The following is a 57671-nucleotide window of genomic DNA, read 5'->3' as shown; positions in this document are numbered from 1 at the left end:
AGCCGTTGGCGACGGTCGGCGCGCCGCGCAGCGGACCGCCGGGCTTGGCGCGCCAGATTTCCTTGCCGTCCGCGGCGTTGAACGCGACGACGTCGCCGACGCCGTCGGTGGCGAACACGCGATCGCCCTCGAAGCTGACGCCGCCGCCGAAGCGCGCGCTGCGGTTCTCGTCACCGGTGCTGACCGTCGCGCTCCACAGGCGCGCGCCGGTGTCGGCGGCGAAGGCGTGGAGCTGGGCCGAGACGTCGGTCACGAACAGCTTGTTGCCCGCCACGACCGGCGCCGCGCCGAGCCGCTCGCGCGCGGATCCGCCGGCGATCGTCGCCTGCCACGCGCGCGCCGGGCTCTCGCCGAGCGCGAGCTGGCCCATCGACTTGGCGGCATTGCCGCCCGGCTGCGTCCAGCTGTCGTTGACCGCGGCGGCGGGCAGCGTCACCTGGATGTCGGCGAGCGTCTTGTCCGCCTCGATCGCATTTTCCGATGCCAGGATCGACACGCGCTCGCCGACGGTCGGCGTCTTCTTGGGGCCGCCCTTGAACACGCCGCACGCCGACAGCGCGATCAGCGCGGCGATGCCGACGGTCGCCCGGAACGTGGTCTTCGCCCGATGATGGGTCATTGCGCGGGGGCTTCCTTGGATTGTGCTGCGGGGGCGCGCGCGGGCGTGACCACGCGCACGCTGGCGCTGTCGTCGACACCCATCGCGCCGGCCATCTGAACGCTGCGTTGACGGAGCGATTCGGGCACGGTCGCGTCGCGCGCGATCTGCGCGAACATCTGGCCGGCCAAATCCTTGCGGCCGCTGTCGATATAGGCGATCGCCACCAGCTCGCCGGCGCTGCCGAAATAGGGATTGCCCGCGACCGCGAGCGGACGCAGCCGCTCGATCACGACCTGCGGCTTCAGCGTATCGTATTCGGCGACGGTCTGGCGGATCAGCGCGAGGTCGCGGAACGGCTGCGCGATGCCGGTGTCGGCGGCGATGGCGGCGAACTTCGCCGCGGCCGCCTTGTCCTGCTTGCGGCCGAGCATCACGTCCGCCTCGGTCATCGACGCCAGCGCGCGATAGCCCTTGCGATCCGATGTCGCGATCGGCGCAAGCAGCTTCGACGCCTGGTCCGGCTGGTTGTTGCCGAGCGCGTCGAACGCGGCCTGCAGCTGTTCGCCCTGCACACCGGCCGCCTCGGTCCGGCGATGCTGCCAGTAGAGGAAGGCGGCGAAGGCGGCGAGCGCGACGACGATGGCGACGATCGTCAGGCGGCCGTAGCGTTCCCAGAAGCCGAGCAGCTGGTCGCGGCGCAACTCGTCATCGACTTCGCGCAGGAACGCTTCGTTGTTTTGCGGCGTAAGGGCCAAGGAGGGCTCCGGAGAAGAGGCAGGGGAACGGCGCGCATCCTTAGCGGCGACCGCCCCGAAACGAAAGATGGCGAAACGAACGGTAAGGGCCGGGTCAATCCTTCGCCGGATAGATCTGTTCGGGACCCGGAAAGCGCCGCGCCCTGACCTCGTCGGCATAGGCGCCGGCTGCGGCGGAAATGCGGCCGGCCATGTCGTCGTAACGCTTCACGAAGCGCGCCGTGCGTTCGAACAGGCCCAGCATGTCCTCGGTCACCAGCACCTGGCCGTCGCAGCGCGCCGAGGCGCCGATGCCGATCGTCGGACAGGCCACCGCCTCGGTGATCGCGATCGCGATCGGCTCCATCACGCCCTCGATCACGATCGCGAAGGCGCCGGCATCGGCGATCGCGGTCGCATCGGCGAGGATCTTCGCCGCCTCCGCCTCGCTCCGCCCGCGCGCGCCGTAACCGCCAAGCACGTTGACCGCCTGCGGCGTCAGGCCGACGTGCCCCATCACCGGGATGCCGCGTTCGGACAGGAACCGCACGGTCGCCGCCATCGCGGCGCCCCCCTCCAGCTTCACCGCGGCGGCGCCGGTCTGCTTCAGCAGGACGGCGGCGCTCTCGAACGCCTGCTGCGGCGAGGCTTCGTAGCTGCCGAACGGCATGTCGATCACGACCACGGCATGATAGCTGCCGCGCACCACCGCGGCGCCGTGCGCTGCCATCATTTCCAGCGTGACCGGCACCGTCGAGGGCAGGCCGTAGATCACCTGGCCCAGGCTGTCGCCGACGAGCAGCATGTCGCAATGCGGATCGAGCAGCTGCGCGGTGCGGACGGTATAGGCGGTCAGCATCACCAGCGGCTCGCCGCCCTTGCGCCGCCGGATCGCGGGCACCGTCAGCCGCTTGAGCGGCGCGGGCGTCGGGGTCGCGCGGCTGGTCGCGGTGTCGATCGTGTAGGTCGTGGACATGGCGATGCCCTTAATCGTCCGCGGTCATGCGATCCAGCCCCGCCGCCGCGCCCGCTGCGCCAGCCAGACGCCGAAGGCGGCGACCGCGGCGATGAACACTGGGAAGGGCACGACCTGCGCCGCGCCGCGCACTGCGATCAGGTCGGTCGCGGCGAACAGCCAGCCGAACTGGACGATCACCGCGATCAGCGACAGCACGTACAGCGGTCCGGCGAGCGCCGAGCGCGCCAGCAGCGCGAGCGCGGCGAAGAGCCCGGCGCCGGTCGCGACCGCGTAGACCGGATTGTACCAGCCCGGAAACGACGCATAGAGGCGCCGGTAGTAAGCGTCGGCCGGCCCCATCGCCTCCGCGCCGAGCCGCAGCTGCTGGACGCATGCGAAGACCCCCACCGCGCCCCAGATCAGCAGCACGACGGCGACGATCCGGAACCAGGTCGGCACGGGCTGGCGTAGGTCGGTCATTGCGGTATCCCCTGTTGCGCCCCGTGAGCCCCCGCGCGCTCGCCGGCGAGCGGCCGCGCGGATGCTGCGCCGATCGATGCGGATGCGCAATGGCCCCGCCGGCCGGGGGAGGGGGAGTCAGGAAAGCGCTGCACTCCATTCCGCCGGCCTGAACCCGACCAGCAGGGTATCGCCATGCTCCACCACCGGGCGACGGATCATCGACGGCTGCGCGATCATCAGCGCCACCGCCCTGGCGGCGTCGATCCCGGCCTTGTCCGCCTCGGGCAGCTTGCGAAAGGTCGTGCCGGCGCGGTTGAGCAGCGCCTCCCACCCCAGCCGCGCGACCCATCCCTCCAGCCGCGCGCGGTCGACGCCGGCGATCTTGTAGTCGTGGAACGCATGCGCGATCCCCGCCGCATCCAGCCACGCGCGCGCCTTCTTCACCGCGTCGCAGTTGCGGATGCCATAGAGCGTGATGGTCATGGTGTTCCCCGATCGAAGGTAGGCTTGGCGGACGGCGGGGTTCATTCGTCCGGAATTGACCACACCGCAAGTCGCGCCCGGTTGCAGGCGGGGGCGGGTGGCACCGCGCCCGCAACCGGGCTAGCACCGTCGGCATGACCGACGCCTTCCCCTCGATCCACCGCCACCAGATGGTGCGCGTCGCCGCGGCGACGCCGCTCGCCAGTGTCGGCGATATCGCCGCCAACGTCGCCGCGACGGTGGATCTGGCGCGGCGGGCGGATGCGCGCGGGGTGGATCTGGTCGTCTTTCCCGAACTGAACCTGACCTCCTATGCGATCGACGACCTGCACCTGCAATCGGCGCAGCAGCGGGGCAGCGTGGCGGCGGTGCTGGCGGTGGCGGCACAGACCGCGGACCTCGCGCCGCTGTTGCTGGTCGGGGCGGCGCTGGTCCGCAACGGGCGGCTGTACAATTGCGCGGTCGCGATCGCGCGGGGGCGGATCCTGGGAGTCGTGCCCAAGAGCTTCCTGCCCAATTATCGCGAATATTACGAGAAGCGCTGGTTCGCATCGGGCGTCGGCCTGCGCGACCTGACGATCCGGCTGGGCGATGCGGAGGTGCCGTTCGGTCCCGACCTGATCTTCGCCGCGGACGACATGCCCGGCTTCGTCGTCCACGCCGAGATCTGCGAGGATTATTGGGCGCCGACGCCGCCATCGACCGCGGGGGCGCTCGCCGGGGCGACGGTGTGCTGCAACCTCAGCGCGTCGAACATCGTCATCGGCAAGGGACGCGAGCGGATGCTGCTGGCGGCGGCGCAATCCGCGCGTGCCGCCTGCGCCTATGTCTATGCGGCGGCGGGGCCGGGGGAAAGCACCACCGATCTCGCCTGGGACGGGCAGGGGCTGGTCCACGAACTGGGCGAACTGCTGGCCGAATCGGAGCGGTTCGGGACCGCGGCAGAGCTGGTCGCGGCGGACGTCGATCTCGAACGGATCGTGCAGGAGCGGCTGCGCAACGGCACGTTCAACGATGCGGCGGTGGCGGCGGGGCATCCCGAGACGCGCTTCCGGCGGATCGGCTTCACCCATGCGGCGACCCCGCGCGACATCGGGCTGGAGCGCGCCGTCCGCCGCTTCCCCTTCGTGCCCGACGATCCCACCCGCCGGGACGAGGATTGCTACGAGGCGTTCAACATCCAGGTGGTGGCGCTCGCCAGGCGCCTCGCCGCCACCGGGTCGCGGACGCTGGTCATCGGCGTGTCGGGGGGACTCGATTCGACACATGCGCTGATCGTCGCGGCGAAGGCGATGGACCGGCTGGGCCGGCCGCGCGCCGACATCCTCGGCTTCACCATGCCCGGTTTCGCCACCGGCGACGCCACGAAGGGCAATGCCTGGGCGCTGATGCGCGCGCTCGGCTGTACCGCCGCAGAGATCGATATCCGCCCCGCCGCGCGCCAGATGCTCGCCGACATCGGCCATCCGTTCGCGCACGGCGAGCCGGTCTACGATGTGACGTTCGAGAACGTGCAGGCGGGGTTGCGCACCGACTATCTGTTCCGGCTCGCCAACCAGCGCGGCGGCATCGTGCTGGGAACGGGCGACCTGTCCGAGCTGGCCCTTGGCTGGTGCACCTATGGCGTCGGCGACCAGATGAGCCATTACGCCGTCAACGCCGGCGTGCCCAAGACGCTGATCCAGTTCCTGATCCGCTGGTGCATCCGCACCGGCCAGTATGACGAGGCGACCGACCGGGTGCTCGGCACGATCCTGGCGCAGGAAATTTCGCCCGAGCTCGTCCCGGCCGATGCCGCGACGGGGGCGATGCAGAGCACCGAATCGATGATCGGTCCCTATGCGTTGAACGATTTCTTCGCGCATTACGTGGTGCGACACGGGCTGGCGCCGTCGAAGATCGCGTTCCTGGCGTGGCATGCGTGGCGCGACGCGGCCGCGGGGCGCTGGCCGGAGGATTATCCGGTGGAGGGCCGTGTCGCCTATGATCTGGCGACGATCCGCCACTGGCTGGAACGCTTCCTCGTCCGGTTCTTCCGGACGAGCCAGTTCAAGCGGTCCGCGATCCCCAACGGACCCAAGGTTTCGGGGGGCGGCGCGCTCAGCCCGCGTGGCGACTGGCGGGCGCCGTCGGATGGCGATGCGACCGTCTGGCTGGACGAGTTGCGGCGAAACGTTCCGGGGACGGCACCATAGAATATTGCGTTTGCGTCATTAGGGGCGCATTATGAACGCCTGATGACACCGCCGCCCCGGGATGGCTCACGCGATCGCCGGATCGAGGACCCATCCAATCTCTACCTGATTCACCCCGCGTCGCACGCCTTGCTGCCTTATGCGCTCAAGGCGGGCGTATCGGCGAATGCGGTGTCGGTGATCGGGCTCGGCTGCGGCACCGTCGCCGCGCTTGCCTATGCCGACTGGCATCACCCCGCGATGGCGCTGGTCGGCCTGGTCTTTTCCGTCGCATGGCTGGTCGCGGACGGCCTCGACGGCATGATCGCGCGCGCGACCCGGACGGCGAGCGCGCTCGGACGGACGCTCGACGGATTGTGCGACCACGGTGTCTTCGCCTTGATCTACGTCGCGCTGGCCTGGACGGTCGGCACGACCGAGGGCTGGGTGCTGGCGATCGCCGCGGCCGCCTGTCACGCGGTGCAATCGAGCCTGTACGAGGGCGAGCGCGCGCGCTTCCATCGCCGTGCCCGCGGGGTGGCGCTGACGGCGGTGCCCACGCCGACGGGCATGATCCTGGTACGCCTGTACGACAGCGTCGCGGGCAGCGTCGATCGCATCTCGATGCCGTTCGAGCGCCGCTTCGGCGCGGCGGAGGACCGGGACGGCTTCGCCGCCGCCTATGCCGCCGCCGCGGTGCCGGTGATGCGGTTGCAATCGCTGCTGACCGCCAACGTGCGCGTCTGGGCGATCTGCATCGCCTGCCTCGCGGGCAACCCACGCATCTTCTGGTGGTTCGAGATCGTGCCGCTCACCGCGATCGTCGCGGTCGGTCTCTATGCCCATCGGCGCGTCGAGCGCCGCTTCGTTCACGGCCTCGCGCCGCATTCCATTCTTTATCCAAGCGAACAGGGTCATTCATGAAGAGCATCAACATCGCCATCGTCGGCATCGGCAACTGCGCGAGCTCGCTCGTCCAGGGGCTGGAGCATTACCGCGAGGGCGCCAACGATCTCGTCGGCCTGATGCACTGGGAACTGGGCGGCTATAAGCCGTCGGACATCAAGGTCGTCGCCGCCTGGGACGTGGACGCGCGCAAGGTCGGCAAGGACGTCGCCGAGGCGGTGTTCGCCAAGCCCAATTGCACCGCGGTGTTCGCCGCCAACCTGCCCGCGACCGGCACGATCGTGAAGATGGGCGCGGTGCTGGACGGCGTCGCCGAGCACATGTCGGACTATAAGGACGACCGCACCTTCATCGTCGCCAACGACACGCAGGCGTCGAAGGCGGAGATCGTCGCCGAGCTGAAGGCGAGCGGCACCGACGTGCTGATGAACTACCTGCCGGTCGGCAGCCAGGAAGCGACCGAATTCTACGCCGAATGCGCGCTGGAAGCCGGTGTCGCCTTCGTCAACAACATCCCCGTCTTCATCGCGTCGAACCCCGAATGGGCGAAGCGGTTCGAGGATGCCGGCGTGGCGATCATCGGCGACGACATCAAGGCGCAGCTCGGCGCGACGATCGTTCACCGCGTGCTGACCGACCTGTTCGCCAAGCGCGGCGTCAAGCTGGACCGCACCTACCAGCTCAACACCGGCGGCAACACCGACTTCCTCAACATGTCGAACCACCGCCGCCTCGAATCGAAGAAGATCTCGAAGACCGAGGCGGTCCAGTCGGTCGCGGCCGAGCGTATGGACGACGACAACGTCCACATCGGTCCGTCGGACTATGTGCCCTGGCAGAACGACAACAAGGTCTGCTTCCTGCGCATGGAAGGCCAGCTGTTCGGCGGCGTGCCGATGAACCTCGAGCTGCGCCTGTCGGTCGAGGATTCGCCCAACAGCGCCGGCGTCGCGATCGACATGATCCGCTGCGCCGCGATCGCCAAGGACCGCGGCATCGCCGGCGTGATCGATCCCGCCTCGGCCTATTTCTGCAAGCATCCGCGTACGCAGATGACCGACGACCTCGCGCAGATCGCGGTCGAGGACTTCATCAAGGCCGCCTGATGATCGACACGGGCCTGCTGCTCGCCGCCGGACAGGGCAGCCGGCTCCGTTCGGTGACGCCGTACAAGCCGCTCTGCCGGGTGGCGGGACGTGCGCTCATCGACCATGCGCTCGACGGCATGGCCGCGGCGGGGCTGACCCGTGCGATCGTGTCGCTCGGCTATGGCGCGGACGCGATCACGGCGCATCTGGCGAGCCGCGCGTGGCCGCTCGACGTGCTGACGGTGATGACCGACCATCTTCAGCCCAACGGCGTGTCCGCGCTGGCGGCGGCGGCGCTGGTGGGCGAGGGCGGCGCGGTGCTCGCGATGTGCGATCACCTCGTCCACCCCGAACATTACCGGCGGATGGCGACCGCCGGGGCGGGCGCCGGGCTGCGGCTCGGCATCGACCGGCGGCTCGGCCATGCCTGGGTCGATCCGCTCGACGTCACCTGCGTCGCGACGCGCGGCGATGCGATCGTCGCGATCGGCAAGGGGCTGGAACCGCACGATTGCTACGACACCGGCGTGTTCGCGGTATCGCCGCGCTTCTTCACCGCGCTGGCGACGCTCGACAGCCCGTCGCTGACCGAGGGCGTCCGCATCCTCGCGGCGGAGGGCAGCGCGCGGATCGTCGATTGCAGCGATCTCGACTGGCTCGACGTCGACGATGCGCCCGCGTTCGCGCATGCCGAGCGCTGGCGGACGCGCCTCGCGGCCTGACCCGCCGGTGCGAAGGGTGGACGCCGCGCACGTCGCCCAACCACCGGTTCCCTTATCGGCCCGCCTCTTCTAAGGCGTTCGCATGTCCCGTCTCCCCATCGTCGCGATCGTCGGCCGTCCCAACGTCGGCAAGTCGACGCTCTTCAACCGCCTCGTCGGCAAGAAGCTCGCGCTGGTCGACGACCGGCCGGGCGTCACGCGCGACCGGCGCGAGGGCGACGCGCATCTGATCGGCCTCGACTTCCGCGTCATCGACACCGCGGGCTACGAGGATCACGACGCGCAGACGCTGCCCGGCCGGATGCGGATGCAGACCGAGGCGGCGATCGGCCAGGCCGACGTCGCGCTGTTCCTGTTCGACGCGCGCGCCGGCATCGTCCCCCTCGACGAGGAGATCGCGCGCTGGCTGCGTTCGTCGTCGACGCCGGTGATCCTCGCCGCGAACAAGGCGGAGGGGAGGGCCGGCGAACAGGGCATCCTCGAATCGCTCGCGCTCGGTTTCGGCGATCCGGTCCAGCTGTCCGCCGAACACGGCGAGGGCATGGGCGACCTGTTCGAGGCGCTGCTGCCCCACCTCGAACGCGCGATGGCCGCCATGCCGGAGGAGGAGGACGACGATCGTCCCGACGCGCCGCTGAAGCTCGCGATCGTCGGCCGGCCGAACGCGGGCAAGTCGACGCTCATCAACCGCATGCTCGGCGAGGACCGGATGATTACCGGTCCCGAGGCCGGGATCACGCGCGATTCGATCGCGGTGGACTGGATGTGGCAGGATCCGAAGGGCGAGCCGCGTGCCGTCCGGCTGATCGACACCGCGGGCATGCGCAAGCGCGCCAAGGTCCAGGACAAACTGGAAAAGATGTCGGTCGCTGATGCGCTGCACGCGGTCGATTTCGCTGAGGTCGTGGTGCTGCTGCTCGATGCGACGCTGGGGCTGGAGGCGCAGGACCTGCGCATCGCCGACAAGGTGCTGGAGGAAGGCCGCGCGCTCGTCATCGCGCTGAACAAATGGGATGTCGCCGAAAACGCCTCGTCGCTGTTCAACGGCGTCAAGCGCGCGCTGGAGGACGGACTCAGCCAGGTGAAGGGCGTCACCGTGATGACGGTGTCCGCGGCGACCGGCAAGGGCATCGACCAGCTGATCCAGGCGGCGTTCGACACGCGCGAGGCGTGGTCGAAGCGCGTCGGCACCGGCGAGATGAACCGCTGGTTCGAACGCGCGATCGAGGCGAACCCGCCGCCCGCCCCCGGCGGCAAGCGCATCAAGATGCGCTACGTCACCCAGGTCAAGACGCGCCCGCCCAGCTTCGTGATCTTCGGCACCCGCGTCGACCAGCTGCCCGCAAGCTACGAGCGGTATCTGGTGAATTCGATGCGCAAGGAACTTGGTTTCGGGGCCGTTCCGGTCCGGATGACCTTTCGTGCGCCAAAAAATCCTTTCGACACCAAGGACTGACGCTGCGCTTCGGCAACGTCGTGTTTACCGCTTTGCTCTAGGACCGGTGGCGGAACTTGAGCGGGCCGACGCCCGCAGCCGAGGGAGAAGGCCGTGTCGTTCGAAGGCAGCACGTTGGTGGATTGGGCAGCGTTCGCGCAGGCGCGCAGCGAGCTCGGCGCCGGGTTCGTGCGCATCCTCGGCTATTTCCGCGAGGATGGCATTAAGTCGGTCGCGGCGATCGAACAGGCGATGCGCGGCAGCAGCGCGGCGGCGATGGTGATTCCCGCCCATACGCTGAAGGGCGAGGCGCGGCAGTTCGGCGCCGACCCGCTCGGCGCGCTGGCCGAGACGATCGAGGAGATCGCGCGCGATTGCGTCGAGCGGCAGGATACCTGCGAAGAGGCGCTGGAGCATGTCGTGCGGCTGCGCCCGCTGTTCTTCGAGACGCTGGCATTGCTGGAGCGCGAGGCGAACCCGCTCGTCGCGCGGCGCCCGGCGGGGGGCGGCTTCGGGCGCAAGTCCTCGGCGCTCTGACGGGCGGGCGCGGGCGATTGCATCGACGCCGGACGCGCCTAGACTGATCGCCCGGCGCAAGGCCCACGATGATGGGTGGCGAGCGTTTCCGGGGGAGATACGACGACATGAACGGCACGAACACGACGCGGCTCGGCGCATGGGCGCTGACGGCCGCGATGACGCTGGCTTTTGCCGGCACCGCGCAGGCACAGACGATCAACGACGAGGTGCGCTGCGTGTTGCTCAGCAACGCCATGGCGTCGGGTGCGGACAATCCGCGCGGACGCCAGATCGGGGCATCGGTCGGCGCCTATTTCATGGGGCGGCTCGACGCGCGTCCGCCGGCGGACGTGAAGGCGGCGATCGCCGGCCAGAAGCGCAAGATGAAGGCTGCCGCCGCGGCGACCGCGATGAACGCCTGTGTTGCACGCGCGGGCCGGTCGGAAGCGCGGCTGCGCGACCTGGCGAGGTAGGGCGCGCGCCGTTACGGCGACGAAACCGCCGGCGACCGGTAGCATTGGGGGGATCAATGCCCGCTGATGGGTAAAGCCTTCTGGCCCACCCCGTCATTGCGGGCGTAGCGAAGCTTTACCCGCCTCTTCTGGTCGATCTTCTGCTTGAGCCCCGCTTCGTCATTGCGAGCGTAGCGAAGCAATCCAGGGCCGGATCAGGACGCCCTGGATTGCTTCGCTGCGCTCGCAATGACGGGTGGTCGGCAAAAAAGGCTTTGCGGACACGCGCGGCCGGTTCGGCAACTTGGGGTCTGGCTCGTACGGACCGAAGCGCCTCTCCGGCGAAGACCAGGGTCCGATCATGAGGAGCGCCGCGACGTTCCAACCGAGCCTCAGCCTCCGCCGGGCACGCTATCGGAGTGGCCCAGACCGCGTGGATCGATCCTCAGCGCATCGCCCCCGGCGTCCGCTCGAACCACGCCGCCGATCCCGAAGGACCGGCGGCGTGGCGCGCGCATGCGTCAGGCGGTCTTGGCGTAGGTGACCTTGCCGATCCGGCGACGCATCAGGCCGCCGGCGAGCGCGAAGCCGCCGATCATCATGAACCAGGCTGCCGGCTCCGGCACCGCGGTGGCGGCGGCGAACTGGCGGTAGATCGCTCCGGTCGACACGGTGCCGTAGGTCAGCGCATTGGTGCTGAGGTTGTAGCCCATCGCGTCATAGGCGGCGAGGTCGAGGCCCGTCACATAGCCGGTCTGGCCGAAGCAGAAGGTCGGATCCATGATCCCGTTGCCGATGGCGCAGCCCGCGGTGTCCTTCCAGTGCGATGCCTGCTGGCCGTCGCCGTTGTAGCGACCGGTCGAGAAGGTGTTCCCGAACAGCGCGGTCTTGCCGCCGTCGATCGAGAAATACTTGTCGCCGCTGACCTTGCCGGCCGACAGGTCGAGCACGCCGCCCGCACCGAGGACGACGTTCGTCGGGTCCGAGCTGTAGCGGAACATGTCCAGCGCGCTGTAGATCGACGTGTCGTTCAGGCTGTAGTTCAGCGTACCCGCGTTCGGATTGGCGGTGTTGCCGAGGCCATAGACGTCGAGGAAGTCCACGCCCGAGACGAAGCCGAGCGCATGGCCGATCTCGTGGATGGCGACGCCGATGAAGTCGAATGTGTTGGCCGAGATGCCGTCGGTCGGGTCGAAGTCGAACCCGAAGGTGCTGCTGAACTGGACGGTGCCGTCGACCGAGTTGCTGTTGACGCCCGCTGCGGTGCCGCCGATCGCCTTGATGACCGACGAATTGAGGTACAGCGTCTTGCTGCTGGTGGTCGACGCATTGTCGAACGCGAGCTTGGTCGTGTCGTCGTCGATGAAGCCGTCGGAGCCCATGGTGACGCCGTTGGTGATGAAGCTCGCGCCGCCGTTGCTCAGGGTCGGCAGGACGATGTTGGCATCGATCGCGGACGAGCTCTTGGTCGCGTTGACGCGCGTTTCCCAACCCGCGACGCTATAGTCGGCGCGCGTGCTGCCCGTCGAACCGATGACGCCCGTCGGCAGCGCCGAGAATCCGACCCGCAGGTTGATCGTCGCGGTGTTGGTGAGGATCGAGCTCCAATAGGCAGCGGCGATGTTGAAGCCCTGTTGCGCCTTCGAGCCGGTGACGCCGCCCATATCGATGAGGTTGATCGTCACGGCGCCGGCGGGCGCGGCAAGCGTCGTGAGCAATGCTGCGCCGCAGCAGAGAATGGTCCTGAACCGCATCTGTAAACCCCTTTTCCCGTAAACGAGGGCGTCCGGCCGTGCTTAACCGTTAACAACTCGTTAACCATTTGTTGTTGCCGTGCAGCGGGTTTGTCAACATTAATGACGTTAACGCGGCGCAATCGGCAGCGATCGTGCCATTGTGGGACTTGCAGGGATCGCTGGCGTGACAACGACCGTCGGTATGCGACAGAGGCGGACGAGGGAGCGACGATGGTCGATACGAGGAATGCCGCGCTGGCCGCGATGCTGGCGCAATTGAAGGCTGCGCTCGGCCGTCGCGACCGGGCGGAGGCGAATCGGCTGGTCGCGGGGCTGCTCGACGGCAACGCGCCGCTCGGGCCGCAATGGCACGGCATCGCGCAGTTGCTGCAGGTGAGCGGCGAATGGACGCTCGCGCTGCGCGCGATCGACGCCTTCATCGCCGCCGCGGCGGATAAGCCGGCAGCGCGCTATTCGAAGGTCGTGCTGCTCACGCAGGCGCACCGGTTGCAGGAGGCGCACGACCTGCTCTCCCGGCTGCCCGCCGACGTGCCAGACCGGTGCGGTCATGCCTATGTGCTCGGCAATACCGCGATGACGCTGGGGCGGGTAGACGAGGCGCGCACGCATCTGCTCGAGGCGCTGCGACATCGGCCGGGCTGGGGGCCGGCATGGCTGTCGCTGGCGACCGCCGGGACGCTCGCCGGCGCGGGCATCGGCGACCAGATGCTGGCCGAGGCGGAGGTGGCGGAGCGCCAGGGGCCGGCCGATCTCGCCCGGTATTGCTATGCATTGGGCAAGCTGCACGCCGACCGGGGCGATACCGCCGCGGCGTACGCCGCCTTCGCGCGCGGCGCGGCGCTGCTCAAGGCGCAGATGCCCTATAGCCACGCCGCCGATGCGGCCAATGCGGCGGAGGCGATGACCGGCTATGGCGACGGCCTGCTCGACCGCGTGCGACAGGTTCCCCGTCCGGACACCGGCCGGCCGATCTTCGTCACCGGCCTGCCGCGATCGGGCACGACGCTGGTCGAGCAGATCCTGACCAGCCACAGCGCGGTGCTCGACGGGGGCGAGCTGAACCTGATCCAGCACGCCGCAGTCGCCGCGGGCGGCATATCGGGCACGGCGCTGGCCCGCCACGTCGCGCAGGGTGGCACGACCGAGGCGCTCGGCGCGCTGTACCTGCACCTGCTCGACGAACGGTTCGGGACGGAGGGGCGGATCGTCGACAAGACGATCGACGCCAGCCGGTTCATGGGCATCATCGCCGCGGCGCTGCCCGATGCGCCGCTGGTGTGGATGCGCCGCGACCCGCTCGATTCGGCCTGGTCGTGCTTCCGGACGTTCTTCATCCACGGCGTCGCGTGGAGTTTCGACTTTGCCGACATCGCGCGGCATTTCCTGCTCGAGGACCGGCTGATGGCCTATTGGCAGGGGGTACTGGGCGAGCGGTTGCTGGTCGTGCCGTTCGACGCGCTGGTCAGCGACCCCGCCGCGTGGACCGCCCGGCTGCTGGCGCATTGCGGCCTGCCCCATGAGGATGCGCCGTTCGTCCCGCACCTGACGCAGCGCCGCGTCGCGACGGCGAGTGCCTTGCAGGTCCGCCGCCCGATCAATCGCGACGGCATCGGCGTCGCCGCACCGTATCGCACGCACATGCAGCGCTTCGTCGAGATCTATGAGGGAAGGTCCGGCTAAGCGCCCAGACAGCGGGAACCGCGGGGGAGAATCCGGATACGCCGAACGACTCGATCCCCCGCGCCCGAACGCGCCGGTGCCGGTTTCACCGGCGGGCTCCGCTCCGTATATCTCGTTGACGGCGCGTTGTAGGCAGGTCGCCCCTACGCCGGATCGCGGCCAAAAAAAAGGCCGGTCAAAGACCGGCCGGAAAGTTTTTAGGAGAGGATGCCTGAAAGGCACGGTCTTTGTGCATCGCAGCACGACATCGTGCAATTGCAAAAAGCGCAATCCAACATTCGATTAACACAATCGTAGCGCTACCATCGATATGGATGGCGGTTGCGCCTGACGCCTGTCCGCCATAGCGACGGTCGACATGCGCTTGTCCCACATCGCCTCTTTCGCTGCCTTGGCCCTCGCATCCGGGCCGGCGGCCGTCGCCGCGCCGGCCGATCCGCCGATCGTGCGGGTCCGGCTAGACACCCCGTACGGACCGATCGTGCTCGCGCTGGAGGCGCGGCGTGCGCCGAAAACGGTCGCCAATTTCATGGGCTATGTCGACGACCGCCGCTTCGACGGCATGAGTTTCTACCGGTCTGCTCGCAACCGCAGCGCGCCGACCTACGGCTTTATCCAGGGCGGCATCCGCACCGACGCGCGTCGCATCCTGCCGCCGTTCCCGCTCGAAACCACGGCGATGACCGGCATCCGTCACGTCGACGGCACCATCTCGATGGCGCGGCGGGCGGAAGCCGGGTCGGCGGGCGGCAATTTCTTCATCACCGTCGGTCCGATGCCGAGCATGGACGCCAGGGGCGGCTATCCCGGTTATGCCGCGTTCGGGCACGTCGTGTCGGGCATGCCGGTCATCAAGCGGATCCTGGCGCTGCCCACCGGCGGCGGGATGGGCGGGCAGTTGCTGCTGCGCCCGATCCGGCTGATCGCGGCGCGGCGGCTGAACGGGACGCCCCGGCCGACCGGGCTGGTCAAGCCGTGGCTGGTCAAGACCAAGCCTGCCGCCCCGCCGGCGCGCAAATAGGTGGCGCGCGTGCAACCAACAGTCGCGGCATGCGGTTATCCTGCTTCGCCTTGAGGAGGTTCACGATGAAGACCGGATTGCTCGCCGTCGCCGCCGCGATGACCATGATGTCGCCCGTCACGATCACCGCCGCCGCGGCGCAGCGGAACGATTATCGCTGGCAGGACGACAACCGGGGCAATTGGGAGCCTTCGGAGCATTATCGCAACGGCCGGTATCGCGAACGCAGCCTCGGCCGCGACGATCGCATCTACAAGGGCCGCGACGGTCGCGCCTATTGCCGCCGCAACGACGGGACGACCGGTCTGGTCGTCGGCGCGCTGGGTGGCGGTGTGCTCGGCAACCTCGTCGGTGGCGGGACGCTCGGCACGTTGCTCGGTGCCGGTGGCGGCGCGGTGCTCGGGCGGTCGATCGATCGCGGCAAGGTCCGCTGCCGCTGATGCGGCGTGTCGGCCGGTTCCCGTCCGGGGCCGGCCGTCGCCCTATTGCGACGCGGCGACCAGCAGCAGCGCCGCATCGATCGCGTCGGTGACCGAAACGTCCGCCGGCATGTCGTTGGCATAGCTCGCGAAGGTCAGCGTCCGGCCGCTCCGTGCGGTCATGAATCCCGACAATGCGCTGGCGCCGTTCAGCGTACCGGTCTTCGCATTGAGGCGCCCGGCGAGGGGCGTGGCCGCGAACCGGCGCCGCAGGGTGCCGTCGATCCCGCCGACCGGCAACGTCGCCCGCCACGCCGCCCCCCACGGCTGTGCCTGCGTCCAGCGCAGGAAGCGCACGGTCGCCCGCGGCGATACCCGGTTGTAGCTCGACATGCCCGAACCGTCGACAAGGTCGTAGCGCCAGCGTTCGACGCCGGCGCGCGCCAGCAGCGCCGCGACCCGCACCTGACCGTCCGCGATCGACCCGCTGCCGGTCACGCGCCCGATCCGGCGCAGCAGCAGCTCGGCGTGAAGATTCTGGCTGACGGTGCTGGTCAGCTTCAGGTCCTCGACCAGCGGCCGCGGCACCGCGCGGGCGAGCGGCGGCGGCGGGGCAGGGGCGTGAGCGACGGGGGCATTGCCGCGGATCGCGGGATCGTCGTTGGCGCCGGCGGCGCGATGGCGCACCCGGATCGCGCCCGTGACCCGGACGCCGCGCGCGACCAGCATCTGCCGCAACCGCCACGCGGCATAGTCCGCCGGATCGTCGATCCCGACCCGCAATACCTCCGCGGGAGCACCCGGCGCGATCGTTCCCGTTATCCGCAACCGGCGGCTTCCCGGCAGGCGGTCGATCCGGATCGCGGTGCGACCGCCGGTGACGACGTGCCCGTCGATCGCATAATAGTCCGGTGCGGCGATCGAGGCCGCGCCATGCCGGTCCGGGGCGGGCGTCACGACGAGTCGCAGTTCGTTGTCGTCGAGCGTCAGGGCCGATACGCCCGTGCCCGACCGGGTCGCGATGTTGTTCCAGCTCATGCCGGGGCTCCAGCGCTCGTCGGGAAACACGGTGTCGTCGCCGACGACGTCATGCACGCGCGTGGCATGGGTGGCGATCGCATCGGCGAGTGTCGACAGGCAGTCCGCGGCACATCCGGGATCGCTGGACAACCGCGCGTCGCCGTTGCCGGTCAGGATGACGTCGCGGCCGTCCATCCGCACGCTGGCGCCTGCCGCGACGTCGGGCCGCGTCACGTCGCCCAGCGCGTCGAACGCGGCGGCGGTCGTAAAGATCTTGGTGTTCGACGCGGGCACGAAACGGTCGTCCGGCGCGATCGCGACGATCTCGCGCCCGGCGTCGTCGAGCAGGACGAGCCCGAACCGCGTGCCCGGCCCCGCCGCGCGCAGGATCGTCGCGACGCGATCCTGCAAGGCAGGAGGCGCGTCGGCCACGGCCGGCGCGGCGCAGGCGAGCAGGCCGGCGAAAGACAGGGGGCGACAGCGCATCGGGTGGCAGCCTAGCCGCCGCGGCCCCCTGCGCAAGCGGATCAGCTTTTCAGATAGGGGGCAGCGCCCGACTTGGGCGAATCATGCTCGCTGATCGAATTCAGCTGGATGTAATTGTGGATGCCCATCCGCTCGATCATCTCGAACTGGCGTTCGAGCGTATCGACATGCTCTTCCTCGCTGGCGAGGATGCGGGCGAACAGGTCGCGGCTGATATAGTCGCGCACTTCCTCGCAATAGGCGATCGCGCCCTTCAGCTGGGTGACGGCTTCCAGTTCCATCGCGAGGTCGGAGCGGAGCACCTCCTCCACCGTCTCGCCGATACGCAGGCGGCCGAGCAACTGAAAGTTCGGCAGGCCGTCGAGGAACAGGATGCGCTCCGACAGCCAGTCGGCGTGCTTCATCTCGTCGATCGATTCCATCCGCTCGTATTGGGCGAGCTTGTAGACGCCCCAATGGTCGAGCATCCGGTAGTGGAGCCAATATTGGTTGATCGCGGTGAGTTCGTTGCGAAGCGCCTCGTTGAGGAACTCGATGACCCGCGGGTCGCCCTTCATTGCCATAGCTCCATGCCTTTCGGATCGTCGTGACGGGATCGGTCTAGGCGGCGAACGCGGGCGACGGCAAGCCGCGCGCGACGGGCCATCCGCGAGGGGCGACCTCCCGATGGATCAGGCGGCGGCGCGTTCGGTGTCGATGATGGCGCGTGCGAAACCGGTGCACTGGCCGCATTTCGGCTGGCATCCGAGCGATTTGTACGCCTGGCAGGCGGTCATGCAACCGCTGCGCGCGGCGGCGCGGACCTGCGATTCCCGGATGGCATTGCACACGCAGACGACCATGGATGCTCCTTCGCTTCGCCAGGTCGAATAAGGCTAATGCGAGGCGCTCGCAAGTTCTTTGAGAGTGATTCGCAGTCGCTCCCGCTCGTTTCGTCGCAAACGGTGCCGTTGCGCGACGACCCAGGCGTCCGGCGCGTGCATCCGCCGGGAACGCGGTCAGGCCAGTGCCGCGTCCGCCCCCATCAGCGTCGGGAAGAAGCCCTCATGCGCGGTGCGCAGGGCATCGACCGCGACCACGTCGTCGCGATCGGGACGCTCGAAGATCAGCCGCTTGCCGCCGGTCCGCCCCAGTGGCTCCGCCTCGACCCCGGCGGCATGCGCCGCACCCAGGAAATCGAGCAGGGCGTGATCGTGGACGGTGACGACGTACAGTCCCTGATCCTCGGCGAAGAACGACCGCGCGCAGCCGAAGGGCTGCTTGCGGTCGATCATCGCGCCGATGCCGCCCGCCAGCGCCATCTCTGCGACGGTCACCGCGATGCCGCCATCGGACACGTCGTGGACCGCGGACAGCTGGCCCTCGAGGATCGCGGTGCGGATCAGGTCGCCGGCCTTGCGCTCCGCGGCGAGGTCGACGAGCGGCGGCGGGCCCTCCTCGCGGCCGTGGCATTCGCGCAGCCAGAGCGACTGGCCGAGGTGGCCGGTGCGCGCCCCGACGACGAGGATGATGTCGCCGGTGCCCTTGAATGCGATCGTCGCGTTCTTCGTCCAGTCCTTCAGCAGGCCGACGCCGCCGATCGCGGGGGTGGGCAGGATCGCGCTGCCGCCGCCGGTCGCTTTCGATTCGTTGTAGAGCGAGACGTTGCCGCTGACGATCGGGAAGTCCAGGGCGCGGCACGCCTGCGCCATGCCGTCGAGGCAGCCGACGATCTGGCCCATGATCTCGGGCCGCTGCGGATTGGCGAAGTTGAGGCAATTGGTGATCGCCAGCGGGGTCGCGCCCACCGCGGTCAGGTTGCGCCACGCCTCGGCCACCGCCTGCTTGCCGCCTTCCACCGGGTCGGCGAAGCAATAGCGCGGGGTGCAGTCGGTGGTGATCGCCAGCGCCTTGTCCGTGCCGTGGACGCGGACGACCGCGCTGTCGCCGCCCGGCGCCTGCACCGTGTCGGCACCGACCATATGGTCATATTGCTCCCAGATCCAGCGACGGCTGGCGATGTCCGGCGACCCCATCAGCGTCAGCAGGTCGGCGGCGATGTCGGTGCTTTCCGGCGCGTTCTCGAGCGGCGGGCGCGGCGGGGTCGGCACATGCGGCCTGTCGTACAGCGGCGCCTCGTCGGCGAGCGGGCCGAGCGGGATGTCGCACACCGTTTCGCCCCGCCACTTGAGGACCATCCGCCCGGTGTCGGTGACATGGCCGATGACCGCGAAATCGAGCTCCCATTTGCGGAAGATCGCCTCCGCCTCGGCCTCGCGGCCGGGCTTGAGCACCATCAGCATCCGCTCCTGCGATTCGGACAGCATCATCTCGTACGGCGTCATGCCGGTTTCGCGCTGGGGCACGTCGTCCATCACCAGTTCGATGCCGACGCCGCCCTTCGACGCCATCTCGACCGACGAGGAGGTGAGGCCGGCGGCGCCCATGTCCTGGATCGCGACGATCACGTCGGTCGCCATCAGTTCCAGGCACGCCTCGATCAGCAGCTTTTCGGTGAAGGGGTCGCCGACCTGCACGGTGGGACGCTTGGCGTCGGCATCCTCCCCGAAATCGGCGGATGCCATCGTCGCGCCATGGATGCCGTCGCGCCCGGTCTTCGATCCGACGTAGACGATCGGATTGCCGAGGCCGCTGGCCGCCGAATAGAAGATCCTGTCCTGGTCCGCGATGCCGACGGTCATCGCGTTGACGAGGATGTTGCCGTCATAGGCGGGGTGGAAATTCACCTCGCCCCCGACCGTCGGCACGCCGACGCAATTGCCATAGCCGCCGATGCCGTGGACGACGCCGCTGATGAGGTGGCGCATCCGGGGATGCGTCGGCGATCCGAAGCGCAAGGCGTTCATGTTGGCGATCGGCCGCGCGCCCATCGTGAACACGTCGCGCAGGATGCCGCCGACGCCCGTCGCCGCACCCTGATAGGGTTCGATGTACGACGGGTGATTGTGCGATTCCATCTTGAAGATCGCCGCCTGGCCGTCGCCGATGTCGATCACGCCGGCATTCTCGCCCGGTCCGCAGATCACCTGCGGCCCTTCGGTCGGCAGCTTCTTGAGGTGGATGCGGCTCGACTTGTAGCTGCAATGCTCGGACCACATCACCGAAAAGATGCCGAGTTCGACGAGGTTGGGCTCGCGCCCCAGCGCGTGGAGCACGCGGTCGTATTCGTCGGTGGACAGGCCGTGGTCGGCGACGATCTGGGGCGTGATCTCGGTCATTCGCGCGCCTTAGCGGGGTGCGGCCGCTTCGTCACCTGTCCGTGACCGCCACCCCGATCCGGCGCATGCGCGGGCCGCATGCGCCAGCCCTGCATACGTATGCCTGCGTCCGTTCGATTGACGCCGCCGGAACGACTGCGCACAGCCTTGTCGACAAGACCGGGAGAGACACGACCATGCGCGCCACCACGCTGCTGGCAATGACCGCCGTTGCCACGATCGCCATGCCCGCCGCCGTCCGCGCGCAGGTGACGCCGCGGCCCGACGGGGCGGAGGCGCGACAGGGACAGGCGATCGTCCGCGTCGTCGCGCTGACCGACAGCATCCTGCGCGTCCGCATCGGCCGCGACGGCGCGATGCCCGAGGACGCGAGCTGGGCGGTCGATCGCGCGACGCGGGCGCGCTCGGTCGCCGTCACCCCCGCCGCCGACGGCTTCGCGACCAAGGCCGTCCGCGTCCGCTTCGGCGCCGACGGCGGGCTGCGTGTCGAGGATCTCGCCGGGCACGTCATCTCCGCCGACACCGGCCCGGTCCGCTTCGACGGCAAGGCCTTCACGCTCGCCAAGGCGATGCCGCAGGGCGAGCATTATTTCGGCATGGGCGACAAGACCGGCGGGCTCGACCGGCGCGGCAAGACCTTCGTCGACTGGAACACCGACGCATTCGGCTTCACCGGCGGCGAGGACCCGATCTACAAGTCGATTCCCTTCTTCATCGGGGTCGGCGGCGAGGGCGGCAGCTATGGCCTGTTCCTCGACAATACGTGGCGGACGTGGTTCGATTTCGGCCATCGCGACGACCGGACGCTCGCCTTCGGCGGCCCCGACGGCCCGATCGATTATTATCTGATCGCCGGCCCGACCACCGCGGACGTCGTGCGCCGCTATACCGACCTGACCGGCAAGGCGCCGCTGACCCCGCGATGGGCGCTCGGCTACCAGCAGTCGCGCTACAGCTACATGAGCGCGGACGAACTGCGCGCCGTCGCCGCGCGGCTGCGGCAGGAGCGGGTGCCGACCGACGTGCTGTGGCTGGACATCGATTTCCAGGATCGCAACCGCCCCTTCACCGTCGACAAGAACGCCTTCCCCAACCTCAAGGGCCTGATCGGCGACATGAAGGGGCAGGGGTTCAGGGTCGTGACGATCACCGACCTGCACGTCGCCAAGGCGGAGGGGCAGGGCTATGCCCCGTATGACAGCGGGACGCGGACCGACGAATTCGTCCACCGCGCCGACGGATCGACCTATGTCGCGCCGGTGTGGCCGGGGCCGTCGGTGTTCCCCGACTTCACGCAGGCGAAGACGCGGGTTTGGTGGGGCGACCTGTTCGCCGACCAGGTGCGGATGGGCGTCGCCGGCGCGTGGAACGACATGAACGAGCCGGCGATCTTCGAAACCCCGACCAAGACGATGCCCGACGACGTCGTCCACCGGATCGTCAGCGACGATTTCGGGCGCCGCACCGCGACACACGCCGAGATCCACAACGTCTATGGCATGGAGAACACGCGCGCGACCTACGACGGGCTGCGCCGCCTCGCCCCCGACGAGCGCGCCTTCGTGATGACTCGCGCCAGCTATGCCGGCGGCCAGCGCTATTCGGTGACGTGGACCGGCGATAACCTCGCGACCTGGGATCACCTCAAGCTGTCGGTGCAGCAGATCATCAACCTCGGCCTTTCCGGCTTTTCCTACGGTGCCGCCGACGTCGGCGGCTTCGCCGGCGGTCCTAGCGCGGACCTGCTGACCCGCTGGTTCCAGATCGGCGCCTTCTATCCCGTCTTCCGCGATCACAGCGCCAAGGGCACGCCGCGCGCCGAGCCGTGGGTGGACGGACCCGAACATCTCGCCATCCGTCGCCGCTTCGTCGAGGAACGCTACCGGCTGATGCCGTATCTGTACGCGCTGGCCGAGCAGAATGCGCGGACCGGCGATCCGATCCTGCGCCCGGTCTTCTACGATTATCCCGCGGCGATGCGGATGAGCTGCGACCAGTCGTGGACGTTCACGCTCGGCCGTTCGCTGCTGGTCGCGCCGTCGCCCAGTCCCGAACAGCCGCGCGACTATGACGTCTGCCTGCCGGCGGGGGGCTGGTACGATTACTGGACCGGCCAGCGCGCCGGCGTGCCGCAGCAACAGGCGGGGCCGGGGCAGATCCAGTCGGCGACGCAGGCGACCGGCGTCGCGACGGTGCTCGGCGACCGGGTGACGGTCACGCCCCGGATCGACACGCTGCCGGTGTTCGTGCGCGCCGGCACCATCCTGCCGCGCCAGCCGCTGGTCCAGTCGACCGCCGAAGTACCCAACGGCCCGTTGCAGCTCGACGTCTATCCGGGCGAGGATTGCCGCGGCGACCTCTACGCCGACGACGGCCATTCGATGGCGTTCACCCGCGGCGGCTTCCTGCGCCAGGCGGTGACGTGCCGGATGACCGACAACGGCATGACGATCGCCTTCGGCGCGCGCACCGGCCGGTTCGCGCCGTGGTGGAAGCAGATCCGCATGGTCGTGCACGGCTGGCAGGGCGCGGGCGTGGTGTCCGCCGGCCGCCGCGCCGTCGCGGCGCAGGGCGATGCGGCGGCGGGTACGCTGAGCTTCACATTGCCCGACCAGCGCAAGGCCGGCGACGTGACGCTCGCGCGGCAGTAAGGCCGCCCCCTCCCACGGACCGAGGCCGAAAGACGACCATGGCGACCATTCCCTTCGACATTCCCCACGATCTCGGCCGCGACGAGGCACGCCGCCGGATCGAGGCCGGGTTGCCGAAGCTCGCCCAGCATATCCCCGGCGGCGGCACCGTCGATGCCGACTGGACCGGCCCCGACACGCTGGCGCTCGCCATCGTCGCGATGGGACAGCGGGTCGCGGTCGACATGACGGTGGCCGCGGCGTCCGTCGCCGGGACCGTCCGAGTGCCGATGATGCTCGCGATGATGTCGGGCCCGATCGCCGATTTCGTGCGGACGAGTGCGGAAAAGATGCTGGCCAGGCCCGCGTAGCGCTCGCCGGCGGCCCGACACATGCTGTAGGCGGCATCGCACGGGGACCGCGCCGCGCGATGCCGCCCCGCCGGAGACGCACGATTTTCCACCTGTTCTTTGCCCTGCCATGCCTGCTCGTGATCGCGCGCTGGCTGTGGCCGCTCGCGATGTCGACCGAATGGAAGTTGGCGGCGGCGGTGCTGCTGGTCGTCGCGTCGCAATTCCACCTGTGGAGCCGGCTGTCGTCGGGATCGGTGTTCGCACCCGAGTTTCCGCGCGTCCTCGTCGTCGCGTTCAACTGGGCGTTCGGCGCGATCCTGTTCCTTGCGCTGATGCAGCTGGTGCTCGACCTCGCGACGCTGGTCGCCTGGCTGGTCCGGCAGCAGCCGATCGTGGTGCCCGACCGGCTGCGCTACGGGCTGGCGACGGTCGCGGCATCGCTGTCCGCGCTCGGCGTGGCGCAGGCGATGCGCGTGCCGCCGGTCGTCGATCTCGAGATCGCGGTCCGCGACCTGCCGCCGGCGTTCGATGGCTACCGGCTGCTCCAGCTGACCGACCTGCACATCAGCCGCCTGTACCCCCAGCAGTGGACGCGGCGCGTCGTCGATCGCGCCAATGCCGCGGGGGCCGACCTGATCGTCGTCACCGGCGACTTCATCGACGGGTCGGTCGCGATGCGCCGCGACGACGTCGCGCCGCTGCGCGACCTGCGGGCGCCCGACGGCGTCTTTGCGATCCCGGGCAATCACGAATATTTCTTCAGCTACCCCGACTGGATGGCGCACCTCACCGGCCTTGGCATGCGGATGCTGCCCAATGCGCATGCCGTCCTGACCCGCGGGGCGGCGCAGCTCGTCGTCGCCGGCGTCACCGATTTGTCGGCGCGTGCGGCGGGACAGCCGGGGCCGGATCTCGCCGCCGCGCTGTCGGGCGCTCCCGGCGGAGCGCCGGTCATCCTGCTCGACCATCAGCCGCGCGATGCGCGCCGCGCCGCCGCGCGCGGGGTCGCGATCCAGCTGTCGGGCCATACCCATGGCGGCATGATCCTGGGGCTCGACCGGATCGTGGCACGGACGAACGGCGGCTTCGTCTCGGGCTTCTACCCGGTCGACGGCATGGCGCTCTACGTCAGCAACGGCACCGCGCTGTGGCCGGGCTTCGCGCTGCGGCTGGGCCGGCCGTCGGAGATGACGCGGATCACGCTGCGCACCCGCCGATAGGCGCGCGAGTCAGGCCAGACGGGCGGCGTGCCACGCGAGGTGATCCGCCATGAAGGTCGCGACGGTGTAATAGCTGTGGTCGTATCCCGGCTGCATCCGCAGCGTCAGGTCGATCCCCGCCGCGCGGCACGCGTCGGCGAGCCGCTCCGGCTGCAATTGCGGTGCGAGGAAGGCGTCGTCGGTGCCCTGATCGACCAGCAGCGCGGGCAGGCGCGCGCCGTCCTCGATCAGCGCGACCGCGTCATGCGCGCGCCACGCCGCGCGGTCGTCGCCCAGATAGCCGGCGAGCGCCTTCTGCCCCCAGGGTACCTGCGTCGGCGCGACGATCGGCGCGAACGCCGACACCGCGCGGAACCGGTCGGGACAGGTCAGCCCGATCGTCAGCGCGCCATGTCCCCCCATCGAATGGCCCATGATCGACTGCCGCGTCATGTCGCCGGGAAAATGCGCGGCGACCAGCGCCGGCAGTTCGTCGGTGACGTAGGTCCACATGCGGAAATGCCGGTCCCAAGGGGCCTGCGTCGCGTCGACGTAGAAGCCCGCACCCTGGCCGAAATCCCAGGCGGGATCGTCCGCGACGCCTTCACCCCGCGGCGAGGTGTCCGGCGCGACGAAGATCAGGCCGAGCTCCGCGCAGGCGCGGCGGTATTCGCCCTTGTCGGTGACGTTGACGTGGGTGCACGTCAGGCCCGACAGATACCAGACGACGGGCAGCGTCGCGCCAGCCGCGTGCGGCGGCACATAGACCGAAAAGGTCATCGGCGTGCCCGTCGCGCGCGATGCGTGCGTGTAGACCCCCTGCGTCCCGCCGAAGGCGCGCGCCATGGACACCGTGTCGATCGTCATCGGAATACCACCGTCCTGTTGCCGTTGAGGAAGACCCGCCGTTCGCCGACCCAGGCGACGGCGCGCGCGAGCACCTGCGATTCGATGTCCCGCCCGATCCGGATCAGGTCGTCGACGCCGGCGCGATGGTCGACGCGCTCCACCGCCTGTTCGATGATCGGCCCTTCGTCGAGGTCCGAGGTGACGAAATGCGCGGTCGCGCCAATCAGCTTGACGCCGCGGGCATGCGCACGGTGATACGGGCGGGCGCCCTTGAAGCCGGGCAGGAAGCTGTGGTGGATGTTGATGCAGCGCCCCGCGAGCGCCGCGACCAGATCACGGCCGAGCACCTGCATGTACCGCGCGAGGATCAGGTAATCGGCGCGCGTCGCGGCGACCAATGCCGCTATCGCGGCCTCCTGCGCATCGCGCAGGTCGTCGGTCACCGGCAAATGGTGCCACGGCAGCCCGTGCCATTCGACCAGCGGACGCAGCGCGTCGTGGTTGGACACCACGCCGACGATCTCGACCGGCAGCGTGCCGGTCTGCCGGCGGTGAAGCAGGTCGTTGAGGCAGTGCGACCCCTTCGACACCGCGATCAGTACGCGCGGCCGGTCGTCCGCGGCGTGAAGGCGCCAGTCGAACCCCAAGGCATCCGCGACCGGGGCCAGGACCGCGCGCACCGCCGCGGGGTCGCCGGGAAAGCGCGCGCCGCCGCCGCCGAAGACGACGCGCATGAAGAAGCGCCCCGTCTCCAGATCGGCATATTGCTGGCTGTCGAGGATGAACCCGTCGATTCCCGCCAGCGCCCCCGATACCGCGGCCACGATGCCGACGCGATCCTCGCACGTCAGCGTGAGCACCAGTGCCGCAGGCGAGGCGGGATCGCGCATCAGGCCGCGATGCGGTGCATCGCGCACACCTTGTTGCCCGCCGGATCGCGCAGATAGGCGAGGTAGAGCGGGCCGAACGGCGACTGGCGCACGCCGGGCGCGTCCTCGATCGCGGTGCCGCCGGCGGCGATGCCCGCGGCGTGCCAGGCGTCGGCGGCCTCCGCCGACGGCGCGGCGAATCCGACGGTGCCGCCGTTGGCGTGGCAGGCGGGCTCGCCGTTGATCGGCCGGCTTAGCATCAGGATGCCGTCGGCGTGCATATAGGCGGTGCGCCCCGCCGGATCCGAGCGGCCCGGGGGCACGCCCAATGCCCCGAGCGCGGCGTCGTAAAAGGCCCTGGACGCATCCATATCGTCGGTGCCGAGCATGATGTGACTGAACATGGTCTTCTCTCCTGTTATAATTTTTCCGGGGCGCGGGGGATCAGTAGATCACCACCGACCGGATGCTGGTCCCGGCATGCATCAGGTCGAAACCGCGGTTGATTTCGTCCAGCGTCAGCCGGTGGGTAATCATCGGGTCGATCTGGATCATGCCGTCCATGTACCAGTCGACGATCTTCGGCGTATCGGTCCGTCCGCGCGCGCCGCCGAACGCGGTGCCGCGCCAGTTGCGCCCGGTGACCAGCTGGAACGGGCGGGTGCTGATCTCCGCGCCCGCCTCGGCCACGCCGATCACCACGCTCGTCCCCCAGCCGCGGTGGCAGCATTCGAGCGCCTGGCGCATCACGTCGGTGTTGCCGGTCGCGTCGAAGCTGTAGTCGGCGCCGCCGTCGGTCAGCGCGACGATATGCGCGACGATATCGCCCCCCGGCACCGAGGATGCGTCGCGGGGATTGGCGAAATGGGTCATGCCGAACCGGCGGCCCCAGTCCTCGCGATCGGGGTTGATGTCGACCCCCACGATCATCTTCGCGCCCGCCAGCTTCGCGCCCTGGATCACGTTGAGGCCGATGCCGCCGAGCCCGAACACGACGACGGTGTCGCCGGGTTGCACCTTCGCGGTATGGACCACCGCGCCGACGCCGGTGGTGACGCCGCACCCGACGTAGCAGCTGGTGTCGAACGGCGCGTCCTTGCGGATGGACGCCACCGCGATCTCGGGCAACACGGTGAAGTTCGAAAAGGTCGAACAGCCCATGTAGTGGAAGATCGGCTGCCCCCTGTAGCTGAAGCGCGTCGTGCCGTCGGGCATCAGCCCCTTGCCCTGCGTCGCGCGGATCGCCGTGCACAGGTTGGTCTTGCCGCTCAGGCACGACTTACATTGGCGGCATTCGGGGGTGTAGAGCGGGATGACGTGGTCACCGACCGCCACGCTGGTGACGCCGGCGCCGATCTCGCGCACGATGCCGGCGCCCTCGTGGCCCAGCACGCTGGGGAACAGCCCCTCGCTGTCGAGGCCGTCGAGCGTATAGGCATCGGTGTGGCAGATGCCCGTCGCCATGATCTCGACCAGCACCTCGCCGGCGCGGGGGCCTTCGAGGTCGAGTTCGACGATCTCGAGCGGCTGTTTCGCGGCGAACGCGACGGCGGCGCGGGTCTTCATGGATCGGGCTCCGGTTGACGTGGCCGATCGCGGTACCGCCGGACCGCCACCCGACGCAAGCGCCGCCGATGGGTTGATCGCAGTGAGATAACATATCATAGGGCGCGGCCATGACCCGCGTGCAGCCCGCCATCACCATGCCGTCCGGCGCAACCTCCGCGGCGGCGATGCCGCCGGGGGCACGGATCGCCTCGATCGACGGGCTGCGCGGGCTGGTCATGCTGCTGATGCTGGTCGACCATACGCGCGAAACCTTCTTCATCGGACATCAGGTCGCCGACCCGATGGACCTGACCACGACGCCGCCCGGCCTGGTCTTCACGCGGCTGGCGGCGCACCTGTGCGCACCGATATTCGTCGCGCTGACCGGGATCGCGGCGTGGCTGTACGGGCAGGGCAGGCCCGCCGCCGCGACCGCCGGCTTCCTGCTCCGGCGCGGGCTGTTCCTGATCGTGCTCGAAGTGACCGTCGTCGGCTTCGGCTGGAGCTTCGTGCTTCCCCCGCCGATGGTGTTCCTCCAGGTGATCTGGGCGATCGGCTGGTCGATGATCTCGCTGGCGGCGCTCGTGCACCTGCCGCGCGGATGGATCGCGGCGATCGGCGCGGCGATCGTCATCGGCCACAATGCGCTCGATCCGATCGCCTTCGCGGCCGGTTCGCCGGGCCATGTGCCGTGGGCGATCCTGCACGACCGCGGCATCATCGACCTGTGGCCGGGGACGCGGGCGCGGACGTCCTACCCGCTGCTCCCCTGGATCGGCGTCATCGCGCTGGGCCATGCGATCGGCCCGTGGTTCGCCGCCCGCCGGGCGCGGCGGCTGGCGCTGCTCGGCATCGCGCTGCTCGCCGCCTGCTGCGTCCTGCGCGGGATCAACGGCTATGGCGATCCGACGCCATGGCGCATCGGCCCGACCGCGCTCGCCACGGTCATGGGGTTCCTGAACCTCACCAAATATCCGCCATCGCTCGATTTCCTGTTGCTGACGCTGGGGGTGGGGGCGCTGCTGCTGGCGGCATGGCCGGCGCGGGGCGGTCGCTGGCTGTCGGTGCTCGGGGGTGCGCCGCTGTTCTTCTACGTCCTGCACATCTACGCGCTGCATCTGCTGCGCCTCGCCACCGCGCGGTTCGGCGAGGTGCCGTCGGTCGGCTGGCTATGGCTGATCGCTGCCGCGATGACGCCGCCGCTCTGGCTGGCGACGCGCTGGTTCGCCGCCCGCAAGCGCACCAGCCGGCGCTGGTGGATGCGCTATCTGTAGCGACCGGAGCCCGCCGGGGTCCGGTGACCGAGCGCGGCCCGGTACGATCGCGCCGGAGGGGCCGGCCGCGGGCCCGGGCGGCGGAACCCGCTCGCGGCGTTTTGCCGTCCGGGCGTGGACCGGACCCACGGGACGCGGCATAACGGCACTCCAGCCAGCGGAGCCGTGACATGACATTCTCCCTCTATGACGCCGTCGTGCCCTCCAACCTCCAGATCCTGGCCGCGCTCGACCGCCTGCTCGACAAGGCGGCGGCATTCTGTGCGGAGCGGGGCGAGGCGGATGCCGACCTGATCGACGCGCGCCTCGCACCCGACATGCTGCCGTTCGGCTATCAGGTGAAGTCGTGCGCGGTGCATTCGATCGGCGGGATCGAGGGGGTGCGGGCCGGCGCCTTTTCCCCCGACCGGTCCGCGTGGCCGACCGATTTCGAGGGCCTGCACGCCCTCCTGCAATCGGCGATGACGCGCCTCGCGGCGTTCGATCGCGACACGGTCGATGCGCTGGCGGACAGCGACACCCACTTCGCGATCGGCGAGACGCGGATGCCCTTCACCGGGGCGAATTTCCTGCTCTCCTTTTCGCAGCCCAACTTCTATTTCCACGCGACGACCGCCTATGCGATCCTGCGGGCGCGGGGGGTGAAGCTCGGCAAGCGGGACTTCCTGGGCATTCCACGCACCAAGGGCTAGACCGCGTCGTCGCACGCCGTCGGGCCGACTACGTTGCTCAAAACACTGTACCGCCCGACATGGCACCGTCGCTGCATCGGCACGCGGCCACGCCGCGTCCCACCGCCGGCAGTCATGATAGAGGGTGGAGATGGATTGCCGGGTGACGCGAACGGCGCGCGTCCGGCATGGCGTTGCGCAAGCGGACCGGCGGACACGGTGAGTGCGTCAGGCGATCTCCCCCCGGCCGCGGTCATGCGTGGCTGCGACCGCTTCACCGTATCCGGACGCCGCAATGCGGCGGGCAAACGACCGCGGTCGTGGCAAACGACGGGACGCCACGGACGGCGCGACATAAAATCTGAAACGCTGGTGACCCCTACGAGAATCGAACTCGTGCTTACGCCGTGAGAGGGCGTCGTCCTAACCGCTAGACGAAGGGGCCATGCTGTGCGGAAGCGGGCGATTAGCCGCCCGCTTCCGCTGCGTCAAGCGTCAGGCCGCAACCTTTTTGCGCTCCGCCATCTCGGCGTTGAGCATCTCTGCGAGCAGGAAGGCGAGCTCCAGGCTCTGCCCGGCGTTGAGGCGCGGGTCGCAATGCGTGTGATAGCGGTCGGCGAGCGATTGCTCGGTCACGTCGATCGCGCCGCCGGTGCATTCGGTGACGTTCTGGCCGGTCATCTCGGCATGGATGCCGCCCGCGTGCGTGCCCTCGGCGCGATGCACCGCGAAGAAGCCGCGCACCTCGGCGAGGATGCGGTCGAACGGGCGCGTCTTGTAGCCGGTCACCGCCTTCACCGTGTTGCCGTGCATCGGGTCGCAGCTCCACACCACCGGATGCCCCTCGCGCGTGACGGCGCGGACCAGCCGGGGCAGCGCGCTTTCGATCTTGTCGAAGCCATAGCGGGTGATGAGCGTCATCCGCCCCGGGATGCGGCCGGGATTGAGCGTGTCGAGCATCCGCAGCAGCGCGTCGGGATCGAGGCTCGGCCCGCACTTCACGCCGATCGGATTGCCGATCCCGCGCAGGAACTCGACATGCGCCGATCCCTCGAAGCGGGTCCGGTCGCCGATCCACAGGAAATGCGCGGAGGTGTCGTACCAGTCGCCGGTCAGCGAATCCTGCCGGGTCAGCGCCTGTTCGAACGGCAGCAGCAGCGCTTCGTGGCTGGTGTAGAAATGCGTCTGCGCCAATTGCGGCACGGTTTCGGGGTCGATCCCGCACGCCGCCATGAATTCCAGCGCCTCGCCGATCCGGTCGGCGGTCTCGGCATATTTCTTCGACCACGGGCTGCGGCCCATGAAGTCGTGCGTCCAGCGATGGACCTGATGCAGGTTGGCATAGCCGCCCTGCGCGAAGGCGCGCAGCAGGTTGAGCGTCGCCGCCGACTGCGAATAGGCGCGGATCATCCGCTGCGGATCGGGGATCCGGCTTTCCGCGGTGAAGGCGATGTCGTTGACGTTGTCGCCGCGGTAGCTCGGCAGCTCGACACCGTCGATCGTCTCGTTGGGGGCGGAGCGCGGCTTGGCGAACTGGCCCGCCATCCGGCCCAGCTTCACCACCGGCAGCTTCGACGCATAGGTCAGCACCACCGCCATCTGGAGGATGACGCGGAACGTGTCGCGGATGTTGTTGGCGCTGTGTTCGGCGAAGGATTCGGCGCAGTCGCCGCCCTGGAGCAGGAACGCCTCGCCCTCGGCGACCTTCGCCAGTTCGGCGGTCAGGTTGCGCGCCTCGCCGGCGAAGACCAGCGGCGGAAACGTCCCGAGCGTGTCGGTCGCGCGGGTCAGCGCGGCGGCGTCGGGATAGTCGGGAAGCTGGCGGGCCTCGGCCGTGGTCCAGCTGTCGGGGGCCCAGTTCGCGGCCATGATGATGTCGTCCTTCGGGGTATAAACGCGCCGCGACATGCGCCCAAATCGGCCTTTGCGCAATGAAGGAACGCTTGGGGACGGTATCCCCCCGGGATCCGGACGGAAAATGCGGCGGGCGGGTTGTTCCGCGTTCAGCGGCGCTGGCCTACAGGCGGTGGCCATGACGATCGCCCCCCGATTCCCCGCCGCCGTCCTGCTGGCACTGACCCCCGTCGCCGGCCTGGCGCAGGACACCGCCGCGACGTTCGACGCGCTGCGCACGGTCGATGCGCGCATGGCGGCGATCGCCTATCGCCTGACCACCGCCAACGCCGCATTGTGCCGGGACCGGGCGCCGACGCCGGGCTGGGCGATCCACGCGCTCGGCCAGTACGATCCCGCCCTGCGCGATCAGGCGCGGCGCAGCTTCGGGTTCGAGGCGCCGATCGCGGTCGAGGCGGTGGTGCCCGGGTCGCCCGCCGCCGCCGCAGGCGTACGCGCCAACGATTCGATCGTCTCGGCCGACGGCCGGTCGCTGGGCGCGCCGCCGCCGGCGAGGGGCTCGAACAGCGCCGCGCGCGATGCCGCCTTCGACGCGATCGCCGCGCTGCCCGCCGACCGTCCGCTCGACATCGTGCTGCGTCGCGACGGCCGCACCCGAACGGTACAGATCGCCGCGTCGCCCGGCTGCCGCAGCGCGTTCGAGGTGCTGCTGGGCCCGGGGATGGAGGCGTCCGCCGACGGCCGGAACGTCCAGATCGGGGTGCGCTTCTTCGAACGCTATTCGGACGACGAGATCGCGGTGGTCGTCGCGCACGAACTCTCGCACAACATCCTGCACCATGCGACGCGGCTCGACGCCGCCGGGGTCAAGCGCGGCCTGCTCGCCGAGGTCGGGCGCAACGGCCGGCTGTTCCGGCTGACCGAGGATCAGGCGGACCTGCTCGGGGTGCACCTGCTCCGCAACGCGGGTTACGATCCGCAGATCGCGGTGCGTTTCTGGCGCGACCATGGCGGCGACGTCGACGGCGGCCTGTTCCGCAGCCGCACGCACCCGTCCTCGTCCGCCCGCGCGAAGGCGATCGAGGCAGAGATCGCGCGCCTCCCCGCGGGCGCGCCCAAACCCTATGCGCCGCCGCTGGTCGCAGAAGCGGACCGGCCGCTCGATTAGGTCAATAGCCCGCGTCGAGGTCCGCGACGTTGCGCATCGACGCGCCGGCGACGAAGGCGCGGGCATTGTCGAGGAACAGCGCCGCACCGCGCTGGAACATCTTGGTCTGGCTGCGGCCCGACAGGTGCATCGAGATCATGCAATTGGGCGCGGTCCACAACGGGTGGCCCGGCGGCAGCGGCTCGGGATCGGTCGGGTCGAGGAACGCGCCCGCGATGCCGCCGTCGGCGAGCGCCGCCAGCAGTGCCGCCTCGTCGATCATGTCGCCGCGCGCGATGTTGATGAGCCATGCGGTGCGGCGCATCGCGGCGATCTCCTGCGGACCGATCAGCGCCCTGGTGGCGTCGGTCGACGGCGCCGCCAGGATCACCCAGTCGAAGTCCCCGATGTGCGCGGCCCAGGCACCGGGCGTCAGCGTGCCGTCCCGACCCGAGCGGGTGACGCCGGTCACCGCGACGCCGAACGCCGCCAGCCGCTCGCCGATCAGCCGGCCGATCGTGCCGTAGCCGACGACGAGCGCACGCGTGTCAGCCAGTTCCACCTTGCCCGGCGCATCCGTCAGCCAGTCCTGTCGGTCCGCCGCGCGCAGCACGATGTCGAAGCGTTTCGCCGCCGCCAGCACGCCCAGCACCGCATATTCGGCGACCGCGACCGCGTTGATCCCGGCGCCGTTGGTCACCGTCACCCCGCGCGCGCGCAGCAGGTCGAGCGGAAAGGCGTCGAGCCCCGCATAGATCGTCGAAACCCAGCGCAAATGCGGTCCCGCCGCCCGGATCGCGTCCGCCACCAGCGCCGTCGGCTGCATGTCGACCCAGGCGATCTCGGCATCGGCGATCATCGCCTTCGCCTCGTCGGGCGAGGCGAACCACGCCGGCTCGATGCCGACGGGCAAATGCGGTTCGAGCAGGCCGCGCGCGATCGCGGGGAGTACCGCCTTCATATCGTGACCTTCCAGTCCCAGCCCAGCGGATCGCCGTCCATCACCTCGACGCCCAGCGCCGCCAGTTCGTCGCGGATCGCGTCCGATCGCGGAAAATCCTTCGCCGCGCGCGCCGCGCGCCGTTCCTCCAGCCGTGCGGCGATCCCGGCGTCGTCGATGCCGGCCCGTGCCGGCCGCACCCGCAGGTCCTCGCGCGCCAGCGTCAGCAGGCCGAGGCCCAGCACCGCGTCGAAATCGGCGAGCGCGGCCAGCCGGTCGGCGGGCGCGATACGCTTGTCGGCGAGCATCTCGTCGAGCACCGGCAGCGCCTTGGGGGTGTTGAGATCGTCGGACAGCGCCGCGTCGAGCCGCTCGGCGTAGGGCGCCGCCGTGGCCGCGCCTTTGCTGTCTCCGCGCGCGCGCAATGCCGCGACGGTCTGCACCAGCCGCTTCAGCCGGGTCTGCGCCGCCGCGAGGTTTTCCCACGAGAATTCCAGCTCGCTGCGGTAATGCGCCTGAAGGCACATCAGCCGATAGGCGAGCGGATGGAAACCGCGCTCGACCAACGTCGCCAGCGTCAGGAACGCGCCCGACGATTTCGACATCTTGCCGGTGCGGTCGACCAGGAAGTTGTTGTGCATCCACAGCGTCGCGCCGGTGTCGGCGGTGCCGCCATAGGCCTGGTTCTGCGCGATCTCGTTGGGATGGTGGATCTCGCGATGATCGATGCCGCCGGTGTGGATGTCGAAATGGTCGCCCAGATACCGGCGGCTCATCACCGAACATTCGAGATGCCAGCCCGGCGCGCCGCGACCCCATGGGCTGTCCCATTCCATCTGGCGATGTTCGTCCGGGCCGCTGGTCCGCCAGATCGCGAAATCGGCGGCGTGGCGCTTGCCGGCGACCGCGTCGATCCGCGCCTCGGCCGGGCCGTCGGCGTGGGTGCCCGCCAGCCGGCCGTAATCGGGGACGGTCGACGTGTCGAAGTACAGGCCGTCGGGCAGGCGATAGCAATGCCGCTCCGCGATCGCCTCGCCGAACGCGATCATGCCGGGGACATGGTCGGTCGCCAGCGGAAAATGCGCCGGGTCGCGGACGTTGAGGTCCTTGAGGTTCGCCTTGAACGCCTGCGTATAGTGCGCCGCCACCGCCCAGATGTCGCGCCCGCTCGCCTTCGCGGCGGCCTCCATCTTGTCGTCGCCGGAATCGGCGTCGCTGGTCAGGTGGCCGACATCGGTGATGTTGATGACATGGGTCAGGCCATAGCCCTTCCATGTCAGCGTCCGCCCCAGCGTATCGGTGAACAGATAGGCCCGCAGGTTGCCGAGGTGCGCATAGTGATAGACCGTCGGTCCGCACGAATAGATGCGCACGTTGGCGGGATCTGCGGGGACGAACGGCTCGGCGGAGCGGGTCAGGCTGTTGTAGAGCGTCAGCGGCGTCATGGCCGCCGCCTTAGCCCGCCGCCGCCGTCGCCGCCAAGGGTTACCGCGCGAGGCCGATCGTCGCGCTCCCGACATAGCCGTCGGTGACGTTCCCGGTCAGCACCGGCGTCTGCTGCGCGATCTGCGCGGCGCTGTTGTCGCCGAACACCATGTCGCTCGCCAGCGTGACGCGGGCGAGGTTGGCGGCGCTCGCCGGATAGGTGGTCGTGTCGGTATAGACCGCGGCGCACACCGCCGCCGGCAGCGCCAGCTGCGACACCAGCGAGGCGTAGCGGCCCCCGGTGGCGGTCGCCAGCGTCGAGAACACCTCGAAATGCACGTGCGGCCAGCGCCCCGAATAGCAGCCGGGGACGATCAGGGTGAAGGTCGCCTGGCCGTTGGCATCGGTGACCTGGATACCGCGCAGGTAGCTTTCCGCGGCGGCGGTATAGAGCGAATAATTGCCCGACCGGTCGCAGCACCAGACGTAGACCGCATAGCCCGCCAGCGGTGCGCAGGTCGCGTTGACGTTCACCACGGTCAGCGTCAGCGTCAGCTTGACCCCCGTCGCCACCGTCGTCGTGCCGAGGAAGCTCGACCGGATATCGCTGCGCACGATGCCGCTGGCGGTGAGCGCGTTGCTGGTCGATCCCGACGCGGTGTTGGTGCCGTCGGCAGGATAGGGGCCGTTGGTCTCGGTCGGATCGACGATGCACCCGCTCGCCGTTGCGGTCGCGGTGGGCGTCGGGGTGGGCGTGGGCGTGGCGGTCGGGGCGGGCGTCGCGGTGCCGCTGACCACCGCGACGCTCCCGGCGTCCGTGCCGCTGCCGCCGCAACCGGTGACCAGCGCTGCGGTGCCGGCGCCGGCGAACCATCGCAGCGCGCGGCGGCGGCCCAGCATCGCCGTCAGCAGCGGCAGGTCGTCGGCGAGGCCGTGGCCATGGGGTTCGGAGGTGTGAGGTCGTGGTGCAGGCATGATCGCGTCTCCCGGCGTGTCGGCATCGGTCATCGCGCAGATGGATCACGGCAATATGTCTGGATCGGCCGTGATGTTGCGGCCATGTTGCAACCTCCCCCGCATGGCGCGGGCGGTTGCCGGCGCGGCGCGGCGCGGGCTATCGGATCGTACGACCGGGCGATCCGGCAAGGCTGGACGGGGACCGCAGGATGACTTTGTTGCAGACGTTGCGCTGGTTCGGGCCCGATGATCCCGTGCGCCTGTCGGACATCCGCCAGTCCGGCGCGACCGAAGTGGTGACCGCGCTGCACGAGATCCCGAACGGCGCGGTCTGGCCCGAGGCCGCGATCGCCGAACGGCGCGCCAAGATCGCGGCGGCCGGGCTCGGCTGGACCGTCGTCGAGAGCCTGCCGGTGCACGAGGGCATCAAGACCCGCGGTCCCGACTGGGATCGCCTGATCCACGCCTATCGCGAGAGCCTGCGCAACCTCGCCGCCTGCGGCATAACGACCGTCACCTACAATTTCATGCCGCTGCTCGACTGGACGCGCACCGACCTCGGCTGGGAACTGCCCGACGGCGCCCGCGCGCTGCGCTTCGAGGCGGTCGCGCTCGCTGCCTATGACATCCACATCCTGCGCCGGCCCGACGCGGCGCGCGATTACGACGCGCGCGTCGTCGCGGCGGCGGACGCGCGCTTTGCGGCGATGTCCGCGGACGAGCGACGGGCGCTGGAGCGCACGATCATCGCCGGCCTGCCGGGCAGCGAGGAGAGCTTCAGCTCGCCGCAATTCCTCGCGGCGATCGGCACCTATGCGGGGATCGACGCCGATGCCCTGCGCGCCAATCACGTCGCCTTCCTGCGCGCGGTCTGTCCGGTCGCCGACGCGCTCGGCATCCGGCTGGTCGTTCATCCCGACGACCCGCCGTTCGCGCTGTTCGGCCTGCCACGCGTGGTGAGCGACGAGGCGGACCTCGCGCAGCTGTTTGCCGCGGTCCCCAATCCGTCCAACGGGCTGTGCTTCTGCACCGGGTCGCTCGGCGTGCGCGCCGACAACGACCTGCCCGGCATGGTCGCCCGGCTGGGCAGCCGGATCGGCTTCCTGCACCTGCGCTCGGTCCAGCGGGAACCCGACGGCGCGTTCCACGAGGCCGAACACCTCGGCGGCGACGCCGACATGGCGGCGGTGATGACCGAGGTCGTGCGCCTCTATCGGCGCGAACGCCGGACCGTGCCGATGCGTCCCGATCATGGCCACCAGATGCTCGACGACCTCGATCGCCGCACCAATCCGGGCTATTCGCTGCTCGGCCGGATGCGCGGCCTCGCTGAGCTGCGCGGGCTGGAACGCGGCATCGCCCATGCGCTGGACCACGCCGGCTGACACAGGCGCCCGCTAGAGAGGGCTCGACGAATAGGAGGGCGCATGTCCTGCACCGATGGTCGGGACGTCCCCGACGAGGGCGGGGCGCCCGGCCGGCTCATGCCATCGGCACAGCGGCGGCGGAGGCTGGCACTGCCTACTCCCGTCGCAATCGAGGCAGCGAGGCCGGCCAGCCGGAGCACGACGCGCTGCGGCAAGCGCTGGATCCGCAACTCCCGGCGCCGGGACGGCGGCCGGTTCGGGCGAACGAACGCCCGAACCGTCGCGTCATGGGCCTATTCGGCGCCCAGCGTTTCCTTGGCGGCCTGCAACGCGGCCTTGCCGCCCTTGCGAACCGTACCGACGGCGTCGCCGGCGGCGCGCTCGACCTTCTCGCCCGCCTTGCGGCCGAGGCCGATCGTCTTCGCCATCGCGCTGCGGCTCTCGCTGTACGACGGGGCGACCATCGGATAGTCCGGACGCAGGCCGTAGCGCTGGCGATATTCCTCCGGCGTCAGGCCGTTGGTCGACAGGTGGCGGCGCAGCGTACGATAGGGCTTGCCGTCGATCATCGAGATGATGTGATCGCGCGACGCGAGCGACTTGCGCACCGACACCGCGGGCGTGTGGTCCTGCATCGCCTGTTCCGGCTCCGCGGCGGCCGGGCTGGCCAGCTTGCCGACGGCGGCATACATGGATTGCAGGAAGCCCGGTACGTCGTCGGCCGACGTACGGGTGTTGGGATTGCTCAGCCACGCGATGGTAAGTTCGGTGGCAAGCTCGACCGGATTGATCTCGGTGTTCATGGGGACTCGCTTTTTCGGACGTAAAGAAACCGGCCATTGGGGGATAGCCGGCCTGCCTCTCTTGGCTTTATTTGCTCCGAAAGTCCAAGCGGCATTTTGCGGCGACGTGATCGGTTCAATAGATTGAACATTGCGGCGTGCATCGTCTGTTGTCCCGCTTCGGCTTTAGTATCGGAACAAATAACGACTGCCGAAACGGGTCCGTCCGCCGCGGGCGTCGGGTCATGGACATCGCGTCATAGCGGAACGTTGCCGCGCCACAGCCGTATCCTAATGTCAAAGAAGGACAATTTTGCCCATGGGGCTGACTCCACGCCTGTCCGGCCGCGTCGCTGCCCGGGCGCATCATTCGCCGGCAGCGGCGCTGCTGCAAAAGATCGAGCCGTTCTTCGCCATCGGCCAGGTGTCGGGCGGGCCGCTGATGATCGCGACGATCGTCGCGCTGATCGTCGTCAATTCGCCATGGGGGGCGGACTGGATCCGGCTGTGGGACCGGCCGCTGCGGATCAGCTACGGCGCCTGGGCGGTAGCGCGCCCGCTCGCCGAATGGGTCAACGATGCACTGATGCCGCTCTTCTTCCTCATCATCGGGACGGAGGTGAAGCGCGAATTCGTCAAGGGATCGCTGGCGACGCTGCGCACCGCGGTGTTTCCGCTCGCGGGCGCGATCGGCGGGCTGGTCGTGCCGATCGCGATCTTCGTCGGCTTCACCCACGGCACGCCGGCGCAGCACGGCTGGGGTGTCGTCGCGGCGATGGATACCGCGTTCAGCCTCGCGATCGTCGCGATGTTCACCACCCGCCTGCCGCCGGCGGTGCGCGCGGTCCTGCTCGCCTTCGCCGCGATCGACGACGTGTTCGGCCTGCTGGTGATCGCGGTCGCCTATACCTCGGCCTTCCACCCCTGGTTCCTGTTCGTCGCCGGCGCCGCCTATGCCGGGATCGTGGTGCTGCTGCGGCTGCGCTGGGTCGCGCCGATCCCTTATGTCCTGCTCGGCGGCGTCGTATGGGTCGGCGTGTTCGGATCGGGCGTGCATCCGACCATCGCCGGCGTCGCCGTCGGCCTGTTGCTGCCGACGCGGTCGCGGTTGTCGGAAGAGGGCTTCGCCGAGCGCGTGCAGCGCCCCGTCGACCAGTTCAAGGCCGCCCATGCCGCCGCCGCGCGCGCCGACGACGATACCGAGGCCGAAGAAGCGCATGAGGTCGCACAGCAGCGCCTCGGCTATATCCACGAAATGGCCGCCGCGACCGACGAGGCCGCGGAGCGGCTGGTACGCATCCTGACCCCGTGGGTGTCCTACATCGTGCTGCCGCTGTTCGCGCTGTCGAACGTCCGCATCCACCTGTCCCCGGCGCTGATCGCGGAGGCGGTGCAGGCGCCGCTCGCCGCGGGGGTCGCGCTCGGCCTGATCCTCGGCAAGCCGCTCGGTTTCCTCGGTGCGACGTGGCTGGCGACCCGGCTCGGCGCCGCGACGCTGCCCGACGGCGTCGGCTGGCGGATGGTGCTGGGCATCGGCGGCGTCGCCGGGATCGGCTTCACCATCTCGCTGTTCATCGCCGAACTGGCCTTCACCGATCCGCTGCTGAGCGAGCAGGCGTCGCTGGCGATCCTGTTCGCCTCGATCGTGTCGGGCGTGCTGGGGTATGCGGTTTTCTGGAAGGTCGCCGCGCCGCCCGGAGAGACGGCGGACAGGGCCGCCGATTAGGTCAGGTGCACGCCGGCGAGGCCATGGCGTCGTCACGGCAACCCGGCTATGTTACTGGCAGATGAACGAAATTCCTGTTCTTTCAGAACGCCGTAAGGCCGCCCTCGCGCATTACGACATCCTCGATACGCCGCGCGAGCCGGCGTTCGACGAGATCGCTTCGCTGGCGGCGGCGCTGTGCGGCACGCCGATCGCGGTCGTCAATTTCGTCGCCGACGATCGCCAGTTCTTCAAGGCGGAGGTGGGGCTGGGCGTCCGCGAGACGCCGCTCGAAACCTCGTTCTGCGTGCACGCGCTGCTCGGGGACAACATGCTGATCGTCCCGGACATGCGCGCCGACCCACGCTTCGCGGGCAATCCGCTCGTCGCGGGCGAGGCGCCGTTGCTCTTCTATGCCGGCGCGCTGCTGAAGACGCCCGAAGGCGTGCCGATCGGGACGCTGTGCGTGCTCGATCGCCGGCCGCGTACGATCGACCCGGTCCAGCAACAGGCGCTGACCGTCCTCGCGCGCCAGGTCGTCACCACGCTGCAACTCCGCCGTGCCGCCGCCGTCGCCGCGGCGGAACACGCCCGCCATCGCGCGATCGTCGACAGCGCGAGCGACTTCGCGATCGTCGTGACCGCGCTGGACGGCACGATCACCGACTGGAGCGCGGGGGCCGCGACGATCTTCGGCCGCGCCGGGGACGCGATGGTCGGCCAGCCCGTCGCGACGATCTTCACCGCGGAGGACCGCGCCGCCGGCGTGCCGGATCGCGAGATGGCGATCGCGCTGCGCGAGGGACGGGCCGACGACGAACGCTGGCTGGAACGCGGCGACGGCAGCCGTTTCTGGGCGAGCGGCGAGATGTCGCCGCTGCGCGACCCCGGTGGCCGGCCGGTCGGCTTCGTCAAGATGCTGCGCGACCGCACCGGTCAGCACCGCACGATCCAGGCATTGTCGCGCGCGCAGACGCAGCTGCGCTGGGCGCAGGAAGCGGGCGGCGTCGGCGTGTTCGAGGTCGGATCGGACGGCATGCTGCATGGCACGCCCGAATTCGCCCGTTTGTACGGCGTCGATGCGGCGGAGGGGGTGCCGGCGGCCCTGTTCGAACGGCTGATCGTGGCGGAGGACCGTCACCTCGTCTCCGACCTCGCCTCGCGGGCTGCCGGCACCGCGCCGCTCGACGTCGAATATCGCATCCGCCGTGCGGACGACGGCGCGCTCCGCTGGATCGCGCGGCGCGGCCAGATCTTTCGCGATGCCGATGGCCGGCCGGTCCGCTTCGCCGGCGTCGCGCTCGACATCACCGACCGGCGGCAGGCGTCGGCCGCCATCGCTGCGGCGGAAGAGCGCTACAGCACCGTCATGGCGGCGATCGACGTCGGCTTCTGCGTCATCGAGCTGAAGTTCGACGACCATGGCACGCCGGTGGATTATCGCCTGGTCGAGGGCAATCCGGCGTTCGAACGCCAGACCGGCCTGACCGGCGCGATCGGACGCTGGGTCAGCGAGGTCGCGCCCGGGCTGGAGCCGCACTGGTTCGAACGCTACGGCCGCGTCGCCGCCACCGGCGAACCCGCCCATTTCGAAAATGCCGCCGAGGCGCTCGGCCGCTGGTACGACGTCCGTGCGTTGCGCATCGGCGCGCCGGAGGATCGCCGCGTCGCGGTGTTCTTCAGCGACATTTCCGACCGCAAGGCGATGGAGGACCGGCTGCGCGACCTCAACGCGACGCTCGCCGATCAGGTCGAGGCGCGGACGCAGGATCGCGACCGGATGTGGCGGCTGTCGAGCGACGTCATGCTCGTGGTCGGCTTCGATGCCCGGATCGAGGCGGTCAATCCGGCCTGGACGGACCTGCTCGGCTGGGCCGCCGAGGATCTGGTCGGCAGCGACATGCTGACGCTCGTCCACCCCGACGACGTCGTCGCCACGCGGGCCGAAATGGATGGGCTGCAGGCCGGCGTCCGGACGCTGCGCTTCGAAAACCGCTACCGCCACCGCGACGGGCACTACCTGTGGCTGTCGTGGACCGCGGTGCCCGACGACCGGTTCGTGCATGCGGTCGGGCGCGACATCACCGGCGAGCGCGAACAGGCGGCGGCGCTGGCACGGACGGAGGATGCGCTGCGCCAGGCGCAGAAGATGGAGGCTGTCGGCCAGCTCACTGGCGGGATCGCCCACGATTTCAACAATATGCTGACCGGCGTTATCGGCGGGCTCGACCTGATCGAGCGCAATTTGGCGATGAACCGCATGGACCGCGTCGCCCGCTACATCGATGCCGCGACCACCTCGGCCCAGCGCGCCGCGGCGCTGACCGCGCGCCTGCTCGCCTTCGGACGGCGCCAGTCGCTGGATCTGCAACCGACCGACGTCAACGCGCTCGTCGGCGGGATGGAGGACCTGCTCGGCCGCACGCTGGGTGAACAGATCGCGCTCGAGACGCGGCCCGCCACGCCGCTGTGGTCGGCGCGGACCGATGCGAACCAGCTCGAGAGCGCGCTGCTAAACCTGTGCATCAACGCCCGCGACGCGATGCCCGACGGCGGCACGCTGACGATCGAGACCGCGAACGTCGCGGTCGACGGCGGGCACGCGGACGATCACGCGACGGTCGCGCCCGGCGACTATGTCGTCCTGTCGGTGGCCGACACCGGCATCGGCATGTCCGACGCGACGCTGGCCAAGGTCTTCGAACCCTTCTTCACCACCAAGCCGGTGGGGCAGGGCACCGGGCTGGGCCTGTCGATGGTCTATGGCTTCGCGCGCCAGTCCGGCGGGCACGTCCGCATCGACAGCGCGGTCGGTCGCGGCACCGTGGTGCGCCTCTACGTCCCCCGCTTTCACGGCGAGGCGGCGCGCGTTGCCGAGGTGCGCCCGGCCGCGCCGGTCGGCGCCGGCGAGACCGTGATGATCGTCGAGGACGATTCCGCGGTGCGGCTCATCATCCTCGATGTGCTGGCGGAGCTCGGCTATCAGGCGATCGAGGCGGTGGACGCGCGCTCCGCGATCCCGATTCTCGAATCCGGCCGGCCGATCGACCTGCTCGTCACCGACGTCGGCCTGCCCGGCCTCAACGGACGTCAGCTCGCCGACATCGCCCGCCGGTCGCGCCCCGACCTGCGCATCCTGTTCGTCACCGGCTATGCGCAAAACGCCACCGTCCGCGCCGGCTTCCTCGACGAAGGCATGGAGATGATGACGAAACCCTTCGCGGTCGACGCGCTCGCCACGCGCATCCGGCAGATGCTGACCCGCTGATCGCGCGATGGGTGCGGCGCGGGCGGTTTCCTCCCGCCGCCCCGCTATGCTAGCAGGCGCCAAAACGACGACACTGGAGCGGATGTGATAACCAATTTCGATTTCGCCTTGGGCGAAGCGGCCGACATGATCCGCGAGAGCACGCAGCGCTTTGCCGCCGACCGGATCGCGCCGCTCGCCGCGAAGATCGACGCGGACGACTGGTTTCCGCGCGACGAACTCTGGGCGGCGATGGGCGAGCTGGGCCTGCACGGCATCACCGTTCCCGAAGCCGACGGCGGCCTCGGCCTCGGCTATCTCGAACATGTCGTCGCGGTCGAGGAGGTGAGCCGTGCCTCCGCCTCGATCGGGCTCAGCTACGGCGCGCATTCCAACCTCTGCATCAACCAGATCAGCCGCTGGGCGAACCCCGAGCAGAAGGCGAAATACCTCCCCGGCCTCATCAGCGGCGAACATGTCGGCAGCCTCGCCATGTCGGAGGCGGGCGCGGGCAGCGACGTCGTCTCGATGAAGCTGCGCGCGCGGCGGACCGACGACGGCTACGTCCTCGACGGCACGAAATTCTGGATCACCAACGCGGCCTATGCCGATACGCTCGTCGTCTATGCGAAGACGGGCGAGGGGTCGCGCGGCATCACCGCCTTCCTGATCGAAAAGGACATGCCCGGGTTCGCGATCGGTCAGAAGATCGACAAGATGGGCATGCGCGGATCGCCCACCGCCGAACTGGTCTTCACCGACTGCCACGTCCCCGCCGCCAACGTCATGGGGCCGGAGAACGGCGGCGTCGGCGTGCTGATGAGCGGGCTCGACTACGAGCGCGCGGTGCTGGCGGGGATCCAGCTCGGGATCATGCAGGCGTGCCTCGACGTCGTCGTCCCCTATGTCCAGGAACGCCGCCAGTTCGGCCAGCCGATCGGCCAGTTCCAGCTGATGCAGGCGAAGATCGCCGACATGTACGTCGCGCTGAATTCCTCGCGCGCCTATGTCTATGCGGTCGCCAAGAGCTGCGATGCGGGCAAGACGACGCGCTTCGACGCGGCCGGGGCGATCCTGCTTGCGAGCGAGAATGCGGTGAAGGTGTCGCTGGAGGCGATCCAGGCGCTTGGCGGCGCGGGTTACACCAAGGACTGGCCGGTCGAGCGCTTCATGCGCGACGCCAAGCTGCTCGACATCGGCGCCGGCACGAACGAGATCCGCCGCATGCTGATCGGCCGCGAACTGATCGGCGCCGCACCCCGGGTGGCGCAGTGACGCGCTGCGCCGCAGTCTCCCTCCCCGTGGCGGGGAGGATCTGATGGGTCCGGTCCTCGCCACGGGTGTCGTCCCGGACAGCGATGGCTTCGCCCGCAACGCCGCCCACAATCGTGCGCTCGCCGACCGTTTGCGCGCCGACGTCGCCTGCTTCGGTCTCGGCGGCAATGCGAAGGCGCGCGACCGCCATACGGCGCGCGGCAAGCTGCTGCCGCGCGACCGCGTCGAACGCCTGCTCGATTCCGGCAGCGCGTTTCTCGAAATCGGCCAGCTCGCCGCGTACGGCCTCTACGACGACGAGGTGCCCGGTGCGGGCCTGATCGCCGGCATCGGCCGGGTATCCGGGCGACAGGTGATGATCGTGTGCAACGATGCGACGGTGAAGGGCGGTACCTACTTCCCATTGACTGTGAAGAAGCATCTGCGTGCGCAAGAGATCGCGCAGGAAAACCGGCTGCCCTGCATCTACCTCGTCGACAGCGGCGGCGCCAACCTGCCGCATCAGGCGGAGGTGTTTCCCGACCGCGATCATTTCGGCCGGATCTTCTTCAACCAGGCGAACATGTCGGCGCTGGGCATTCCCCAGATCGCCTGCGTGATGGGCAGCTGCACCGCGGGCGGCGCCTATGTGCCCGCGATGTCCGACGAGACGATCATCGTGCGCGGACAGGGGACGATCTTCCTCGCCGGTCCGCCGCTGGTGAAGGCCGCGACGGGAGAGGTCATCAGTGCCGAGGAACTGGGCGGCGCCGATACGCACGGTCGCCGGTCCGGCGTGGTCGACCATGTCGCGGAAAACGACGATCATGCGCTGACGATCGTGCGCGACATCGTCGCGACGCTGCCGCCGCAGACCGGCGCCGCGCCGCTCGCCGATGCGCGCGCGCCGCTCTATCCGGCCGAGGAGCTGTACGGCATCGTCCCCGACGACGTCCGCGCCCCCTATGACGTGCATGAGGTCATCGCGCGGCTGGTCGACGGATCCGAATTCCACGAGTTCAAGGCGCTGTACGGCGCCAGCCTCGTCTGCGGCTTCGCGACGATCCACGGGCTGCCCGTCGCGATCCTCGCCAACAATGGCGTATTGTTCAGCGAAAGTGCGCAGAAGGGCGCACATTTCATCGAACTTGCCTGCCAGCGACGCATCCCGTTGCTGTTCCTCCAGAACATCTCCGGCTTCATGGTCGGTGGCAAGTATGAGGCGGAAGGCATTGCGAAACATGGCGCAAAACTGGTCACGGCCGTCGCGACCGCCAGCGTTCCCAAGATTACCGTGCTGATCGGCGGCAGCTTCGGCGCGGGCAATTACGGCATGTGCGGCCGCGCCTATTCGCCGCGGTTCCTGTTCACCTGGCCGAACAGCCGGATCAGCGTGATGGGCGGCGAGCAGGCGGCCTCGGTGCTCGCCACCGTGCATCGCGACGCGGACGGCTGGACGCCCGACCAGGCCGAGGCGTTCAAGGCGCCGATCCGCGCCCGGTACGAGGACGAGGGCAATCCCTGGTACGCGACCGCCCGGCTGTGGGACGACGGCATCATCGATCCGGCGCAGTCCCGCGACGTACTGGGCCTAGCCCTCGCCGCGACGCTCAACGCGCCGGTGCCCGAACGGCCGAGCTTCGGCGTGTTCCGGATGTGATGGCATGGGCGGCGGATCAGTCCTCCCCGGCACGGGGAGGGGGACCGCGCCTCACAGAGGCGTGGTGGAGGGGCAGCCACGTGCATCGGCGGTCGCCGTGCTGAGGGCTGCGTCCGCCACCGTGGCCCGCGCGCGGCGTCAGCGTCGGGACATGTCCCTTCCTGAAATCCTGCTCTGGCGGGTTCTGAAGCAGCGGCCGGCCGACCTGAAGTTCCGCAAGCAGCACCCGATCGGCATGTACACGCTCGACTTCTTTTGCGCGGCGGCGACGCTTTGCATCGAGGTCGACGGTGCCGCGCACGACTGCGGCGATCAACCGGCGTTCGACGCGGGACGGACGGCGTGGCTCGCCCTCCACAATATCGAGACGTTGCGCATTCCTGCGACCGCCATCCTGCGCGATCCCGAAGCCGTAACAGATCATATCGTGGCGACCGCCCGCGCGCGGCTGCCCCTCCGTCAGCCCTGCGGGCTGCCACCTCCCCGTTCCGGGGAGGAATGAAAGATGACGACCATGCTCCCGCTCGCCCTCATCCTCGCGCTCCAGACGGGCGACCGGCTGCCGCCGGCCAATCCCTTGCCCTATGCCGATCCGGCGGCGGCGGCGGTGATGGCGCCGATCGACGCGATGTTCCGCGGCCTCGCCGCGCACGACGGCGCGGCGATCCTGGCGCAGGTCCGGCCCGAAGGCGGCGCGACCGTCGCGATGGAACGGCCCGACGGCGGCCGCACGATCCGCCGGCTCGGCTGGGCGGAATTCGCCGCGGGCGTCAAACCCGGCCCCGACCGGCTGGAGGAAAGGCTGACCGACAGCGTCGTCGAGGTCGACGGCGACATCGCCATGGTGTGGGGTCCCTATACCTTCACCGTGAACGGCAAGATCCACCATTGCGGCGTCGACCACTTCGACCTCGTCCGCGAAGGCGGCGCGTGGAAGGTGCTCAACGTCACCTGGACGCAGCGCACGACCGGATGCCCGGCATGACGGCGACGCGCGCGACCATCCTCAATCCCTTCGAACGGCAGGCCTGCGCATGATCGAATCGCTCCTCATCGCCAACCGCGGCGAGATCGCCTGCCGGATTATCCGCACCGCGCGCGCGCTCGGCATCCGCACGATCGCGGTCTATTCCGACGCCGACGCGCGCGCGCTGCACGTCCGCGAGGCGGACGAGGCGGTGCACATCGGCGCATCGCCCGCGCGCGAAAGCTATCTGGTCGCCGAGCGCATCCTCGCGGCGGCGCGCGATACCGGGGCGGCGGCGATCCATCCCGGCTACGGCTTCCTCAGCGAGAATGCCGATTTCGCGCAGCAAGTCATTGATAACGGGATTGTCTGGGTCGGTCCCCGGCCGGCGAGCATCCGCGCGATGGGGCTGAAGGACGCCGCCAAGCAGCGGATGATCGCCGCCGGCGTGCCGGTCACCCCCGGCTATCTCGGCGACGATCAGGATCCCGCACGGCTGGCGCGTGAGGCCGCGGCGATCGGCTATCCCGTGCTCATCAAGGCGGTGGCGGGCGGCGGTGGCAAGGGCATGCGCCGGGTCGACGATGCCGCCGCCTTCGCCGACGCGCTCGCCTCGTGCCAGCGCGAGGCCGCTGCGGCGTTCGGCGACGACAAGGTGCTGATCGAAAAGTACATCCTCAGCCCGCGGCACATCGAGGTGCAGGTGTTCGGCGATACCCACGGCAACGTCGTCCACCTGTTCGAACGCGATTGTTCGCTCCAGCGCCGGCACCAGAAGGTGATAGAGGAAGCGCCAGCCCCCGGCATGGACGCCGACACCCGCGCGGCCGTCTGCGCCGCCGCGGTGAAGGCGGCGCAGGCGGTCGACTATGTCGGCGCCGGCACGATCGAATTCATCGCCGACGCCAGCGACGGGCTGCGCGCCGACCGCATCTGGTTCATGGAGATGAACACACGGCTCCAGGTCGAGCATCCGGTGACCGAGATGATTACCGGCCAGGACCTGGTCGCCTGGCAGCTGCGGGTCGCGAGCGGCGAGCCGCTGCCGTGCCGGCAGGACGAACTTGCCATCGACGGCCATGCGATCGAGGCCCGGCTGTATGCGGAGGACCCCGCGAAGGGCTTCCTGCCCAGTATCGGCCGACTGGAGGCGTTCGACCTCGGCGATACCGCGCGCGTCGACACCGGCGTGGAGCGCGGCGCGACCATCTCGCCCTATTACGATCCGATGATCGCCAAGGTCATCGCGCATGGCGCGACGCGGGAGGAAGCGCGCGAGACGCTGGCCGACACGCTCGACGCGGCGGTGGTCTGGCCGCTCCGCAGCAACGCGGGGTTCCTCGTCGAGGCGCTCGACCATCCCGATTTCGTCGCCGGCCGGGTCGATACCGGGTTGATCGCGCGCGAGGGCGACGCGCTGATGCCGCCCGTGCTGCCGAGCGAGGAGGTGCTCGCCACCGCCGCGGCGGCGCTCGCCGGGCCGCAGCGAATCGCCGGCTTCCGCCTCAACGCCGCGCCGCAGCGCACGGCGCGGATGCTGGTCGGCGGCGAGCCCGTGTCCGTCGACTTTGCCGCCGTTGCGGTATCGCCGGTCGCGCACGACCGGTTGCTGGTAACCGAGGGCGGCCAGACGTGGGAGGTCACGCCCTTCCGCGCCGCCGGTGCCGCGGCGGGCGGGGCCGGGGACGGCGCGATCCTGTCGCCGATGCCCGGCCGCGTCATCGCGGTCGAGGTCGCCGCGGGCGACGCGGTGGTGAAGGGACAGCGGCTGGTGACGCTGGAAGCGATGAAGATGGAGCACAGCCTGACCGCGCCGTTCGACGGCCATGTCGCCGACCTCGCTGCGCAGCCCGAGGGCCAAGTGACCGAGGGAACGCTGCTCGTCCGCATCGTCCGCGACGGGGAATGACGGAAATATCGTGGAAAGGCATATAGATGGCCGGCAGACATTATGACGAATGGCAGGTCGGCGACCGGCTGACCCACGACATCCGCCGCACCGTGACCGAGACGGACAACCTGCTGTTCTCGACCATGACGCACAATCCGCAGCCGCTGCATCTCGATGCGGAGGCGGCGCGTGCGTCCGAATTCGGCCGGATCTTGGTTAACGGCACCTTCACCTTCGCGCTGATGGTCGGCCTGTCGGTCGGCGACACGACGCTCGGCACGCTCGTCGCCAATCTCGGCTACGACAAGCTGGTGATGCCGAAACCCGTGTTCCTCGGCGATACGCTGCGTGCCGAGACCGAGGTCGTCGAACTGCGCGACAGCCGGTCGCGCCCCGACGCGGGCCTCGTCACCTTTCGGCACACGATGCTGAACCAGCGTGACGAGACGGTCTGCCAATGCCTGCGCACCGCGCTGCTGAAGCGCCGTCCCGGCTAGGGGATAGAGCCGGCAAGGACGGTCCGGCGGACCGTGTGCGACACAAGGCCCGCCAATTATCCATGCCGCAGTGCGGCATAGAATTTCTTCGCAAACGTCCCGCCTGCGGATGGAATAGACGCCCGGTCATCCGCTGCCCGCAGCGCAACGACACCACAGGGCAAGACCATGACGATCATCAGCGAACTCCTTCTCGCCGCCAGTTCCGCGGCGCTGGCCGCGCAGACGCCCGCGCCCGCCGCGCCCGCGCAATCCGCCACCGCCGAGCCCGCACAGGCCGCCCCCGTCGCCGACGCCGCGACCACCGCCGACGAGGGCGAGGACATCGTCGTCACCGGCACCCGCGTCGCCGGCCGCAGCCGGCTCGACAGCGTCGCGCCGGTCGACGTGCTGAGCGGCGCGAGCCTCCAGCGGCAGGGGACGACCGAGCTCGCCACCGCGCTGTCGGCGATCGCCCCGTCGATCGACTTCCCGCGCCCCTCCGCCAACGACGCGACCGATGCGATCCGCCCGGCGACGCTGCGCGGCCTGTCGCCTGACCAGACGCTGGTGCTGGTCAACGGCATCCGCGGGCATACCTCCGCCAACCTCAACACCAACGGCACCGTCGGCCGCGGATCGGCGGCGGTCGACCTCAACACCATCCCGACCGTCGCGCTCGACCGGATCGAGGTGCTGCGCGACGGCGCCTCCGCCCAATATGGCTCGGATGCGATCGCCGGCGTCATCAACCTGCGCCTGCGCGAGGCGCGCTCGGGCGGCGGCGCGCAGGTCAATTACGGCTTCTACGACACGCAGGTCGACACCGCGCGCGGCAGCCGCCACGTCACCGGCGAACATGCGGTCACCGCCTCGGCGTGGCAGGGCATCGGCTTCGGCAGCGACGGTTTCGTCACCGTTTCGGGCGAATATCTGAAGCGCCAGCCGACCAACCGCGCCGACTTCGATCCGCGCGTGTCGCCGACGCGCGTCACCGGCCGCTATGGCGATCCCGAGGTCGAGCAATATACCGGTTTCGTCAATGCGGGCACGTCGCTGACCGATACGCTCAGCCTCTACGCGTTCGGCGGCTATCAGGACCGCGACACGCGCGGCGCCGCCTTCCCGCGCGTCAATCCCGCCGCGCAGACCGCCGCCAACGCCATCACCCGCCGGCAGCTGGCGCTCGCCGGCTATCCCGACGGCTTCCTGCCGATCATCAATACGCATTCGAAGGATATCAATTCGGCGGTCGGCCTGCGCGGCACGGTGTCGGACTTCGACGTCGACCTGTCGGTCAGCTACGGCCGCAACACCGTCGATTTCCGCACGCTCAATTCGACCAACTACGCCTATGGATCGTCCAGTCCGCGCAACTTCGACGATGGCGGCATCGCCTACGACCAATATGTCGCCGGCCTCGACGTGACGCGCAAGTTCGACGTGTTCCGCTCGCTCAACCTCGCCTTCGGCATCGAGGGCCGGCGCGAGGGGTACAAGATCACCCCCGGCGAGCGCGCCTCCTACGACTATCCCGCGACCGCGACCGACGCGGTGGCGGGCTCGGCGCCCGGCGCGCAGGGGTTCGGCGGCTTCGCCCCGCGCAACGCGATCGAGCGCAGCCGGCGCAGCGGCAGCGTCTACGTCGATATCGAGGCACAGCTGACCGACAAGCTGCTGTTCGGCATCGCCGGCCGCGGCGAGACCTATTCAGACTTCGGCAGTACCGCCAACGGCAAGGTGTCGGCGCGCTACGACTTCGCGCCGTGGTTCGCGTTGCGCGGCACCGCCTCCACCGGTTTCCGTGCGCCCTCGCTCCAGCAGCAATATTTCACGCAGGTCGCCTCGGTCGTCACCAATGGCGTGCCGATCCTGACCGGCACCTATCCCTCGACGAGCCCGGTCGGCACCGCGCTCGGCGGCCTGCCGCTCGAACCTGAAAAGTCGACCAACCTGTCGGTCGGCACTGTGATCCGCGCCGGCGGGTTCGACCTGACGGTCGACGCCTATCGCATCCACATCCGCGACCAGATCGGCCTGTCGGAGAATATCGCGGCCTCGTTCAGCCCCGCCGTCGCCGGATTGCTGGCGCCGTTCAACGTGTCGGCGGCGCGCTTCTTCATCAACGGGCTCGCCTCGACCACGAAGGGCATCGACGCGGTCGCGCATTATCGCTGGCGCACGACGGGGGCGGGCGCGTTCGACTTCACGCTCGCGGGCAACATCAACGACGTGACGGTGACGCGCGTGCCCACCTCCACCGCGACGCTCAACCCCGCGCCGACGCTGTTCGCGCGCAGCCGCATCCTGACGCTGGAGGACGGCACGCCGCAGCAGAAGGTCACCGGCAGCATCGACTGGTCGCTCGACCGGCTCGGCGCACTCGCCCGCGTCACCTATTACGGCGACGTCAACCAGGCGGGGACGGTGCAGAGCGCCGACGTCCACACCGGCCGCCACGCGATCACCGATCTGGAACTGCGCTATTCGGCGCCGAAGGGGGCGCAGATCGGCCTCGGCGTCAGCAACCTGTTCGACGTCTATCCGGATCGCCAGATCGCCGCGAACAATTCCACCGGCGTGCTGGGCTTCCCCTATTATTCGCCGTTCGGCTTCAACGGGCGCTACCTCTACGCGCGCGTCGGCATCAACTGGTGATCCGGGCGGGGCGAGGGGGCGGTCACAACCCCTCGCCGCCGACCCATTGCGCATGCGCCAGCCGGCGGGCCAGCGCCCAATTCTGCTGGCGGATGTCGGGCACGGCGACGACCTCCCACAGCTCGCCGCGCGTCATCGGTCCTATGCAGTAGAGCTGCGGATCGGTGCGGCCGGCGGCATCGACGACGTTGGACTGGGCATCGACGTCCAGGCCGATGCGCAGCGCGTCGGGCCGCACCATGCCGTCGTCGAGCAGCTGGCGCAGCAGCGGCTCGTCGGTGCGCAGCAGGTCGCCCTGCGGCCCGGTGCAATTGACGATCCGCGCCGCCGCGGTCGCGACGACGGTGTCGCCGTGCCGCGGGCGCCAGCGCAGCAACGCGCCGCCGGCCTGCGCCTCCACCCCGACGAGCTTGCCCGCCGCGAAGCGCAGCCGGCCGCTGTCGCACAGCGCCGCGACCCGTGCGGCGACGTCGGGCGCCAGCCGGTGGCGGTGCACGTCCCAGAAGGGGCGCAGGTGGCGCAGGAAGCGTGCCCGCGTGCCGGCATCCGCCGCGCCCCACATCATCTGCGTCACCGGGCGCAATTCGTCGACCGCCGCGCGCCAGCCGATCGTCGCCGCGCGGTCGCGGACGCTGCGCACCAGTGCGGGCAGGGTGCCGGCCGGACGTTCGCGCAGGCCCGGCCGTGCGGCGCCGTCGGCATGCGCGCGGGGCACGAGGCCGCGACGCGACATCGCCAGCATCCGTCCGCCGAACCCCGCCGCATCCAGCATCAGCGCGGCATCGATCGCGGTCAGCCCGCTGCCGATCAGCACCACCGTGTCGTCGTCGGCGAGCCCTTCGGCGATGTCGCCCGCCCACGGATCGGCGCGATAGCAGCCCGCGGGCAGCGTTGCCGGATCCAGCCCCGGCGGGGTGTGCGGCGGCAGGTTGCCGATCGCCAGCACCGCGACGTCCGCCTCGACCCGCACGTCGCCGGCGACCAGCGTCATGCCGCCATCGCGCCGTTCCAGCGCGGTGACCGCGCCGTCGACCAGCGTCAGCCGCGACGGATGCGCCGCCAGCGCCGCATCCAGCATCGCGCGCAGATAGCTGCCATAGACCCGCCGCGAGACGAAGGTGCGCGCGTCGCCCAGCCCGTTCGCCTCCAGCCAGCGGACGAAATGGCCCGGCTCGTCGGGCAGAGCGCTCATGTTGCCAGCGCGCACGTTGAGCAGATGGTCCTCGTGCGCGGCGCTGTAGGCGACGCCGCGCGCGACCTGCGTCCTGCGCCGCTCGAACAGGGTCGCGCGTGGGCCGTCGTGCCGCATCAGGTTGATGGCGAGGAGGGTGCCCGAAAAGCCCCCGCCGACGATCGCGATATGGTCGCCGCTCATGCCGCATTCTCCGTCGACCGGATCAGTTCCATCCGCTGCGGCACCGTGCCCAGCTCCACGCCCTCTTCGCGCAGCCGGCGCAGCAGCGTCAGCAGCACGTTGCTGCGCGCCTCGCCGGTGCCGCGCGGGCTGGCGACATGGGCGTAGCAGTTGAACAGGATGCGCCCGTCGGCGATCGCGTCGACCAGCGCCGACGGCGCGGGTGCGTCGAGCACCGCGGGCTCGGCAGCGAACGTCTCCAGCACCAGCGCCCGGACCCGGTCGGCGTCGGTGCCGATCGGCACGGAAAATTGCACCTGGATCCGGCCGAGCGGCCCGGCCAGCGTCTTGTTGAGCACCGATTTGGTGATGAGTTCGGAATTGGGCACGATCAGCGTCGAATGATCGCCCAGCTCGATCTCGGTCGAGCGCACGCTGATCCGCTTGACGTCGCCCTCGTCGGTGCCGACGCGGATCAGGTCGCCGATCTTGATCGGCCGCTCGGCGAGCAGGATCAGGCCCGACACGAAATTCTGCGTGATGGCCTGCAGGCCGAAGCCGATCCCGACCGACAGCGCCGACAGCAAGAGCGCGATCCGCTCCATCCCGATGCCGAGCGAGGCGAGCGCCCACACCACCGCCAGTGCGGTGACGATGTAGCGCGCCACCAGCCGGATCGAATTGCGCACGCTGCCGTCGAGGTCGGTGCTCGGGAGGTAGCGCTGGTCGAGCCAGCCCATGAACTGCCGCACCAGGAACAGCCCGAGCGCCAGCACCGCGACGAAGCGCAGGATCGTGCCCGGCGAGATCGCGACCCCGCCGACCTGGACGCCACGCGCCAGCCCGCCGACCCGGTCGAGGAACGATCCGAAGCCGGCACCGAACGGATAGAGCATCAACCCCAGCGCGATGACGATCACCGCCAGCCGCAGCACTGCCGACAACAGAACGCCGAACTGGTCGATGGCGCTGCCGCCCAGCCCCATGCCGTGGCGCAGCGTCAGCCCGACGCGGCTCTCGCGCTGGAACAGGCTGGTCGCGACGTCGTCGATGACGACCATCAACAGGTAGGTGCACACCGCGAGCAGCGTCGCCCACAGCACGAATTGCATCACCGTGATCGCCAGCCCGACATAGCCGATCGCCAGCGCCAGCACGGTTCCCGCCGCGACCAGCCACAGCGTCAGCGTGATCGCGCCGACCCCCGCGCTCGCCGCCGCCTCCGCCGCGCTGGCGCCGTCCGCCGCCTCCTGCGCGCGCAGCCGCCCGACGATCAGCAACGTCGCGCCGATCAGCACCAGGTGCAGCATCACCTCCGCCACCTGCATCGCCAGCAACGCCGCCGGGCTCGCCCCGACCGACAGGTTGAACGCGCCGAGCATGATGACGACGAAGGTCACCGCGGCGAACGCCCAGGCGACGGGCCGCAGCGCGGTCGCCGCCCCGTCGGTCAGCGGCACGACCCGCCACGACGGCTGGCTCGCCATCAGGAACGCCGCGCCGACCGACGCGGTGAAGCCCGCGAATCCTGCCGCGACGACCAAGGCGTCGGCCAGCGGCATCCACGCGGTGGCGACCAGCGCCGACCAGCGCAGCCCCTGCACGAACAGGAAGGCGGCGGCGATCGGCATCGCGGTGCCGACCAGCACCCGCCACACCGCATTCGCCGAGCGCCGCACGCGATGCCCGGGCGCATCGGCGATCAGGTAGCGCTGGCCGATCCGCCGCAGCACCCGCCGCACGGGCACCAGCAGCGCCAGCGCCAGCAACGCGCCGAGCAGCGCGACCCAGGGGAAGCCGGCGCGCAGTGCGACGCCGACCTGCGTCGTCTCGCGCGCGCCGAAGCTCGTGATGCGCCGAAGGTCGCGCGGCATGCTGGCGACGAGGTCGCTCCAGAATACCGGCGACAGCGGCGACGCGGCGCGGACCGCGATGCGCTCGCCGAGCTCGGCCGCCTGCGTGCGGTCGATCTCCGCCACCAGCTGCCCCGCTTCGACGGCGATCAGCTGGCCGCGCTTCACCTTCGAATCGAGCGAGCTGCGCGCCTGCGCGAGTGCGCGGCGCTCGGCGCGGATGTCGGCCGCCTCGACCACGCCCGGCAGCGGCGGCCCGAGCCCGGCGATCCGCGCGTCGATCAGCGCGAGCTGGTCGCGCAATTGTTCGGCGGCGGCGGTCGCGTTGCCCTGTGCGGCGAGCGCGTCGTCGCGCAGCTTCGCCCGCGCGGCCCGGTCCTGCCGCGTGTCGAGCGCGCCGTCGACGGTGTTGAGGTCGGCTTCCGCCGCGGACAGCTGGCGCGTCGCCGCCTCGACCGGCGATGGCTGCGCAGCGGCGGGGAGGGCGGACGGCAGCGCGGCGAGCAGCAGCGCGACCACCGGCCACACCCGCATCACCGCCGCCATCAACCGCCTGTCCACGTCACAACCCCGTGCGAAGCATCACCCTCGCCAGCGCCTTGTCGGAGATCGCGGCGAAAGTCACCCCGCCGCGCGGCCGATCGCCACCGGGCTCAGCGCCAGCCGGCGTCCATCCAGTAGTTGTGGCCGGTGCACAGCCGCGCGTCGTCGGCGGCGAGGAACAGCACCAGCGCGGCGATGTCCGCCGGCATGATGCGCCCGTCGAGGCATTGTGCCGCGACGATCTCCGCCTCGCCCTCGGGCGTGTACCATTTCTCCTGCCGTGGCGTCTTGACGTTGCCCGGGATGACCGCGTTGACGCGGATATTCTCGCGGCCGAGGTCGCGGGCGAGGCTGCGCGTCAGCCCCTCGATCGCCGCCTTCGCGGTCTGGTAGAGGATCAGGTTCTCGAGGCCCAGATGCCAGCTGATCGATCCGAAGTTGACGATCGAACCGCCACCCGCCGCCGTCATCGCCGGGATCACCGCCTGCGCCGCGAAGAACTGGTGGCGCAGGTTGACGTTCATCCGCTCGTCCCAATAGGCGGGCGTGACCTCCGCGATGGTGTGGCGGTCGTCGTTGGCGGCGTTGTTGACCAGTACGTCGACACCGCCCAGCGCCCCCTGCAACTCGGCGAACACGTCCGACAGCGCGGCGAGGTCGGTCAGGTCGAGGTGCCGGAACAGCGGCGCATGCTCGACGTCCGACAGCCGCGCGACGAGCGCCTGCGCGTCCGCATCGGCGACGTCGACGAAGCCGACCTTCGCACCCTGTCGCGCGAACGCCTCGACGAGGCCGGCGCCGATCCCCGATCCGCCCCCGGTCACGATCACGCGCTTGCCGCGCAGCGAGGGGTATCGGGCGCGCCAGCCTTGCGCACCGGTCGTCGTTTCGTTCACGTCATTCTCCATCGGGGATATCATGCCGACAACAGCCCGCGGCCGGCGAGATTGCGGATCAGCGCGGTGAGGCCGAAGCGCCATGGCGGCGCCGCCTTCGACGTGGCGACGGTGTTGACCAGCCGTCCCAGCCGCGGCGTCGCGATCGCCACCGTGTCGCCGACCTTGTGGGTGAAGCCCTGGCCGGGCACGTCGCGATCCTGCGTCGGGGCGAACAGCGTGCCGAGGAACAGCACGAAGCCGTCGGGATATTGATGCTCGCTCAGCGCCTGGCGCACCAGGTCCTCGGGATCGCGGCTGATCTGGTTCATCGAGCTGGCGCCGTCGAGGGCGTGGCCGTCGGCGCCGTCGATGCGCAGCGTGATCTCCGCCTGCCGCACGTCGTCCATGCCGAAACCCGCATCGAACAGGCGGACGAACGCGCCGAGCGAGCAGGACGCGTTGTTGTCCTTCGCCTTGCCCAGCAGCAGTGCCGATCGTCCCTCGAAATCGCGCAGGTTGACGTCGTTGCCCAGCGTCGCGCCGATCGCATGGCCGGCCGCATCGACCAGCAGCACGACCTCGGGCTCCGGGTTGTTCCACGTCGAATCGGACCGGATGCCGACCGCCGCGCCCCAGCCGACGGTCGCCAGCACCGGGGCCTTGGTGAAGATCTCCGCATCCGGGCCGATCGCGACCTCCAGATATTGCGACCACAGGCCCTCGTCGATCAGCGCCTGCTTGAGCGCCGCGGCCTCCGCCGAACCGGGGACGACCGCGCGCATGCTGCCGCCGATCCGCCCCTCGAGCCGTTCGCGCACCGCCGCCGCCGCGCCGGCGTCGCCGCGCGCGCGCTCCTCGATCACGCGCTCCATCGCCGACACCGCGAAGGTGACGCCGGCCGCCTTGACGCATTGCAGGTCGATCGGGCTGAGCAGCCGCACCGGGCCGTCGACCGACAGGCCGATCGCGTCGAGCGCGCCGATCGCCTCGCCCGCGCGCGCGTCGAACGTGCCGATCGCGACCAGGTCCGCGACCGTCGGCGCCACCCGCGACATGTCGTGCGCGATGCCGTCGATGACCAGGATGGGGCAGGGGCCCTCGCCGCGGTCGATGCGGCCGAGCCAGCGGCCCGTCCGCCACTCCGCGCCCAGCGCGTCGGCAGGATCGAAGGGGATCGTCATCGTG

Annotated in this window: 49 protein-coding genes and 1 tRNA gene (1 of these 50 running past the window's edge); 26 read left to right on the top strand and 24 right to left on the bottom strand. The window is 69.8% G+C overall.

What is annotated here, in order from left to right; all coding sequences use genetic code 11:
- The 5 genes from LPN01_RS11685 to LPN01_RS11665 form a co-directional block, all read right to left on the bottom strand.
- Window positions 1-619, bottom strand: partial view of a PQQ-binding-like beta-propeller repeat protein gene (locus LPN01_RS11685; protein ID WP_262828594.1) — the beginning only. It extends 722 nt beyond the left edge of the window; only the first 619 of its 1341 coding nucleotides appear in the window; it begins with the start codon at window positions 617-619; its stop codon lies off the left edge, out of view.
- A complete protein-coding gene (locus LPN01_RS11680) occupies window positions 616-1356 on the bottom strand; it encodes a tetratricopeptide repeat protein (RefSeq protein ID WP_262828593.1) in 741 nt (246 codons plus the stop codon). The genes LPN01_RS11685 and LPN01_RS11680 overlap by 4 nt, the downstream gene beginning before the upstream one ends.
- A gap of 94 nt (window positions 1357-1450) precedes the next feature.
- Complete coding sequence (panB, locus tag LPN01_RS11675; protein WP_262828592.1) at window positions 1451-2311, bottom strand: 3-methyl-2-oxobutanoate hydroxymethyltransferase; 861 nt, start codon at window positions 2309-2311, stop codon at window positions 1451-1453.
- Between the two features lie 24 nt (window positions 2312-2335).
- Window positions 2336-2773: a hypothetical protein gene (locus tag LPN01_RS11670; RefSeq protein ID WP_262828591.1), complete on the bottom strand. Its 438-nt coding sequence runs from the start codon at window positions 2771-2773 to the stop codon at window positions 2336-2338.
- Between the two features lie 117 nt (window positions 2774-2890).
- Window positions 2891-3238: an ArsC family reductase gene (locus LPN01_RS11665; protein ID WP_262828590.1), complete on the bottom strand. Its 348-nt coding sequence runs from the start codon at window positions 3236-3238 to the stop codon at window positions 2891-2893.
- 134 nt (window positions 3239-3372) lie between these two features.
- On the opposite strand from LPN01_RS11665, the gene LPN01_RS11660 reads away from it, so the two are divergent.
- The 7 genes from LPN01_RS11660 (at window position 3373) to LPN01_RS11630 (ending at window position 10555) form a co-directional block, all read left to right on the top strand.
- On the top strand, window positions 3373-5433 hold the full coding sequence (locus LPN01_RS11660) for an NAD(+) synthase (RefSeq protein ID WP_262828589.1): 2061 nt from the start codon (window positions 3373-3375) through the stop codon (window positions 5431-5433).
- Window positions 5434-5475: 42 nt separating this feature from the next.
- Window positions 5476-6336 (top strand): CDP-alcohol phosphatidyltransferase family protein, encoded by an 861-nt coding sequence (locus LPN01_RS11655; RefSeq protein ID WP_262828588.1) that lies wholly within the window; start codon window positions 5476-5478, stop codon window positions 6334-6336.
- Complete coding sequence (locus LPN01_RS11650; protein WP_262828587.1) at window positions 6333-7424, top strand: inositol-3-phosphate synthase; 1092 nt, start codon at window positions 6333-6335, stop codon at window positions 7422-7424. Before LPN01_RS11655 ends, LPN01_RS11650 begins: the two co-directional genes overlap by 4 nt.
- Window positions 7424-8128: an NTP transferase domain-containing protein gene (locus LPN01_RS11645; RefSeq protein WP_262828586.1), complete on the top strand. Its 705-nt coding sequence runs from the start codon at window positions 7424-7426 to the stop codon at window positions 8126-8128. The genes LPN01_RS11650 and LPN01_RS11645 overlap by 1 nt, the downstream gene beginning before the upstream one ends.
- An 82-nt stretch (window positions 8129-8210) precedes the next feature.
- Window positions 8211-9584, top strand: a complete 1374-nt coding sequence (der, locus tag LPN01_RS11640) for a ribosome biogenesis GTPase Der (protein ID WP_262828585.1) — start codon at window positions 8211-8213, stop codon at window positions 9582-9584.
- Between the two features lie 93 nt (window positions 9585-9677).
- A complete protein-coding gene (locus LPN01_RS11635; protein ID WP_262828584.1) occupies window positions 9678-10100 on the top strand; it encodes an Hpt domain-containing protein in 423 nt (140 codons plus the stop codon).
- A 107-nt stretch (window positions 10101-10207) separates the two neighbouring features.
- The gene (locus LPN01_RS11630; RefSeq protein WP_262828583.1) at window positions 10208-10555 is read left to right on the top strand and encodes a hypothetical protein; all 348 of its coding nucleotides are present in this window, start codon (window positions 10208-10210) and stop codon (window positions 10553-10555) included.
- A gap of 500 nt (window positions 10556-11055) precedes the next feature.
- Here the strand turns inward: LPN01_RS11630 and LPN01_RS11625 are convergent, their stop codons facing one another.
- Entirely contained in the window at window positions 11056-12288 is a 1233-nt protein-coding gene (locus LPN01_RS11625) for an NF038122 family metalloprotease (protein WP_262828582.1), read from the bottom strand.
- A gap of 213 nt (window positions 12289-12501) precedes the next feature.
- Here LPN01_RS11625 and LPN01_RS11620 point away from each other — a divergent pair, with 213 nt between their 5' ends.
- The 3 genes from LPN01_RS11620 (at window position 12502) to LPN01_RS11610 (ending at window position 15432) form a co-directional block, all read left to right on the top strand.
- Complete coding sequence (locus LPN01_RS11620) at window positions 12502-13971, top strand: tetratricopeptide repeat-containing sulfotransferase family protein (RefSeq protein WP_262828581.1); 1470 nt, start codon at window positions 12502-12504, stop codon at window positions 13969-13971.
- Window positions 13972-14329: 358 nt separating this feature from the next.
- Window positions 14330-14992 (top strand): peptidylprolyl isomerase, encoded by a 663-nt coding sequence (locus LPN01_RS11615; protein WP_262828580.1) that lies wholly within the window; start codon window positions 14330-14332, stop codon window positions 14990-14992.
- A 65-nt stretch (window positions 14993-15057) separates the two neighbouring features.
- Window positions 15058-15432 carry a glycine zipper 2TM domain-containing protein gene (locus tag LPN01_RS11610; RefSeq protein WP_262828579.1) on the top strand — a complete coding sequence of 125 codons (375 nt, stop codon included), beginning with the start codon at window positions 15058-15060 and terminating at the stop codon, window positions 15430-15432.
- Between the two features lie 42 nt (window positions 15433-15474).
- Here LPN01_RS11610 and dacB read toward each other — a convergent pair whose 3' ends face one another.
- From dacB to purL, 4 genes are all read right to left on the bottom strand, one after another.
- The gene (gene dacB, locus LPN01_RS11605; protein WP_262828578.1) at window positions 15475-16917 is read right to left on the bottom strand and encodes a D-alanyl-D-alanine carboxypeptidase/D-alanyl-D-alanine-endopeptidase; all 1443 of its coding nucleotides are present in this window, start codon (window positions 16915-16917) and stop codon (window positions 15475-15477) included.
- Window positions 16918-16958: 41 nt separating this feature from the next.
- Window positions 16959-17474, bottom strand: coding sequence for a bacterioferritin (gene bfr / locus LPN01_RS11600; protein WP_262828577.1), 516 nt, complete (start codon window positions 17472-17474; stop codon window positions 16959-16961).
- 114 nt (window positions 17475-17588) lie between these two features.
- On the bottom strand, window positions 17589-17759 hold the full coding sequence (locus LPN01_RS11595; RefSeq protein ID WP_262828576.1) for a bacterioferritin-associated ferredoxin: 171 nt from the start codon (window positions 17757-17759) through the stop codon (window positions 17589-17591).
- Between the two features lie 156 nt (window positions 17760-17915).
- Window positions 17916-20135: a phosphoribosylformylglycinamidine synthase subunit PurL gene (gene purL / locus LPN01_RS11590; RefSeq protein ID WP_262828575.1), complete on the bottom strand. Its 2220-nt coding sequence runs from the start codon at window positions 20133-20135 to the stop codon at window positions 17916-17918.
- Between the two features lie 176 nt (window positions 20136-20311).
- On the opposite strand from purL, the gene LPN01_RS11585 reads away from it, so the two are divergent.
- The 3 genes from LPN01_RS11585 to LPN01_RS11575 are packed head-to-tail and all read left to right on the top strand — an operon-like array spanning window position 20312 to window position 24338.
- Entirely contained in the window at window positions 20312-22786 is a 2475-nt protein-coding gene (locus LPN01_RS11585; protein WP_262828574.1) for a TIM-barrel domain-containing protein, read from the top strand.
- Between the two features lie 38 nt (window positions 22787-22824).
- Window positions 22825-23136, top strand: coding sequence for a polyhydroxyalkanoic acid system family protein (locus tag LPN01_RS11580; protein ID WP_262828573.1), 312 nt, complete (start codon window positions 22825-22827; stop codon window positions 23134-23136).
- Window positions 23137-23195: 59 nt separating this feature from the next.
- On the top strand, window positions 23196-24338 hold the full coding sequence (locus tag LPN01_RS11575) for a metallophosphoesterase (RefSeq protein WP_262828572.1): 1143 nt from the start codon (window positions 23196-23198) through the stop codon (window positions 24336-24338).
- 9 nt (window positions 24339-24347) lie between these two features.
- On the opposite strand, the gene fghA is transcribed toward LPN01_RS11575, so the two are convergent.
- Genes fghA through LPN01_RS11555 form a run of 4 tightly spaced genes read right to left on the bottom strand, consistent with a single transcriptional unit; the run spans window position 24348 to window position 27601 of the window.
- A complete protein-coding gene (fghA, locus tag LPN01_RS11570; protein WP_262828571.1) occupies window positions 24348-25184 on the bottom strand; it encodes an S-formylglutathione hydrolase in 837 nt (278 codons plus the stop codon).
- A complete protein-coding gene (gene purU / locus LPN01_RS11565; protein ID WP_262828570.1) occupies window positions 25181-26056 on the bottom strand; it encodes a formyltetrahydrofolate deformylase in 876 nt (291 codons plus the stop codon). Before purU ends, fghA begins: the two co-directional genes overlap by 4 nt.
- Complete coding sequence (locus LPN01_RS11560; protein WP_262828569.1) at window positions 26056-26439, bottom strand: VOC family protein; 384 nt, start codon at window positions 26437-26439, stop codon at window positions 26056-26058. Before LPN01_RS11560 ends, purU begins: the two co-directional genes overlap by 1 nt.
- 40 nt (window positions 26440-26479) lie before the next feature.
- Entirely contained in the window at window positions 26480-27601 is a 1122-nt protein-coding gene (locus tag LPN01_RS11555) for an S-(hydroxymethyl)glutathione dehydrogenase/class III alcohol dehydrogenase (RefSeq protein WP_262828568.1), read from the bottom strand.
- A 110-nt stretch (window positions 27602-27711) separates the two neighbouring features.
- Between LPN01_RS11555 and LPN01_RS11550 the strand changes: the two genes are divergently transcribed.
- On the top strand, window positions 27712-28857 hold the full coding sequence (locus LPN01_RS11550; RefSeq protein WP_262828567.1) for a DUF1624 domain-containing protein: 1146 nt from the start codon (window positions 27712-27714) through the stop codon (window positions 28855-28857).
- A gap of 170 nt (window positions 28858-29027) precedes the next feature.
- A complete protein-coding gene (locus LPN01_RS11545; protein WP_262828566.1) occupies window positions 29028-29549 on the top strand; it encodes a DUF1993 family protein in 522 nt (173 codons plus the stop codon).
- Between the two features lie 349 nt (window positions 29550-29898).
- Here LPN01_RS11545 and LPN01_RS11540 read toward each other — a convergent pair.
- Window positions 29899-29973: transfer RNA gene (locus LPN01_RS11540), tRNA-Glu, on the bottom strand.
- 50 nt (window positions 29974-30023) lie between these two features.
- Window positions 30024-31397 (bottom strand): class II 3-deoxy-7-phosphoheptulonate synthase, encoded by a 1374-nt coding sequence (locus tag LPN01_RS11535; protein ID WP_262828620.1) that lies wholly within the window; start codon window positions 31395-31397, stop codon window positions 30024-30026.
- Window positions 31398-31560: 163 nt separating this feature from the next.
- Here LPN01_RS11535 and LPN01_RS11530 point away from each other — a divergent pair, with 163 nt between their 5' ends.
- The gene (locus LPN01_RS11530; RefSeq protein ID WP_262828565.1) at window positions 31561-32550 is read left to right on the top strand and encodes a M48 family metallopeptidase; all 990 of its coding nucleotides are present in this window, start codon (window positions 31561-31563) and stop codon (window positions 32548-32550) included.
- 1 nt (window position 32551) lies between these two features.
- On the opposite strand, the gene LPN01_RS11525 is transcribed toward LPN01_RS11530, so the two are convergent.
- Genes LPN01_RS11525 through LPN01_RS11515 form a run of 3 tightly spaced genes read right to left on the bottom strand, consistent with a single transcriptional unit; the run spans window position 32552 to window position 35869 of the window.
- The gene (locus tag LPN01_RS11525; RefSeq protein WP_262828564.1) at window positions 32552-33490 is read right to left on the bottom strand and encodes a D-2-hydroxyacid dehydrogenase; all 939 of its coding nucleotides are present in this window, start codon (window positions 33488-33490) and stop codon (window positions 32552-32554) included.
- A complete protein-coding gene (cysS, locus tag LPN01_RS11520; protein WP_262828563.1) occupies window positions 33487-34914 on the bottom strand; it encodes a cysteine--tRNA ligase in 1428 nt (475 codons plus the stop codon). Before cysS ends, LPN01_RS11525 begins: the two co-directional genes overlap by 4 nt.
- 40 nt (window positions 34915-34954) lie before the next feature.
- Window positions 34955-35869, bottom strand: a complete 915-nt coding sequence (locus tag LPN01_RS11515; RefSeq protein ID WP_262828562.1) for an intradiol ring-cleavage dioxygenase — start codon at window positions 35867-35869, stop codon at window positions 34955-34957.
- A gap of 191 nt (window positions 35870-36060) precedes the next feature.
- Here LPN01_RS11515 and uxuA point away from each other — a divergent pair, with 191 nt between their 5' ends.
- Window positions 36061-37236, top strand: coding sequence for a mannonate dehydratase (gene uxuA / locus LPN01_RS11510; RefSeq protein WP_262828561.1), 1176 nt, complete (start codon window positions 36061-36063; stop codon window positions 37234-37236).
- Window positions 37237-37511: 275 nt separating this feature from the next.
- On the opposite strand, the gene LPN01_RS11505 is transcribed toward uxuA, so the two are convergent.
- Window positions 37512-38021 (bottom strand): MucR family transcriptional regulator, encoded by a 510-nt coding sequence (locus LPN01_RS11505; RefSeq protein WP_262828560.1) that lies wholly within the window; start codon window positions 38019-38021, stop codon window positions 37512-37514.
- A gap of 298 nt (window positions 38022-38319) precedes the next feature.
- Here LPN01_RS11505 and nhaA point away from each other — a divergent pair, with 298 nt between their 5' ends.
- The 9 genes from nhaA (at window position 38320) to LPN01_RS11460 (ending at window position 51858) form a co-directional block, all read left to right on the top strand.
- On the top strand, window positions 38320-39726 hold the full coding sequence (gene nhaA, locus LPN01_RS11500; protein ID WP_262828559.1) for a Na+/H+ antiporter NhaA: 1407 nt from the start codon (window positions 38320-38322) through the stop codon (window positions 39724-39726).
- Between the two features lie 61 nt (window positions 39727-39787).
- Entirely contained in the window at window positions 39788-42973 is a 3186-nt protein-coding gene (locus LPN01_RS11495) for a PAS domain S-box protein (protein WP_262828558.1), read from the top strand.
- An 84-nt stretch (window positions 42974-43057) separates the two neighbouring features.
- Window positions 43058-44227: an isovaleryl-CoA dehydrogenase gene (locus LPN01_RS11490; RefSeq protein WP_316747767.1), complete on the top strand. Its 1170-nt coding sequence runs from the start codon at window positions 43058-43060 to the stop codon at window positions 44225-44227.
- 40 nt (window positions 44228-44267) lie between these two features.
- Entirely contained in the window at window positions 44268-45866 is a 1599-nt protein-coding gene (locus LPN01_RS11485; RefSeq protein WP_316747818.1) for a carboxyl transferase domain-containing protein, read from the top strand.
- Between the two features lie 151 nt (window positions 45867-46017).
- Window positions 46018-46368, top strand: a complete 351-nt coding sequence (locus LPN01_RS11480; RefSeq protein ID WP_262828556.1) for an endonuclease domain-containing protein — start codon at window positions 46018-46020, stop codon at window positions 46366-46368.
- Between the two features lie 3 nt (window positions 46369-46371).
- Entirely contained in the window at window positions 46372-46851 is a 480-nt protein-coding gene (locus tag LPN01_RS11475) for a nuclear transport factor 2 family protein (protein WP_262828555.1), read from the top strand.
- A 49-nt stretch (window positions 46852-46900) separates the two neighbouring features.
- Window positions 46901-48742, top strand: coding sequence for an acetyl/propionyl/methylcrotonyl-CoA carboxylase subunit alpha (locus tag LPN01_RS11470; RefSeq protein ID WP_262828554.1), 1842 nt, complete (start codon window positions 46901-46903; stop codon window positions 48740-48742).
- A gap of 26 nt (window positions 48743-48768) precedes the next feature.
- Complete coding sequence (locus LPN01_RS11465; RefSeq protein ID WP_262828553.1) at window positions 48769-49221, top strand: MaoC family dehydratase; 453 nt, start codon at window positions 48769-48771, stop codon at window positions 49219-49221.
- Between the two features lie 168 nt (window positions 49222-49389).
- Window positions 49390-51858, top strand: coding sequence for a TonB-dependent receptor plug domain-containing protein (locus LPN01_RS11460; protein WP_262828552.1), 2469 nt, complete (start codon window positions 49390-49392; stop codon window positions 51856-51858).
- A gap of 22 nt (window positions 51859-51880) precedes the next feature.
- Here the strand turns inward: LPN01_RS11460 and LPN01_RS11455 are convergent, their stop codons facing one another.
- The 4 genes from LPN01_RS11455 to LPN01_RS11440 all read right to left on the bottom strand — a co-directional run bounded on the left by LPN01_RS11455 (window position 51881) and on the right by LPN01_RS11440 (window position 57667).
- On the bottom strand, window positions 51881-53233 hold the full coding sequence (locus LPN01_RS11455) for an FAD/NAD(P)-binding protein (protein ID WP_262828551.1): 1353 nt from the start codon (window positions 53231-53233) through the stop codon (window positions 51881-51883).
- Window positions 53230-55626, bottom strand: coding sequence for a DUF3772 domain-containing protein (locus LPN01_RS11450; protein WP_262828550.1), 2397 nt, complete (start codon window positions 55624-55626; stop codon window positions 53230-53232). Before LPN01_RS11450 ends, LPN01_RS11455 begins: the two co-directional genes overlap by 4 nt.
- Before the next feature lie 92 nt (window positions 55627-55718).
- Window positions 55719-56516: an SDR family NAD(P)-dependent oxidoreductase gene (locus tag LPN01_RS11445; protein WP_410482826.1), complete on the bottom strand. Its 798-nt coding sequence runs from the start codon at window positions 56514-56516 to the stop codon at window positions 55719-55721.
- Window positions 56517-56524: 8 nt separating this feature from the next.
- Window positions 56525-57667, bottom strand: a complete 1143-nt coding sequence (locus tag LPN01_RS11440; RefSeq protein ID WP_262828618.1) for a fumarylacetoacetate hydrolase family protein — start codon at window positions 57665-57667, stop codon at window positions 56525-56527.
- Window positions 57668-57671: the final 4 nt, after the last annotated feature.

Source organism: Sphingomonas sp. A2-49, assembly GCF_025548555.1.
Lineage (GTDB): Bacteria > Pseudomonadota > Alphaproteobacteria > Sphingomonadales > Sphingomonadaceae > Sphingomonas.
Note: the sequence above shows the minus strand (reverse complement) of the source record. Positions and strands in the feature narration are given on the sequence as shown.

Coding starts and splice junctions, on each gene's coding strand:
- LPN01_RS11445 (WP_410482826.1), bottom strand. CDS start 56,516: ATGGAGAATGACGTGAACGAAACGACGACCGGTGCGCAAGGCTGGCGC.
- LPN01_RS11670 (WP_262828591.1), bottom strand. CDS start 2,773: ATGACCGACCTACGCCAGCCCGTGCCGACCTGGTTCCGGATCGTCGCC.
- LPN01_RS11645 (WP_262828586.1), top strand. CDS start 7,424: ATGATCGACACGGGCCTGCTGCTCGCCGCCGGACAGGGCAGCCGGCTC.
- LPN01_RS11595 (WP_262828576.1), bottom strand. CDS start 17,759: ATGGTCGTCTGCGTGTGCAATGCCATCCGGGAATCGCAGGTCCGCGCC.
- LPN01_RS11515 (WP_262828562.1), bottom strand. CDS start 35,869: ATGCCTGCACCACGACCTCACACCTCCGAACCCCATGGCCACGGCCTC.
- LPN01_RS11535 (WP_262828620.1), bottom strand. CDS start 31,397: ATGGCCGCGAACTGGGCCCCCGACAGCTGGACCACGGCCGAGGCCCGC.
- LPN01_RS11610 (WP_262828579.1), top strand. CDS start 15,058: ATGAAGACCGGATTGCTCGCCGTCGCCGCCGCGATGACCATGATGTCG.
- LPN01_RS11470 (WP_262828554.1), top strand. CDS start 46,901: ATGATCGAATCGCTCCTCATCGCCAACCGCGGCGAGATCGCCTGCCGG.
- LPN01_RS11525 (WP_262828564.1), bottom strand. CDS start 33,490: ATGAAGGCGGTACTCCCCGCGATCGCGCGCGGCCTGCTCGAACCGCAT.
- LPN01_RS11655 (WP_262828588.1), top strand. CDS start 5,476: ATGACACCGCCGCCCCGGGATGGCTCACGCGATCGCCGGATCGAGGAC.
- dacB (WP_262828578.1), bottom strand. CDS start 16,917: ATGCGCTGTCGCCCCCTGTCTTTCGCCGGCCTGCTCGCCTGCGCCGCG.
- LPN01_RS11630 (WP_262828583.1), top strand. CDS start 10,208: ATGAACGGCACGAACACGACGCGGCTCGGCGCATGGGCGCTGACGGCC.
- LPN01_RS11615 (WP_262828580.1), top strand. CDS start 14,330: ATGCGCTTGTCCCACATCGCCTCTTTCGCTGCCTTGGCCCTCGCATCC.
- LPN01_RS11665 (WP_262828590.1), bottom strand. CDS start 3,238: ATGACCATCACGCTCTATGGCATCCGCAACTGCGACGCGGTGAAGAAG.
- LPN01_RS11585 (WP_262828574.1), top strand. CDS start 20,312: ATGCGCGCCACCACGCTGCTGGCAATGACCGCCGTTGCCACGATCGCC.
- LPN01_RS11460 (WP_262828552.1), top strand. CDS start 49,390: ATGACGATCATCAGCGAACTCCTTCTCGCCGCCAGTTCCGCGGCGCTG.
- cysS (WP_262828563.1), bottom strand. CDS start 34,914: ATGACGCCGCTGACGCTCTACAACAGCCTGACCCGCTCCGCCGAGCCG.
- LPN01_RS11625 (WP_262828582.1), bottom strand. CDS start 12,288: ATGCGGTTCAGGACCATTCTCTGCTGCGGCGCAGCATTGCTCACGACG.
- LPN01_RS11475 (WP_262828555.1), top strand. CDS start 46,372: ATGACGACCATGCTCCCGCTCGCCCTCATCCTCGCGCTCCAGACGGGC.
- LPN01_RS11545 (WP_262828566.1), top strand. CDS start 29,028: ATGACATTCTCCCTCTATGACGCCGTCGTGCCCTCCAACCTCCAGATC.
- LPN01_RS11505 (WP_262828560.1), bottom strand. CDS start 38,021: ATGAACACCGAGATCAATCCGGTCGAGCTTGCCACCGAACTTACCATC.
- LPN01_RS11465 (WP_262828553.1), top strand. CDS start 48,769: ATGGCCGGCAGACATTATGACGAATGGCAGGTCGGCGACCGGCTGACC.
- purL (WP_262828575.1), bottom strand. CDS start 20,135: ATGACCGAGATCACGCCCCAGATCGTCGCCGACCACGGCCTGTCCACC.
- LPN01_RS11650 (WP_262828587.1), top strand. CDS start 6,333: ATGAAGAGCATCAACATCGCCATCGTCGGCATCGGCAACTGCGCGAGC.
- fghA (WP_262828571.1), bottom strand. CDS start 25,184: ATGACGATCGACACGGTGTCCATGGCGCGCGCCTTCGGCGGGACGCAG.
- LPN01_RS11620 (WP_262828581.1), top strand. CDS start 12,502: ATGGTCGATACGAGGAATGCCGCGCTGGCCGCGATGCTGGCGCAATTG.
- uxuA (WP_262828561.1), top strand. CDS start 36,061: ATGACTTTGTTGCAGACGTTGCGCTGGTTCGGGCCCGATGATCCCGTG.
- bfr (WP_262828577.1), bottom strand. CDS start 17,474: ATGAAGGGCGACCCGCGGGTCATCGAGTTCCTCAACGAGGCGCTTCGC.
- LPN01_RS11455 (WP_262828551.1), bottom strand. CDS start 53,233: ATGAGCGGCGACCATATCGCGATCGTCGGCGGGGGCTTTTCGGGCACC.
- panB (WP_262828592.1), bottom strand. CDS start 2,311: ATGTCCACGACCTACACGATCGACACCGCGACCAGCCGCGCGACCCCG.
- LPN01_RS11575 (WP_262828572.1), top strand. CDS start 23,196: ATGCCGCCCCGCCGGAGACGCACGATTTTCCACCTGTTCTTTGCCCTG.
- der (WP_262828585.1), top strand. CDS start 8,211: ATGTCCCGTCTCCCCATCGTCGCGATCGTCGGCCGTCCCAACGTCGGC.
- LPN01_RS11495 (WP_262828558.1), top strand. CDS start 39,788: ATGAACGAAATTCCTGTTCTTTCAGAACGCCGTAAGGCCGCCCTCGCG.
- LPN01_RS11530 (WP_262828565.1), top strand. CDS start 31,561: ATGACGATCGCCCCCCGATTCCCCGCCGCCGTCCTGCTGGCACTGACC.
- LPN01_RS11580 (WP_262828573.1), top strand. CDS start 22,825: ATGGCGACCATTCCCTTCGACATTCCCCACGATCTCGGCCGCGACGAG.
- LPN01_RS11550 (WP_262828567.1), top strand. CDS start 27,712: ATGACCCGCGTGCAGCCCGCCATCACCATGCCGTCCGGCGCAACCTCC.
- nhaA (WP_262828559.1), top strand. CDS start 38,320: ATGGGGCTGACTCCACGCCTGTCCGGCCGCGTCGCTGCCCGGGCGCAT.
- LPN01_RS11555 (WP_262828568.1), bottom strand. CDS start 27,601: ATGAAGACCCGCGCCGCCGTCGCGTTCGCCGCGAAACAGCCGCTCGAG.
- LPN01_RS11440 (WP_262828618.1), bottom strand. CDS start 57,667: ATGACGATCCCCTTCGATCCTGCCGACGCGCTGGGCGCGGAGTGGCGG.
- LPN01_RS11480 (WP_262828556.1), top strand. CDS start 46,018: ATGTCCCTTCCTGAAATCCTGCTCTGGCGGGTTCTGAAGCAGCGGCCG.
- LPN01_RS11660 (WP_262828589.1), top strand. CDS start 3,373: ATGACCGACGCCTTCCCCTCGATCCACCGCCACCAGATGGTGCGCGTC.
- LPN01_RS11560 (WP_262828569.1), bottom strand. CDS start 26,439: ATGTTCAGTCACATCATGCTCGGCACCGACGATATGGATGCGTCCAGG.
- purU (WP_262828570.1), bottom strand. CDS start 26,056: ATGCGCGATCCCGCCTCGCCTGCGGCACTGGTGCTCACGCTGACGTGC.